Source organism: Ideonella paludis (assembly GCF_018069865.1).
GTDB lineage: Bacteria > Pseudomonadota > Gammaproteobacteria > Burkholderiales > Burkholderiaceae_C > Ideonella > Ideonella paludis.
In genome coordinates this window covers 1-57,671 of the sequence record NZ_JAGQDG010000001.1, presented here as the reverse complement: position 1 = coordinate 57,671, position 57,671 = coordinate 1, and the positions used below count along the sequence as shown (strand labels likewise).

At 61.6% G+C, this 57,671-nt stretch carries 47 protein-coding genes and 1 pseudogene (1 of these 48 running past the window's edge); 37 read left to right on the top strand and 11 right to left on the bottom strand.

The features are described 5' to 3' along the window. The 3 genes from KAK11_RS00240 to KAK11_RS00230 all read left to right on the top strand — a co-directional run. Positions 1 to 372, top strand: the end of a protein-coding gene (locus KAK11_RS00240) for a sulfotransferase family protein (RefSeq protein WP_210804986.1). Its footprint begins 432 nt before the window's first position; only the last 372 of its 804 coding nucleotides appear in the window; its start codon lies off the left edge, out of view; its stop codon occupies positions 370 to 372. Between the two features lie 124 nt (positions 373 to 496). After that, positions 497 to 1,948: a mannose-1-phosphate guanylyltransferase/mannose-6-phosphate isomerase gene (locus KAK11_RS00235; protein WP_246498177.1), complete on the top strand. Its 1,452-nt coding sequence runs from the start codon at positions 497 to 499 to the stop codon at positions 1,946 to 1,948. Between the two features lie 184 nt (positions 1,949 to 2,132). Then, a complete protein-coding gene (locus tag KAK11_RS00230) occupies positions 2,133 to 3,527 on the top strand; it encodes an undecaprenyl-phosphate glucose phosphotransferase (RefSeq protein WP_210804984.1) in 1,395 nt (464 codons plus the stop codon). Here the strand turns inward: KAK11_RS00230 and KAK11_RS00225 are convergent. Beyond that, positions 3,521 to 4,231: a helix-turn-helix transcriptional regulator gene (locus KAK11_RS00225; RefSeq protein WP_210804982.1), complete on the bottom strand. Its 711-nt coding sequence runs from the start codon at positions 4,229 to 4,231 to the stop codon at positions 3,521 to 3,523. The two genes, KAK11_RS00230 and KAK11_RS00225, sit on opposite strands and share 7 nt — an antisense overlap. Positions 4,232 to 4,578: 347 nt before the next feature. On the opposite strand from KAK11_RS00225, the gene ahpC reads away from it, so the two are divergent. Then, positions 4,579 to 5,142, top strand: a complete 564-nt coding sequence (gene ahpC / locus KAK11_RS00220) for an alkyl hydroperoxide reductase subunit C (RefSeq protein ID WP_210804980.1) — start codon at positions 4,579 to 4,581, stop codon at positions 5,140 to 5,142. 169 nt (positions 5,143 to 5,311) lie between these two features. Then, entirely contained in the window at positions 5,312 to 6,868 is a 1,557-nt protein-coding gene (gene ahpF / locus KAK11_RS00215; RefSeq protein ID WP_210804978.1) for an alkyl hydroperoxide reductase subunit F, read from the top strand. Between the two features lie 44 nt (positions 6,869 to 6,912). On the opposite strand, the gene KAK11_RS00210 is transcribed toward ahpF, so the two are convergent. Both KAK11_RS00210 and KAK11_RS00205 read right to left on the bottom strand, forming a co-directional pair. Beyond that, complete coding sequence (locus KAK11_RS00210; protein WP_210804976.1) at positions 6,913 to 7,215, bottom strand: PEP-CTERM sorting domain-containing protein; 303 nt, start codon at positions 7,213 to 7,215, stop codon at positions 6,913 to 6,915. A gap of 136 nt (positions 7,216 to 7,351) precedes the next feature. Beyond that, entirely contained in the window at positions 7,352 to 8,452 is a 1,101-nt protein-coding gene (locus KAK11_RS00205) for a glycoside hydrolase family 5 protein (RefSeq protein WP_210804974.1), read from the bottom strand. A gap of 130 nt (positions 8,453 to 8,582) precedes the next feature. On the opposite strand from KAK11_RS00205, the gene KAK11_RS00200 reads away from it, so the two are divergent. Genes KAK11_RS00200 through KAK11_RS00160 form a run of 9 tightly spaced genes read left to right on the top strand, consistent with a single transcriptional unit; the run spans position 8,583 to position 18,482 of the window. Further along, positions 8,583 to 9,713 (top strand): glycosyltransferase family protein, encoded by a 1,131-nt coding sequence (locus KAK11_RS00200; protein ID WP_210804972.1) that lies wholly within the window; start codon positions 8,583 to 8,585, stop codon positions 9,711 to 9,713. Beyond that, positions 9,706 to 11,118, top strand: coding sequence for an O-antigen ligase family protein (locus KAK11_RS00195; RefSeq protein ID WP_210804970.1), 1,413 nt, complete (start codon positions 9,706 to 9,708; stop codon positions 11,116 to 11,118). The genes KAK11_RS00200 and KAK11_RS00195 overlap by 8 nt, the downstream gene beginning before the upstream one ends. Then, complete coding sequence (locus tag KAK11_RS00190) at positions 11,108 to 12,088, top strand: glycosyltransferase family 2 protein (RefSeq protein WP_210804968.1); 981 nt, start codon at positions 11,108 to 11,110, stop codon at positions 12,086 to 12,088. The genes KAK11_RS00195 and KAK11_RS00190 overlap by 11 nt, the downstream gene beginning before the upstream one ends. Then, positions 12,085 to 12,615, top strand: a complete 531-nt coding sequence (locus KAK11_RS00185; RefSeq protein WP_210804966.1) for a serine O-acetyltransferase — start codon at positions 12,085 to 12,087, stop codon at positions 12,613 to 12,615. The genes KAK11_RS00190 and KAK11_RS00185 overlap by 4 nt, the downstream gene beginning before the upstream one ends. Next, on the top strand, positions 12,612 to 13,673 hold the full coding sequence (locus KAK11_RS00180; protein ID WP_210804964.1) for a glycosyltransferase family 2 protein: 1,062 nt from the start codon (positions 12,612 to 12,614) through the stop codon (positions 13,671 to 13,673). The genes KAK11_RS00185 and KAK11_RS00180 overlap by 4 nt, the downstream gene beginning before the upstream one ends. After that, entirely contained in the window at positions 13,666 to 14,823 is a 1,158-nt protein-coding gene (locus tag KAK11_RS00175) for a glycosyltransferase family 4 protein (protein ID WP_210804962.1), read from the top strand. The genes KAK11_RS00180 and KAK11_RS00175 overlap by 8 nt, the downstream gene beginning before the upstream one ends. Further along, positions 14,816 to 16,486, top strand: a complete 1,671-nt coding sequence (locus KAK11_RS00170; protein WP_210804960.1) for a GMC family oxidoreductase — start codon at positions 14,816 to 14,818, stop codon at positions 16,484 to 16,486. Before KAK11_RS00175 ends, KAK11_RS00170 begins: the two co-directional genes overlap by 8 nt. Beyond that, the gene (locus KAK11_RS00165; protein ID WP_210804958.1) at positions 16,483 to 17,454 is read left to right on the top strand and encodes an NAD-dependent epimerase/dehydratase family protein; all 972 of its coding nucleotides are present in this window, start codon (positions 16,483 to 16,485) and stop codon (positions 17,452 to 17,454) included. Before KAK11_RS00170 ends, KAK11_RS00165 begins: the two co-directional genes overlap by 4 nt. Then, positions 17,451 to 18,482 (top strand): acyltransferase family protein, encoded by a 1,032-nt coding sequence (locus KAK11_RS00160; RefSeq protein WP_210804956.1) that lies wholly within the window; start codon positions 17,451 to 17,453, stop codon positions 18,480 to 18,482. The genes KAK11_RS00165 and KAK11_RS00160 overlap by 4 nt, the downstream gene beginning before the upstream one ends. On the opposite strand, the gene KAK11_RS00155 is transcribed toward KAK11_RS00160, so the two are convergent. Genes KAK11_RS00155 through KAK11_RS00120 form a run of 8 tightly spaced genes read right to left on the bottom strand, consistent with a single transcriptional unit; the run spans position 18,460 to position 26,443 of the window. Next, positions 18,460 to 19,941 (bottom strand): lipopolysaccharide biosynthesis protein, encoded by a 1,482-nt coding sequence (locus KAK11_RS00155; RefSeq protein ID WP_210804954.1) that lies wholly within the window; start codon positions 19,939 to 19,941, stop codon positions 18,460 to 18,462. The genes KAK11_RS00160 and KAK11_RS00155 overlap by 23 nt on opposite strands. Next, the gene (locus KAK11_RS00150; protein WP_210804952.1) at positions 19,938 to 20,714 is read right to left on the bottom strand and encodes a WecB/TagA/CpsF family glycosyltransferase; all 777 of its coding nucleotides are present in this window, start codon (positions 20,712 to 20,714) and stop codon (positions 19,938 to 19,940) included. The genes KAK11_RS00155 and KAK11_RS00150 overlap by 4 nt, the downstream gene beginning before the upstream one ends. Beyond that, the gene (epsI, locus tag KAK11_RS00145; RefSeq protein WP_210804950.1) at positions 20,711 to 21,415 is read right to left on the bottom strand and encodes an exosortase-associated protein EpsI, B-type; all 705 of its coding nucleotides are present in this window, start codon (positions 21,413 to 21,415) and stop codon (positions 20,711 to 20,713) included. The genes KAK11_RS00150 and epsI overlap by 4 nt, the downstream gene beginning before the upstream one ends. Beyond that, positions 21,412 to 22,293 (bottom strand): exosortase B, encoded by an 882-nt coding sequence (gene xrtB, locus KAK11_RS00140; protein ID WP_210804948.1) that lies wholly within the window; start codon positions 22,291 to 22,293, stop codon positions 21,412 to 21,414. Before xrtB ends, epsI begins: the two co-directional genes overlap by 4 nt. Before the next feature lie 13 nt (positions 22,294 to 22,306). Next, positions 22,307 to 23,203, bottom strand: coding sequence for a polysaccharide biosynthesis tyrosine autokinase (locus KAK11_RS00135; RefSeq protein WP_210804946.1), 897 nt, complete (start codon positions 23,201 to 23,203; stop codon positions 22,307 to 22,309). 3 nt (positions 23,204 to 23,206) lie between these two features. After that, a complete protein-coding gene (epsF, locus tag KAK11_RS00130) occupies positions 23,207 to 24,634 on the bottom strand; it encodes a chain length determinant protein EpsF (protein ID WP_210804944.1) in 1,428 nt (475 codons plus the stop codon). 10 nt (positions 24,635 to 24,644) lie between these two features. Continuing rightward, positions 24,645 to 25,475: a polysaccharide export protein EpsE gene (gene epsE, locus KAK11_RS00125; RefSeq protein WP_310737716.1), complete on the bottom strand. Its 831-nt coding sequence runs from the start codon at positions 25,473 to 25,475 to the stop codon at positions 24,645 to 24,647. Between the two features lie 20 nt (positions 25,476 to 25,495). After that, entirely contained in the window at positions 25,496 to 26,443 is a 948-nt protein-coding gene (locus KAK11_RS00120) for an EpsD family peptidyl-prolyl cis-trans isomerase (protein WP_210804940.1), read from the bottom strand. A 226-nt stretch (positions 26,444 to 26,669) separates the two neighbouring features. Here KAK11_RS00120 and KAK11_RS00115 point away from each other — a divergent pair, with 226 nt between their 5' ends. From KAK11_RS00115 to KAK11_RS00005, 23 genes and pseudogenes are all read left to right on the top strand, one after another. Next, complete coding sequence (locus KAK11_RS00115; protein ID WP_210804938.1) at positions 26,670 to 28,058, top strand: undecaprenyl-phosphate glucose phosphotransferase; 1,389 nt, start codon at positions 26,670 to 26,672, stop codon at positions 28,056 to 28,058. Further along, positions 28,059 to 29,285 carry a hypothetical protein gene (locus KAK11_RS00110; protein ID WP_210804936.1) on the top strand — a complete coding sequence of 409 codons (1,227 nt, stop codon included), beginning with the start codon at positions 28,059 to 28,061 and terminating at the stop codon, positions 29,283 to 29,285. A 244-nt stretch (positions 29,286 to 29,529) separates the two neighbouring features. Then, positions 29,530 to 30,351: a hypothetical protein gene (locus KAK11_RS00105; RefSeq protein ID WP_210804934.1), complete on the top strand. Its 822-nt coding sequence runs from the start codon at positions 29,530 to 29,532 to the stop codon at positions 30,349 to 30,351. Between the two features lies 1 nt (position 30,352). Then, on the top strand, positions 30,353 to 31,627 hold the full coding sequence (locus KAK11_RS00100; RefSeq protein ID WP_210804932.1) for a glycosyltransferase: 1,275 nt from the start codon (positions 30,353 to 30,355) through the stop codon (positions 31,625 to 31,627). 41 nt (positions 31,628 to 31,668) lie between these two features. Beyond that, the gene (locus KAK11_RS00095) at positions 31,669 to 34,425 is read left to right on the top strand and encodes a glycosyltransferase (protein WP_210804930.1); all 2,757 of its coding nucleotides are present in this window, start codon (positions 31,669 to 31,671) and stop codon (positions 34,423 to 34,425) included. A gap of 26 nt (positions 34,426 to 34,451) precedes the next feature. Continuing rightward, positions 34,452 to 34,892 (top strand): hypothetical protein, encoded by a 441-nt coding sequence (locus KAK11_RS00090; RefSeq protein WP_210804928.1) that lies wholly within the window; start codon positions 34,452 to 34,454, stop codon positions 34,890 to 34,892. 43 nt (positions 34,893 to 34,935) lie between these two features. Then, a complete protein-coding gene (locus tag KAK11_RS00085; protein ID WP_210804926.1) occupies positions 34,936 to 37,458 on the top strand; it encodes a glycosyltransferase in 2,523 nt (840 codons plus the stop codon). 4 nt (positions 37,459 to 37,462) lie between these two features. Beyond that, entirely contained in the window at positions 37,463 to 38,224 is a 762-nt protein-coding gene (locus tag KAK11_RS00080; protein ID WP_210804924.1) for a sulfotransferase family 2 domain-containing protein, read from the top strand. Between the two features lie 101 nt (positions 38,225 to 38,325). Beyond that, positions 38,326 to 38,505, top strand: a complete 180-nt coding sequence (locus tag KAK11_RS00075) for a hypothetical protein (protein ID WP_210804922.1) — start codon at positions 38,326 to 38,328, stop codon at positions 38,503 to 38,505. A gap of 21 nt (positions 38,506 to 38,526) precedes the next feature. Beyond that, positions 38,527 to 39,477 carry a hypothetical protein gene (locus tag KAK11_RS00070; RefSeq protein ID WP_210804920.1) on the top strand — a complete coding sequence of 317 codons (951 nt, stop codon included), beginning with the start codon at positions 38,527 to 38,529 and terminating at the stop codon, positions 39,475 to 39,477. Positions 39,478 to 39,500: 23 nt separating this feature from the next. Next, positions 39,501 to 40,457, top strand: coding sequence for an alpha/beta hydrolase (locus tag KAK11_RS00065; RefSeq protein WP_210804918.1), 957 nt, complete (start codon positions 39,501 to 39,503; stop codon positions 40,455 to 40,457). A 9-nt stretch (positions 40,458 to 40,466) separates the two neighbouring features. Next, positions 40,467 to 41,600, top strand: a complete 1,134-nt coding sequence (locus KAK11_RS00060) for a hypothetical protein (RefSeq protein ID WP_210804916.1) — start codon at positions 40,467 to 40,469, stop codon at positions 41,598 to 41,600. A gap of 48 nt (positions 41,601 to 41,648) precedes the next feature. After that, on the top strand, positions 41,649 to 42,179 hold the full coding sequence (locus KAK11_RS00055; RefSeq protein ID WP_210804914.1) for a hypothetical protein: 531 nt from the start codon (positions 41,649 to 41,651) through the stop codon (positions 42,177 to 42,179). Next, the gene (locus tag KAK11_RS00050; protein ID WP_210804912.1) at positions 42,176 to 44,500 is read left to right on the top strand and encodes a glycosyltransferase; all 2,325 of its coding nucleotides are present in this window, start codon (positions 42,176 to 42,178) and stop codon (positions 44,498 to 44,500) included. Before KAK11_RS00055 ends, KAK11_RS00050 begins: the two co-directional genes overlap by 4 nt. Before the next feature lie 95 nt (positions 44,501 to 44,595). Continuing rightward, positions 44,596 to 45,591: a hypothetical protein gene (locus tag KAK11_RS00045; protein ID WP_210804910.1), complete on the top strand. Its 996-nt coding sequence runs from the start codon at positions 44,596 to 44,598 to the stop codon at positions 45,589 to 45,591. A gap of 14 nt (positions 45,592 to 45,605) precedes the next feature. Beyond that, positions 45,606 to 46,712, top strand: a complete 1,107-nt coding sequence (locus KAK11_RS00040; protein WP_210804908.1) for a glycosyltransferase family 61 protein — start codon at positions 45,606 to 45,608, stop codon at positions 46,710 to 46,712. 9 nt (positions 46,713 to 46,721) lie between these two features. Then, a complete protein-coding gene (gene kdsA, locus KAK11_RS00035) occupies positions 46,722 to 47,558 on the top strand; it encodes a 3-deoxy-8-phosphooctulonate synthase (protein ID WP_210804906.1) in 837 nt (278 codons plus the stop codon). Between the two features lie 9 nt (positions 47,559 to 47,567). Continuing rightward, positions 47,568 to 48,464 (top strand): dTDP-4-dehydrorhamnose reductase, encoded by an 897-nt coding sequence (rfbD, locus tag KAK11_RS00030; RefSeq protein WP_246498176.1) that lies wholly within the window; start codon positions 47,568 to 47,570, stop codon positions 48,462 to 48,464. 310 nt (positions 48,465 to 48,774) lie between these two features. Further along, complete coding sequence (locus KAK11_RS00025; protein WP_210804904.1) at positions 48,775 to 52,095, top strand: type VI secretion system Vgr family protein; 3,321 nt, start codon at positions 48,775 to 48,777, stop codon at positions 52,093 to 52,095. 14 nt (positions 52,096 to 52,109) lie between these two features. Then, positions 52,110 to 54,890 (top strand): hypothetical protein, encoded by a 2,781-nt coding sequence (locus tag KAK11_RS22095; protein ID WP_210804902.1) that lies wholly within the window; start codon positions 52,110 to 52,112, stop codon positions 54,888 to 54,890. Continuing rightward, complete coding sequence (locus KAK11_RS00015; protein ID WP_210804900.1) at positions 54,887 to 56,233, top strand: hypothetical protein; 1,347 nt, start codon at positions 54,887 to 54,889, stop codon at positions 56,231 to 56,233. The genes KAK11_RS22095 and KAK11_RS00015 overlap by 4 nt, the downstream gene beginning before the upstream one ends. Before the next feature lie 104 nt (positions 56,234 to 56,337). Continuing rightward, a pseudogene (locus KAK11_RS21625) lies at positions 56,338 to 56,448 on the top strand (hypothetical protein); the annotation flags it as partial. Between the two features lie 298 nt (positions 56,449 to 56,746). Continuing rightward, a partial coding sequence (locus tag KAK11_RS00005; protein WP_210804898.1) for a hypothetical protein occupies positions 56,747 to 57,671 on the top strand: 925 nt, incomplete at its 3' end.

The window sequence follows — 57,671 nt, the reverse complement described above, 5'->3', positions numbered from 1 at the left end:
TCGGTGGTCTCAAACCTGGTGGCGGTCAGTACCGGGCGTTATCACCACCGGGTGGGCCAAGACCAAGCGCTGCCCGAAAAGCGGCGGGTCGCTATCGACAAAGCGCAGTTGATGGCCGCCATGAAAAAGCGTCGCCGCGCCACGGATTTGATCGACACGGGCTTGGACGAGCAGCAGCGTTTGTCCCTCGACTACGAGGCCGTCTTTGATGAGGCGGGCCATTTCCGTGCCGAAGTGTGTGAGGCCGTCGCGCGCTTCTTGGGGCTTGAAGACTCCTTTGACCGTGAGCCCGAACTGCGCAAGGTCATTGATGAACCGCTCTCCTCTTTGATCACCAACTTCGACGAGATCGCTGATTTGCAGTCCGAATGAATGCCTTGAGCCCGTCCGTGGCTCAACACCCCGAGGGCTGAAGCGTAGCCTTCCCTAGGTCGACAGCGCCTTTGGCATCCAATCATTGCCACAATGGCGTGGTCCTACCTTTAGAAGACACCCCATGTCCAAGACTCCTATCTCCATTTGCCCCGTCATCATGGCCGGGGGGAGCGGCACCCGTCTGTGGCCGCTGTCGCGTGCAGGTTTCCCCAAGCAGTTTTTGGCCTTGTCGGGTGAAGCCACGCTGTTCCAACAGGCCGTCGAGCGGCTGATGGGCTTGGAGGCGGACGACATTGCCGTTTCGCAGCCGGTCATCGTGGGCAATGCGGAGCACCGCTTCATGGTGCGTGAGCAATTGCTGGAGATCGACGTTGACCCCCTGATCATGCTGGAGCCCTCGGCGCGCAACACGGCGCCGGCGATGACGCTGGCCGCGCTGCAAGCGTCGGCGGGCCATGCCGACCCGGTCTTGGTGGTCTCGCCCTCGGACCAAACCATTGGCGATGAAGACGCCTTCACCGAAGCCCTGCAACTGGCCGTGCGCACCGCCGCCACGGGCGCTTTTGTGATCTTGGGCGTCACCCCTGATCGCCCCGAGACCGGTTACGGCTACATCCGCTCCAACGCCAAGGAAGGCGGCGTTGCCAGCGTGGCGCAGTTCGTCGAAAAGCCCGATGCCGCCACCGCCGCGCGCTATTTGGCCGAGGGTCACTACACCTGGAACAGCGGCATGTTTGTCGTCAAGGCCTCGGTGTGGCTGGCCGCCCTGGAAGCCTTCCGCCCGGACATCCTCAAGGCCACACGGGCCTCATGGGAAGCGCGCAAGGAGAACGAGCGCTTCATTCGCCCCTCGCGTGCCGAGTTCGAGCATGTGCCTTCTGAGTCTGTGGACTATGCCGTGTTGGAGCGTTGCCCCGGCAGCGCTTTTGACATCCGCATGGTGCCGCTGAATGCCGCCTGGAATGACTTGGGCGCTTGGGATGCGGTCTGGATGGCGTCTGAGCGTGATGCCCGCGGCAATGCCGCTCACGGCGACGTCATGATGGTCGACTCCGACAACACCTTGGTACACGCCACCAGCCGCTTGGTGGGCGTGGTGGGCTTGCAAGACGTGATCGTGGTTGAGACCCCAGACGCCGTGCTGGTGACCGACCGCAGCCGCAGCCAAGAAGTCAAGAAGATCGTTGCCAAGCTGGGCGAGCGTGGCCGTATTGAGCACGCGCTGCACCGCAAGGTGCATCGCCCTTGGGGCTGGTACGACAGCATCGACATGGGCCCGCGCTTCCAAGTCAAGCGCATCATGGTCAAGCCGGGGGCCTCGCTCAGCCTGCAAATGCACCACCATCGTGCCGAGCACTGGATTGTGGTGACGGGCACCGCTGAAGTCACCTGTGGCGAGCGCAAGATCCTCCTGACCGAGAACCAAAGCACCTACATCCCCTTGGGCGAGGTGCACCGCTTGGCCAACCCGGGCCGGGTGGATTTGGAGATCATCGAGGTTCAGTCCGGCAGCTATTTGGGCGAAGACGACATCGTTCGTTTTGAAGACACCTACGGGCGCACGGGCAACTAGGGCCTGTTCACACCAGAACGACATCCTCTCGGATGTCGTTTTTTTTCGTCTGCGTGCATTGCAGCGCACTTGAAATCACCCTGGCGTGGCCAGATGCCTCGGGTGTCCCCCAAAATGGGCTGCACATCCATGTGCATGCACGACGCAGGCCTTTCGAGGCGCTGGCGTGCATGTTTGCCGGCCCATGTTTGAAGACAGAGACGTTCGCAAGCAGTTCCTCAGCGCACCACCGACCATCGCCTCCGCCATTGCCGCCGTGATGGAGCCGTTGATCGCCGTGCTGTGCTTGGCCGCTCTGCACCGCATCTGCGCGGTGTCGGTCAGCGGCGTGGCCATGGCCATGATGCTGCTGACCTTGGTGCTGCTGTTTCCGGGGGTCAATCGCTTCAACCGCCGCGGCGTGGGCGTGCTGATCGACATCTCGCTGAACTGGGCGCGCTGCGTGGCGATCCTTGGCGTGGTGGGCTATGTGACCGGCGGGCTGGACATGATGGACCGGCGCTTGCTGCTCTATTGGGTGCTGGCCACGCCCATCCTGCAAGCCTCGGCCGTGTGGGTGGGGCACCAAATCGTGGTCTGGCACAGCGCCTCACCTCAGGCGCGCAGACCGGTGGTGATCGTGGGGGCGGGGCCGATTGCCTTGCGGCTGGCGCGTGCGATGCGCGAACGCCCCGACCTCAGCTACGACCTGCTCTGCATCTTTGACGACCGCACTCCCGAGCGCCTGAATGTGCCCGAGGATGTGGAGTTGCGTGGGCCCCTCAAAGAGCTGCCCGACTACATTGACAGGCACGGCATCAAAGATGTGTTTGTGACCTTGCCGCTGACCTCTCAGCCCCGCATCTTGAACCTGATGCAGATGCTGCAAAACACCACGGCTTCGCTGTACTACGTGCCCGACGTGTTCGGCGTCACGGTCATTCAAGGGCGTCTGGAAGACATGGGGGGCCTGCCGGTGGTGGGCTTGCACCTCACGCCCTTCAGCGGCATCAATGGTTTGCTCAAGCGGGCCAGCGATTTGGTTCTGGCCTCGCTCATTTTGGTGTTGATTTCGCCGGTCCTGCTGGCCGTGGCTTTGGGTGTCAAGTTCAGCTCACCCGGCCCCATTCTTTTCAAGCAGCGCCGCACCGGCCTGGACGGCGAGGTCATCGAGGTCTACAAGTTCCGCTCCATGCTCAGCATGGACAACGGGGCGGTGGTCAAGCAAGCCACCCGGGACGACCCGCGCATCACCAAGTTCGGTGCCTTCATCCGCAAGACCTCGCTCGATGAGTTGCCCCAGTTCGTGAATGTGCTGCAGGGCCGCATGAGCATCGTCGGGCCGCGCCCGCACGCGGTGGCCCACAACGAGCAATACCGCAAAATCGTCCGCGCCTATATGGCGCGGCACAAGGTCAAGCCCGGCATCACGGGCTGGGCACAGGTCAATGGCTTGCGTGGCGAGACCGACACCGTGGACAAAATGGCCCGCCGGGTTGAGTTTGACCTGGAGTACCTGCGCAACTGGTCGCTGGGACTGGACTTGCTGATCATCGCCCGCACGGCGCGGATGATGTTCTTTGACCGCAGCGCTTACTGAGGCGCCAGAGGGCCGGCCTTCAGCGCGGTCATGATCGGTGGCAGCACCGCCACGCGCTTGACCAGCTCCACCATGCTGTTGCAATGCGCCTTGACCTTGAGGTTGTGCACATGGGTGCGAATGGTGCCCTCGCTGATCTGCAGCTTTTGGGCAATCGCGCTGGGCTTCATGCCGGCGCACAGGCAACCCAGCACCTCTTCCTCACGGCGCGACAGGCCGTGCGCCCGAGCAAAGGCGCCCACGGACAGGGCCTCGACCAATTGCGAGCGCTGCAGCGTGATCAGCACCGGCCGCTGGGTGTGGACATCCGGGGCGACCGCAATCGGCAAGGGCACCACGCTCAAGCCCACGGCGGCCTTGCCCTCCAGGGCCACGTTGATCATGGTGCGGGCGTCCTTGTGCTGGGCCCCCGAGATGGCGTCCAGCAACTGAGTTTGGCACTTGGGGTTGGGGGCTCTGAGCTTGCCGGCACGGATTTCCAGCCAGTGCCCGTCCTCCAACATCTGGCGGGCGAAGTGGTTCGCATGCAGCACGCGGCCCCCATCGGCGACCAACATCAAGCCGTAATCCACCTCGTCCAAGACCGCCGCCAACAGCTGCCACAGGCCATTGCCGCGGCTTCGGCGCTCTGGCCCCACATAGTTGATGACCTCGACGGTCGATTCGAACAGCGGTATTCCCTGGGCAGATGGATCTGTTTTCATGGCTTGTACTGCGGTGTGACAGCCTTGAGAGCCCTTCACACCTAAATGTATCTTAATGCAACGAAACTCAGGGTGTCTGATGTCGTGGCCTTCCTGCTTATCGGCCACTCAGACGCCCAGCACAGGGTGCGCGCAAGGCAAGCCCCAGTATGGAGACGGTAAAGCCGGGCCAAAAAGGACATTGATCTAAGTTTTCTTTTGTGGGGCAGCGTCATAGGCAAATCCAATACGCGCGATTCGATCAATCAATCCTGAATATGCACCGAGCCCACTAACATAGCAAGCATTGCATCTACGGATGCATGCCTAGCGCTTTATTCACTGACCACAACCAAGGACGCTTTCACATGTCTCTGATCAACACCCAAGTCCAGCCCTTCAAGGCCCAAGCCTTCCACAATGGCAAGTTCATCGAAGTCAGCGACGCCAGCCTCAAGGGCAAGTGGTCCGTGCTGATCTTCATGCCGGCCGCCTTCACCTTCAACTGCCCCACCGAGATCGAAGACGCTGCGGACAACTACGCCGCTTTCCAAGCTGCGGGCGCTGAGGTCTACATCGTCACCACCGACACCCACTTCTCGCACAAGGTGTGGCACGAGACTTCCCCTGCCGTGGGCAAGGCCAAGTTCCCGCTGGTGGGCGACCCTACCCACGCGCTGACCAACGCCTTCGGCGTGCACATCCCTGAAGAAGGCCTGGCCCTGCGCGGCACCTTCGTGGTCAACCCCGATGGCGTGATCAAGACCATGGAAGTGCACTCCAACGAAATCGCCCGCGACGTGTCGGAGACCCTGCGCAAGCTGAAGGCTGCTCAATACACCGCCGCCAACCCCGGCCAAGTGTGCCCCGCCAAGTGGAAGGAAGGCGCCAAGACCTTGGCTCCTTCGATCGACCTGGTCGGCAAGATCTAATTTCACGATCTGTGTTGTTAGCCCAAGAAGCGGCCCACAAGGTCGCTTCTTTCTCCCGGCCCGATCACCCGATCAGGCCTCGTTGAAAGCGCCCAGCGGCCAGCCCCAAGGGTGCTTTCAACGAGGCCAGACAGACCTCGCCTGAACACACCGCACAAGGACCGCCACCATGCTGGACGACAACACCAAAGGCCAACTGGCCTCTTATTTCGAGCGCATCACCCAGCCCATTGAGCTGATTGCCAGCCTCGATGGTTCTCAAGGCGCTGCCGACATCCGCGAGCTGGTCACCGAGATCGCCGCGATTGCGCCGGCCAAGATCAGCGCCCGCTTCGACGGCAACTTTGCCCGCAAGCCCTCATTTCAGATCACCCGCGTGGGCCACCACATGGGCGTGCACTTTGCGGCCCTGCCGATGGGGCACGAGTTCACCTCGCTGCTGCTGGCGCTGCTGTGGGCCGGCGGTCATCCGCCGAAGTTCGAGCCCGAGGTGATTGAGCAGATCAAAGCGCTGGACGCCGACCTGCACTTCACCACCTGGATGAGCCTGACCTGCCACAACTGCCCGGACGTGGTGCAGGCGCTCAACCTGATGGCCATCCTCAACCCCCGCATCAGCCATGTCGCCATCGATGGCGGCCTGTTCCAAGCCGAGGTCGAAGAGCGCCAGATCATGGCCGTGCCCGCGGTGTTCCTGAACGACGCCACCTTTGGCTCGGGCCGCATGGAACTCAGCGACATCTTGGCCAAGGTAGACACCGGCGCTGCCGCGCGCGACGCTGCACGCCTGGCCGACAAAGCCCCTTATGACGTGCTGATCGTCGGCGGTGGCCCGGCAGGCGCTGCGGCTGCGGTGTACGCCGCGCGCAAAGGCATCCGCACGGGTGTGGTGGCCGAGCGCATTGGCGGCCAAACCCTGGACACCCTGGGCATCGAGAACTTCATCTCCGTCAAAGAGACTGAAGGGCCCAAGTTCGCCGCCGCGCTGGAAGCCCATATGCGCGCCTACGAGGTGGACCTGATGGGTGGCCAGAAGGTCGACGCGCTGCTGCCCGCTGCTGAGGCGGGCGGCCTGGCCACGGTCAAGCTGGCCAATGGGGCCGAGTTGAAGAGCAAGACGGTCATCCTGACCACCGGGGCGCGTTGGCGCAATGTCAATGTGCCTGGCGAGCAGGAGTACAAGACCAAGGGCGTGGCCTATTGCCCGCATTGCGACGGCCCGCTCTTCAAGGGCAAGAAGGTGGCCGTCATTGGCGGGGGTAACTCTGGCGTTGAGGCGGCCATTGACCTGGCCGGCGTGGTGCAGCACGTCACCGTCATTGAGTTTGCGGAGCAACTCAAGGCCGATGCCGTGTTGGTCAACAAGCTCAAGAGCCTGCCGAACGTGGAGATCCACACCAACGCCCAGACCACCGAGATCACCGGCGACGGCCAAAAGGTCAACGGCCTGCGCTACAAAGACCGTGCCACCCAAGCAGAGCACCACCTTGAGTTGGCCGGTGTGTTTGTGCAGATCGGCCTGGTGCCCAATACCGAGTTCTTGAAAGGCGTGGTCGAGCTCAGCCGCTTTGGCGAGATCGTCATCGACGCCAAGTGCCACACCAATGTGCCGGGCATTTTTGCGGCGGGCGATGTGACGACCGTGCCTTACAAGCAGATCATCATCGCGTCAGGCGAGGGGGCCAAGGCGGCACTCAGCGCCTTCGACCACCTGATCCGCAGCTAATGTTGGGGCGGCAGCGGCCACTCAGCCGCTGCAAAGAGGGCCTGTCAGCCGCGGCGGCGGCTGGCCGCCAAGCCCAACGCGGCCAAACCGGCCAGCATCATGGCCAGTGTCTTGGGCTCGGGTGTCGGCAGCGGGGGCGGCTCGGCCAAGCGGGCGGCGCTGGCGGCTTCTTGCTGGGCGCTGGGGGCGCTCAAGACGGCAAAGCTGTCGGCGGCCTTGGGGGCTGCGGGCGCTGAAGCGGCCGCGCTGGGCGCTGGGTTGACGTCCGCACGAGCCTGCACGGCCCAGGTGCTGGCCGGCAGGGCAAGCAGCAAGGCGGTGGCGGTGGAGGTCAGCAGAGATCGCATGAGGCCAGTTTAGAACCGCCCCCTGGCAACAAACGCCCTTGGGCTCTGCGCAGGCGCTGCCTCTGTTACTTTAGTCACAAATTCAGTGTGGGGAGCCTCGCCCAATGCGCAGCATCTCGCAATCCGGAGAGCAAGCCTAGTCCAACAAGGCGGCCCGCAGCGGCTCATGCCACTGGCGGCGCGGCGCATCCCACAGGCCAAAGCCGCCCACCAAGCCCCAGTAAGTCCAGCCGATGCCGCGTCGCTCGGCTGCGTCCCGCATGATGCGGGCCCAGGCCGCACGCGCCTCCATGGGCGCGCGGTTCAGGGTGCCGAACTCGCCCAAGTGCACCGGCACACCCGCCTTCACGCTCCACTGATAAGCCGCCTCAATGGGCGCCACGGCCTGGGCGTGTTGGGTCGCGTCGCAGCAGGGCTGGCCGGCCGGAAACTTGGCGGGCAGCCACTCTGCGCCCTGGTGGGTGAAGGCAAAGGGGTCGTAGGTGTGAAAACTCACGATCAGATGTTTGTCGGCGGGCAGCCGCAGCCGTGGCAAATCCTTGGGGTGGCCCCAGGAGCTCGGGCCAATCATCACCGTGCGGTTGGGGTTGCTGCTGCGCACCACCGCCAAGGCCTTGCGCAGCAGTACATTCCAGGGCTCACCGTCCAGCTTGTCGTGGGGCTCGTTCAATAACTCAAAGATCAGCCGGTCCGGCTTGTTCTTGTAGCGCTCGGCCAACTGCCGCCAGATGTTGAGAAAGCGCGCCTCCACCACCTCAGGGGCCACTTCGCTTTCACCCCGGTGCAGCGCACTGCCGTGCAGTTGGTTGTAGTGGTGCACATTCACGATCACCACCACGCCCCGGGCCAGCAAGGCCTCAATGCTGGCGTCCACGCGCCGCGCAAAGCCTTCGTCCAAGGTGGCTGCGGCGTCCAGCGAGGCATGGTTGCTCCAGCGCACCGGCAGCCGCACCGTCTTGAAATGCTTGGTCGCCAGGTCAATGAACTCCGGCTGCATCTTCTGGCCCCAGTCGCCTTCTTGCGGCGGGTCATAGATGTCGCCCAAATTCACCCCGCGCCCCAGGCGCGCCGCCAAGGCACAGGTCTGGGCCGAGACATTGGCGCACTCCGGCCCCGGTGGTGCGGCCTGGGCCGCCGATGTGGCCCCCAAAACGGCGGCCCACGCGACCGTCAAAACGCCCGCCAGCGTGAACTTCAAGACAGCGCTGTGGGCTGGCTGCGTGCGTCGGAGCGTCATATCTGCGGTATCCCTGAATGAATGGGCCATGGTGAAGCGCCCCTGCGTACAATTCGCTACACATTAACGATCTATTTTGACCCCCACACCATAGCGCGGTCCCGCATGCGCTGGAAGTTCAACCGCAGCCATGGCACTGAAGGTAATGGTCATCTCCGCTGGATATGACGCCCAACTCAACGAGATGTCGCATGTCTGGCAAGCCCTGGCAGACCGCTGGGCTGTGGCCGTGCAGGTCGTTGCGCCCCGGCATGACCAGCTCAAAGCCCGCCGCGCCCCGCTGAGCCGGGCGCAGCATGGGGGGCTCTCGATCACCTGGGTCGAGCAGGCCTTTCCGCTGCGCCTGAGCCCTGAGATTCTGGCCTTGGCACAGGCCTTTCAACCCGACGTGCTGTTCGCGGGCCCGAGAGAGCATCTGGCGCTGGCCGTGGCTTTGGGCCGCGAGGTACACGCCCCGGTGTTGCTGCATACCGAATACTTCTATGCCGACCAGCGTTGGCTGCGCCGGCGCGACTACCTTGGCATCTCCCCCCTGCGCGGGCTGATGGCGCAGCGTGTGCGGCGGCGCACCCTGGCCCAGGCGCACACCGTTTGCATTTCTGACCCGCAAGAGCAGGTGCACTTCCAAGCGGGCGATGCCGTGGCCTACCTGCCGTGGCCGCACCTGCGCCAGGCTGCAGCGCACCCCCTGCCGCAGAGCGAGCGCGACCTCTCCACCCTGGTCTACATCGGCTCCCTCTTCCGCGCCAAAGGGGCCGAGCGCCTGGGTGTCTATCTGGCGCAGGCCTTGGCTGAGATCCCCGACCTGCAAGTCCGCGTGGTGGGCCCGGCGCTCGACGCCATTGGGCAAGCTGCGCTTGAGCGCATCCAAGCGGCGGGCGGTGCGCGGGTCCAGTGGCAAGAGTCCCTGCCGCGCGCCGAGGCCGAAGCCTTGATCGCCCGCGCTTTTTGCATCCTCTCCCCCGGCGACGGCATGGGTTGGGGCCAGATCGGTGATGCCTGGATGGCCGAGACCCCCGTGATCGCCGCCTGCGAACACTACGACCTGCGAGCCAACGTCAACTGCCTGATCGCTGCGACGGCCCCGGACTTTGTGGCCGCCGTGCAGCGCCTGCGCACGCAGCCTGCCGAGCGCGCCCGCCTGGCCCAAGGCGGCCAGCACAGCGTGGCCGCGCATGCGGTAGAGGCCGTCGCCGCCACCTTGCAGGGGCTGTTGGCGCGGGCCGCGTCAGCCACCCATCGGGAGCGGGCCTATGGCTGATCTCAGCGCCATGGTGGTGGGCGGGGCCCTGGGCTGGCTGGGTGCGGTCTTGGCGATCCTGGGCCTGTGGTTCGCCCTGCGCTTGTCGGGGCGCTTGAGCACCCAGGGCTTGATGCCTTGGTTCTTTCCCACCCAGGTGGCGGCTGCCGCGGTGTCCATGGCCACCACGGGCCGCAGCTTCGACGCCAGCGGCATTGTTGCCGACGTCTCAGTCACCGCCTCTTGGGCCGGGGAGTGGAGCATCCGCCTGGCGTCCGTCATCGCCTTGTGGGGCGCGGTGGATGCCATCGTGCGCTGGCTGCGCTCTCAAGAGCCCGCTTTCTCGCTGCGGTTGGTGCTCATGCTGGCCTTCGCTCTGCTGTGGGCCACGCAAGTGGCCTCGCCTGCTTGGTGGGGCAGGCACCCCAGCTTTCAAAGCTATTGGGTGTATGCACTGCCCGTCGGCATCGGCCTGCTGTGCCTCGACCGCCTGGCCACGCAGCAAACCTTGCGGTGGTTTCGCGATGCCCAAGCCCTGTTCTGTGGCCTTAGCTTGCTGCTGGGGGGGGTCTGGCCTGACCTGGCCTTGCAGCGTGGCTACGAGCAAGGCCTGATCGACGGCCTTCCCCGCTTGGCAGGCCTCGCGCCGCACCCCATTTCTTTGGCCGGCGTGGCCGCCACCACCTGGGTGGTTTTGCTCTACGTCCCCTATGCGCGGCTTGGGCTGCAGCGCCTGGCCTTGTGGACCTGCGCGCTGGTGGTGCTGCTGGCCCAGTCCAAAACCGTGTGGCTGACTTTGGCCCTGGTCCTGCCCATGATCATGGCCTACCAAGGCCGGCTGCCCACTTGGCGCAGCCTGTCGCAGCCCGGTGCACGTGGCTGGGTGGTGGCCGTCTATGGGCTGCTGCTGCTGGGCTCGCTCGGTGGCTTGGCCTGGGTGGCCTCGGGGGAGATGGGCGAGCGACTGAACAGCTACTGGGCCTCGTCAGAAGGGGCGCAGTTGATGAGCCTGACCGGCCGCGATCGCATCTGGGCTGTGGCCCTTGAAGAATGGCAGCAAAGCCAGCTCTTTGGCTACGGCATGCCCTTGTTTGATGAGGCCCATCGCGCGGCTGTGCAAATGAGCTCTGCCACCCATGCGCACAACCAGTTCGTCGACAGCCTGGCCCGCGCCGGCTGGGTGGGCTTGGTCGGTGCGGTGGTCTATCTCTTGGTCATCGTCGCAGCGGCTTGGCGCGTCGCCAAGCCCAGCCGGGGTTTGAGCCTCGCTTTGCTGATGATCTTGCTGGCCTTTTCCGTCACCGAAGTGCCGCTGTCACTGACCGGCATCGGCCTGGCTAATTTCTATCACATGGTGCTGCTGGTGGTCTTGGGCTCGGCCCTGGCACCGGGTGGCACCCGCGCGGAGGCCCAGCGTGCGCCCTGAGCCCGCCGAGCCTTTGTTCACCGTGGTCATCGCGCTCTATAACAAGCGCGAGTACATCCAGGCCACCTTGCGCAGCGTGCTGGCGCAGCGCGAGCCCGACTTCAACATCGTGGTGGTGGACGACGGCTCCACGGACGGCAGCGCCGAGCTGGTCCGCGCCATGGCAGACCCGCGCATCCACCTGATTGGCCAGCCGAACGGCGGCGTGTCCCAAGCCCGCAATACGGGCATGGCTGCCGCCACCGGGCGCTGGTGTGTCTTTCTGGACGCTGATGATCTGCAGCATCCCAGCTTCCTCAGCACCTTGCGTTGGTTGGCGCAGCATGCGCCGCAGTGCGAGATGCTGGCCACAGGGGCCGTGGATGTTGAGCCGCCGGCCGCGCTGGCCTGGTGGCAGCAGGCGGTGCAGGCCCCGGCCCCGGCGCTTCACCTCGAGCACATCGAGCTCATTGAAGACCTGCCGGCACGCTGGATGCGTGGCCTGACCATGATGTCCAGCTCCTTGGCCGTCAAGCGATCCTTGCTCCAGCGCATGCCTGCTGGCTTCGCGGTGGGCGAGTCCCATGGCGAAGACCTGGACATGTGGTTTCGTGTTGCCGAGCGCACGCCCCTTGCATTCATCGCCTTGCCTTTGATTGGCCGGGTGGTCGACCCCACCGGCCTCTCCAGCCAAACCGCCGCTCGCAGCGAGCCGCCCTTTGCCGAGCGCATGGTGCAGCGCGTGCGCCAGGGTGAATGCCCTGCACCGCTGCGCGCCTCAAGCTTGCGTTACGTCACGCACTACCGGCTCTTCTTGGCGCGCACGGCCGTGGTGAGCGGCCACCGCCGCTTGGCACTGAGCCTGCTGTGGCGGGTGCGCGCTGTCTGCTACACGCCCGGCTGGCTGCTGACGCTGTTGCTCATCGTCCTGCCGCGCCGATTGGCCTATCCTCTGCATCGCTGGCGCATTGACGGAAAGGTGCCCCCATGAGCCGCCCCTCCGCTTGGGCATTCTTTGAAGACCTCCGCGTAGCCCGCGAAGGCTTGTTGTCGCTGGGCTTTTGGGCGCTGCAGGTCTACCGCCTCGGGCACTTGCGCTACCGCTTTCAGACCCGGCTGATCCGCTGGCCGCTGGCGGTGCTGCACATCGTGTTGGCCAAGCTGGCGGAGATGCTCAGCGGCATCACCATTGGCGTCCAGGCCCGCATCGGCCGGCGCCTGATCATCGAGCACTCAGGCGCCATCGTCATCCACGGCCTCGCCTCTCTGGGGGATGACTGCATCATTCGCCAAGGCGTGACCCTGGGCAACCGCACGCTGGACGACCCATTAGCCGCGCCGCAACTCGGCCATCGTGTCAATGTGGGCGCTGGCGCAAAGATCCTGGGCCGCGTCGTCATTGGCGACGACGTGGACATCGGTGCCAATGCCGTGGTGCTGTGCGATGTGCCCAGCGGCCATGTCGCCGTGGGTGTGCCCGCCCGCGTGCGGCCCAAGCGGAGCGCACCTCGCCCATGAGCTCGCAGCCCTGTGTGGTGTCCGTGCTGATCAAGGCGCTGAACGAAGAGCGCCACATTGCCCGCGCCATTGAGTCCGCGCTGGCGGCGGTGGCGCGCGTGGGCGGCGAGGTCGTGCTGGCCGACTCACTCTCGACCGACCGCACCGTCCAAGTCGCTGCCACCTATCCCATCACCATCACCCAGCTCAGCCACGCCGATCAACGCTCCTGCGGCGTGGGCCCGCAATTGGGCCTGCAGCAGGCGCGCGGCCAGTTCCTCTACATCCTGGATGCAGACATGAAGCTGCATCCCGATTTTTTGCCCCAGGCCCTGGCCTTTTTGCGCGCCCACCCTGAGGTCGCGGGGGTGGCCGGTCAGGTCATCGAGCACAACCAAAGCAGCCTGGAGTTCCAAGCGCGGCTGGAGCGCGGTGGCGGCCATTGGCAGCCCGGCCCGGTCGACCGCTTGGACATGGGCGGCCTGTATCGGCGCGATGCGATTGAGCATGTCGGCTACTTCAGCGACCGCAATTTGCACAGCTACGAAGAGCTGGACCTCGCCCTGCGCTTGCGCGCCAAAGGGTGGCGCCTGCACCGCCTGGCCGTGCCGGCCATCGAGCATTGGGGCCACGACCTGCCGGCCTACACCCTTTTGCGCCGCCGCTGGCGCAGTGCCTATATCAACGGTGTCGGCGAGATCACCCGGGCCGCGTGGCGCAGCCCGCACTGGCCTTTGCTGCGGCAAGACCTGCGCGAGCTCAAGCTCTACACCGCCGTGCTGGTGTGGGCCTTGATGGGGCTGGGCTTGGCCGCCTTTCTGGCCTTGCAGCACCACGCAGCGGCTGCGCTGGCCGTGCTGGCGGCCCTGCTGGCCGCACCCTGGCTGGCGCAATGCTGGCGCAAGCGCAACTTGGCCAAAGCCAGCTATGCCACGGTGTCGTTGTGGCTGCATGTGGGCGGCCTGCTGCGGGGCCTGATGCACCGACGCAGAGACCCGCGCAGCCGCATCCCCAACACGGTGCTGCAGCGCGCCGGCGACGAGCGCCGCCCGAGCGAGCCTCCCCCGCGCCATGTCTGAAGCCCGCGTGCCCGCCCCCGACAAAGTCATCTTCATCGCCTGCCCCTGGAACCCCATCGGCGGCGGCATGTTCAAGGTGGCTGATTACCTGAACCAAAGCCAAACCCCGGCCTTGGTGCCGGCGGCCGCGCGCGCGCGGTGGGTGCCCTTGGACACCCGCGGCGGCGGCAGCGCGCTGGCCTCGGCGGGCGTCTTGCTGGGGGCGCTGTGGCGCATCGCCGCGCAGCGCTGGGCTGGGCGCTTGGTGGGCGTGCATGTCAACATGGCCGAGCGCCTGAGCCTGTTCCGCAAATGCGCGGTGGTGTTGTGGTCGCGGGCCTTGGGCGTGCCCGTGGTGCTGCACCTGCATGCCGCCCAACTCCACCACTTCTATGCCCGACTGCCCCGGCCCATCCAGGCGGCGGTGCGCGGGGTCTTCGGCTTAGCCACCCGCTGCGTGGTCTTGGGTGAGGCAGGCCGGCGCTTCGTCACCCAGACCCTGGCCGTGCCACCCGAGCGCGTCGAGATCGTCGTCAATGGCGTGCCGCGCCAGCCCACCGCACGCCGCGCCGAGCCCCAAGGCCTGAGCCCCCGCCGGCGCTTGGTCTTCTTGGGCAATCTGAGCGAGCGCAAGGGCGTGAGCGACCTGCTGCGCGCCCTGGCTCAAAGCCAGCAGGCTCAGCAAGGGCGGGTCGAGGCCGTGTTTGTGGGCGGCGGCGACATCGCCCATTACCAAGCCCTGTCGCACAGCCTGGGCTTGCAAGCCCAGGTGCAGTTTGTGGGCTGGGCCGACCAAGCCCAAGCCGCCGAGCACTTGGCCCAAGCCGACGCCCTGGCGCTGCCTTCTTACGACGAAGGACTGCCCTTGGTGATTCTGGAGGCCTTGGGCCAAGGCGTGGCCGTGATTGCCACGCCCGTGGGCGAGATCCCGCAGGCCTTGCAGCATGGCCAAGATGCCTGGCTGGTGCCACCGGGCGACACCACGGCGCTGGCGGCCGGCATTGACGCGGTGCTGGGCGACGACGCCCTGCGCCAGCGCCTGGAGCAGCGCGGCCTGGCCCTTTATGAACAACGTTACGCCCTGAGCCGCTTTGCAGACGCCGTGGCCGCCGTGCATTGGCGCTGCTTTGGCCATGCCGCCCGGCCCGTGGAGGGCATGCCGCATGATTGAAGACTTTAATCAGCTCGGCGGCGCAGCGGCCTTGGAAGCCGATGTCTGCATCGTGGGCGGCGGTGCGGCAGGCATCAGCCTGGCGCTGGCACTGGGCGAGCAGGGCGTGCAAGTCTTGCTGTTGGAGTCAGGCGGCCTGCAGCCCGAGGCGGCCACACAAGCCTTGTACCAGGGCACGGTCGCCGACCCCGCATTGCACAGCCCCGCCGACACCTACCGCCAACGCCGCTGGGGCGGCTCCACCACCTTGTGGGGTGGCCGCTGCGTGCCCTTTGACGACATTGACTTTGAGCCCCGGCCCTACCTGCCAGACACCGCCTGGCCGCTGCCGCATGCCGAGCTGGCCACCCACTATGCCGAGGCCACCCAGTTGCTGGAAGCCGGCGAGCCGCATTACGACGCCACGCACCCGGCCAATGCCTTCATGCCGCCGATGTTCGCGGGCTTTGAATCGCCACAGCTCAGCACCGACACGCTGGAGCGCTTCTCCTGCCCCACCGACATGGGCCGGCGCTATGCGCGCCGCTTGGCCTTGGCGCCCACGGTGCGCGTGCTGACCCATGCCAATGTCACGCACCTGCAGTTGGACCGCGCGGGACGGGCCATCGAGTCCTTGACCGTGCAATCCCTGCAACGCCGCCGCGCCGCGGCCAAAGCGCGCGTGGTGGTGTTGGCCACGGGCGGCCTGGAAGTGCCGCGCTTGCTGCTGGCCAGCAAGGATGTGCAGCCGGCCGGCATTGGCAACCACGCTGATCTGGTGGGCCGCCGCTATATGTGCCATATCGCGGGCAACGTGGGTGAGTTGACGGTGACGCTGCCGCGCGCGCAGGTGCATCACGGCTATGCCCGCTCGCCCCTGGGCGCTTATACCCGCCGCCGCCTGCAAGTGCGGCCCAATGTACAGTGCGAGATGAGCCTGCCTAATATGGTGGCCCGCCTGCACTTCCCCAAGATCACCGACCCGGCTCACTGCAGCGGCGTGCTCTCGGGCTTGTTTTTGGCGCGGCGCTTCATCAGCTATGAGTACGGCAAGCGCTTGAATGATGGCGAGGCCCACGGCGCCACGCACCTGCTGCGCCATCTGCGCAATGTGCTGGCCGACCCGCTGGACACCACCGCCTTCTTAGCCCACTGGTTGCGCCACCGCACTTTGGCCGAGCGCAAGTTCCCCTCGGTGATCTTGCGCAACACCAGCAACCGCTTCAGCCTCGAAGTCCATGCCGAGCAGATCCCGCGCCTGGACAGCCGTGTCAGCCTGGGCGAGGGCGTCGATGCGCTGGGCCTGCGGCAGCTTCATATCGACTGGCGCTACAGCCCGGCCGACATCGACGGCGTGGCGCGTTCATTGCGTGTGATGGGCCAGGCCCTGCAACAAGGCGGTGTGGGCACGTTCCACTTCGACCCCGAGACTTTGGAGCGCGACCTCACGCGTTATGGCGCGTATGGCGGCCACCACATTGGCACTGCTTGCATGGGCGCAGACCCGGCGCACAGCGTGGTCAACGCAGACACTCAGGTGCATGGGGTGCACAACCTCTTCATTGCCAGCAGCGCGGTATTCCCCTCCAGCAGCCAAGCCAACCCCACTTTGCTGATCGTGGCCTTGGCGCTGCGCCTGGCCCAGCACATCGGCCAGCGCGGCCGGGCGGAGGGCTGGGCATGACGACGTTCTTGGTGCTGGGCGGCAGTGGCTTTGTGGGCCGCGAGATCAGCCAAGCCTTGCTGGCCGCAGGCCATACCGTGGTGGTGGCCTCGCGTCAGCCGCAGCTTGCACCGCAGGCCCAGCTCAGCAGCCGCGCCCTGGACGTGCTGCATGAGCCCAGCCTGTTGCAAGCGCTGGCCGGCATCGACGTGGTGGTCAATGCCACCACCGGCAGCGGCACCGTCATTGCCCAAGGCGCGCAGGTTTTGGCCCGCGCCATGCGCCACGCCGGCGTGCGGCATTTGGTGCACCTCAGCTCGCAAGCGGTTTATGGTGCTCAAGAGGGCTGGCTGGCCGAAGACACGCCGCTGCAAGCCAGCTTGGGCTGGTATGGCGCGGCCAAAATCCAGGCCGAAGCCGCCGTGCGCCAATGGGTCGAGCAGGGCGGGCGGGCCGTGCTGCTGCGGCCGGGCTGTGTGGTCGGGCCAGGCAGCCCCTTGTGGACCACCCGCATCGCACGCTGGCTCCAAGCCGGGCACTTGGGCGACTTGGGCGCGCAGGGCGATGGCTGGTCCAACCTGGTCCATGTGCGCGATGTGGCGCAGGCCGTGGTGCAAGCCGCCGCTTGGCTGCAAACCGCTGAGCCCACCACTTGCGTGGCCTGCAACCTGGCCGCGCCCGATGCTCCGCGTTGGAACCAGTATTTCGCCGATGCCGCCAGCCGCTTGAACATCGCCCCCTTGCCACGCCTGAGCGCGCGGCGGCTGTGGTGCATCTCGCGCCTCATGGGCGTGCCACTCAAGGTGGCCGAGCGACTGGGCCTGAGTGTGCCGGTTTGGGGGCGTGCGCTGCCGCCCGGCATGGCGCCTTCGGTGGCGGCGCTGTGGGGCCAGCAGATCCGGCTTGATGTCCGCCGCAACCCGCCGTGGGGGCCGCTCGTGTGGACGCCCTACGTGCAGATGCTGGACGATTTTTCGGCGGCGCCATGACGCATTACATCGGTCTTCAGGGCTTGCGTTTTGTGGCTGCCGCTTTGGTGGTGGCTATGCACGCCAGCCTCTACATGGCGCAGCGCACCCAAGGCTTGAGCACCACCGACTACTGGCAAGCCGGTGGTTTCGGGGTCGACATCTTTTTTGTCATCAGCGGCTTTGTGATGGGCCACACCAGCCCGGTGCGGGGGCCTTGGGGCCAGCTCAACGGGGCCGAGGCCAAGACCTTTTTGCTGCGCCGCCTGATCCGCATCGTGCCCATGTACTGGCTCTACACGCTGGCCAAGTTGGTGGTCTTGCTGCTGCTGCCCAGCCTCGCCTTGCGCAACAGCTTGGACCCCACGCACCTGCTGGCCTCTTTCGCGTTTTGGCCGCACCGCGACGCAGCCGGTGCCTTCTTCCCACTGCTGCAAGTGGGCTGGACGCTGAACTTTGAAATGCTCTTCTACGCGGTCTATGCGCTGGCGCTGCTGTGGCGCCTGCCTGCCTTGCCGTGGACGCTGCTGTGCTATGCCGCCTTGGTCGGCTTGGCCCAGTGGGGCGGGCCAGACAGCGCCTGGGCGTTTTGGGCCCAACCCCTGTTCCTGGAGTTTGCGTTAGGGCTGGCGCTGGCTTCGCTGCGCGCGCCGCTGGAGCGGCTGGGCCCGGTGATGGGCTTGGGCCTGGCCGCGCTGGGCTGGGCTTGGTGGGCCCTGGGCTGGCCTGCGCCGGCCTGGGCTGCCGTGCTGGGCTCGGGCCTGCCTGCGCTGCTCATCGTGGCCGGCACCTTGGGGCTGGAGCCTTGGTTCCGGCAGATGCGGGGCGCCGCCTGGCTGAATCGCGGTGGCGACATCTCCTATGCCATCTACCTGAGCCACACCTTTGTGGTGCCGCTGTTGGTGGCCGGCCTGGTGCGGCTGGGCTGGCCGTCGGCGGCCTGGGCCGTGCTGCTGTCTTTGGTGCTCGTGCCGCTGGTCGCGGATGCCATCTACCGCTGGGTCGAGCAGCCCTGCACCCGCGCCCTCAAAGCGCGCTGGGTGCCGTAGCCGCAGGTCGGCGCAGCAGGCGGCGCAGGCCTTCGCGGGCGTCAGGCCCAAAGCACTGCGGCCACCAGCACCAGCAGGTCCACCACAGCACCGCCGGCAGGGCCAACAGCACCGGCAACTGCTGCCACTCATTGGCGCCCAGGGCGGCCACCCAACGCTGCGCGGCCCAGGCCGCCAGCACGGTCAGCGCCGTCAGGCCGATGCTGCGCAGCAGGATCGGCAACACCGCCCGCGCTGGCAACGCCAAGGCTCGCAGCGTGGCCGCCGTGATGCCCACCATGCGCAGCAGCATGATGCCCAGCGCCGCCCACGCAATGGCTGTCACCCCCATCGGTGCGGCCCAGTACACGCCCACCGCGCCCAAGGCCAGGGCGGGCAGTTGCGCCAGTGGCTCCTGCAGCCCCCGGCCCAGCGTCCACAGCAGCGGCGTGCCCAGGCCTTGCGCCAGGTAGGCCGGCACCGTCAAGAACAGCACCGCCAAGATGGCGCCCGAGCCCGCCCAGCGCTCGCCGTACACCACCAACATCAGCGGCTCGGCCAAGAAAGCCAAGGCCGTGAACACCGGCAGCACGAACACCCCCACCAGAGACAGCGACTGCAGATAGGCCGCCTGCACCCGCTCAGGCGCATGCTTGGCTTGGCCATACAGCGCCGTCAGCGTGGGCTGCAGCGTGCCCAGCAGCATGGTGCTGGGCATCAGCGCCAGGTTGGCCGCAATGTTGTAGAGCCCCACCGCATGGGCGGGCATCAGGCGCCCGATCAGCACCTTGTCCACATTGCTCAGCAGCCAGTTCATGATGTTGGTCAGCACCAGATTGCGGCCCTCGGCGGCCGAGGCCCGGTGGCCTGCATAGCGCAGCAGCGGCCGCCAGGCGTGCGGCTGCAAGCGCAGCAGGGCCACGGTGCTGACGCTGGTTTGCACCAGCCAGGCCGCCACCAGGGCCGAGGTGGTGTGGCCCATCCAGGCCATCGGCACACCCACCCCCAAATAGCCCAGCGCATAGCTGGCCACCTGGATCACGCCGACTTGCCGGAACTTCAGCGCGCGCTGCGCCAAGGTGGTGGCCACCGCGCTGGCAGAGGTCAACAAGCAGGTCAGGCCCAGCCAGCGCACCACATCCACCGCGCGGGGCTCCCGGAAGAACTCGGCAATCCAAGGCGCGGCCCACCACAGCACCAGCGTGGCCGTGCCACCGGCCAGCATTTGCCAGGTGAAGGCAAAGCGGATGTCTTGCTCGGTGATGCCGTCGCGGTAGAGCAGGCTGGCCCCCAAGCCGAGGTTGGAGGCAAAGGTGGCCAGCGTCAGCACCACCATGCCCAGGCCAAAAATGCCATAGACCTCCGGGCCCAGCATCCGCGCCAGGATCACCTGCGCGAGGAACTGCAAGCCGAAGCGAGCCACGGTGGTCAGCGTGCCCCACTTCACCGCTTTGGCGCCGGTTCTGACGAGTCCGCTCATCGCACCATCAGCCTCAGGCTGCGCAGCAAAAAGGCCGGGTTGCCGATCACGTAACGGCGGAATAAGCGTTTGGGCTCGCGCGCCAGCCTGAACAGCCACTCCAGCCCGCAGCGCCGCATCCACACCGGCGCGCGGTCAAAGCGGTCACCCATGAAGTCGATGATGGCGCCGCCGCAGACGATCAGGCAGGGGTGCTGCAGGTGGCGGCGCAACTCCGCCGCAATGCTTTCCTGCTTGGGCATGCCCATGCCCAGCACGATGAGGTTCGGCCGGTCGCGCAGCGCCTGCTCCACATAGTCCGCCGCGGTGCCAAAGCCATGGCAGGTGAACATCTGCGCGCCATGCGCCAGGTCGCGCTGCACATAGCGCGCGGCCTTGGAGAGATAGGGCTCGACCGTGCCATACAAGGCCACGCGGCGGCCTTCATAGCGCTCCAGCAGCTTGGGGATCAAGTCGGTGCCGTTCAGGTTCACGCCGGGGTGGCGGCCCAGCATCAGCAGCAGCAGGTGCATGCCAGCGCCATCGCGCAGCAGCAGGTCGGCGCCGGCCAAGGCCTCGCCAAAGCGCTGGTGGCTCACCACACTGTTCATGGCATGGGCGTTCACAAAAGCCATCACCGTGGGCCGGTTGATCTGCTCCAAGGGCTCCCACAACTCCGCCTCCAAATCGCTGGCGTGGCGCACCACGCGCAGGGCTTGGAGCAACTGCCGCCATCGGCCTTGCCAGGTGCTGGAGGCAGGGGACTCATCTTCACGCTTTGTGTCTGAACTCATGGCTGAACTGCGGCCACCTGTCCCATCAAACGCACACGCTCGGCAGCGGGCAGGGTTGCAAACAGGCTTTGGGCAAAACGCTGGTGAACGGCATAGCCCTCTTCGGGGTTCAGCTCGATCGACGACACCCTGAACAACAAACCATCGGGGATCAAGCCCCGCAGGCCGTAACGCATCTCGGTCAATTTCTTGGCGATCCCACCGCTGAAGGGCTGGTCGCCCACCAGCGTCCAATAGGTCACCGACTCGCGGCGGCTGTTGCCGAGTTGGGTCGAGAGCCGCTTGATCGGCAGGCTCGCGCCGCCCAGGGGCAGCGTGGCCTTCTCTTGGGACAGCAGCCGAAAGCCCTGGGCCGGGTAGCAGACCTCGGGGTAATGCAGTTGCATGCCATCGCGCTGGTCTTCACCGTAGGCCAACGACAGCATCACGCGCTGGCCCTGGCGGTTCACATAGACCCGGCTCAGTGTCTGGCTGTAGATGCGGCTCAACTGCTCGGCCTGCTGGGGGTTGACCACGCTGGCCGTGGCCGGCACTTCGGTCCACTCGCCAAAAGCCTTGGGCATTATTTGCTCCAACTGCAAGCGGCCTTGCACCTCGACCAGCTTGCGGCGCGGCGTCAAGCTCCAGGCCAGCAGCGCGCACAGCAGCATCAGCAGAGCGGCCAACAGCGCGTGGCGCAAAGCGCGGTCTGGCGCGCTCATGCTGCCGTCTCCCCGCGCCAGCGGCGCAGGCGCTTGTCCAGCCAGTGCACCGCGCCGTCCACCGTCAAGATCAGCAGCAGCGCGCTCAAGAACAAGACCATGCCCGCAAAGCCATGCAAAAAGCCTTGCCCGGCCTCGTCACCAAAGTGGTAGGTGATCAACACCAACACCATGACCCGAATCACATTCGCCGCAAAGCTGATGGGCACGATCAGCACCGCCAGCGTCACGTTGCGGAACACCGAGGCCGACTGCACCAAGTTCAGGTAGAACAGGCCCAGCGCTTCCAAGGTGAACAAGGTGTGCAGGCCCGCGCAGGCGTCGGCCACCAGCATTTGGTAGGGCCCCACCTGCAAGATCACACCCGTGCGTGCAATCGGGTAGCCTGCCGCATACAAGATGTGCTCGGCCACATAGGAGACGGCCATCTTCATCGGCGCCGTCATCGCGTCCACCAGCAGCGCCGGCAGCGGGATCATGAACAGCATGAAGAACAGCGGGAACCAAATCGCCCGCGCCTGCTGCGGGCCACGCAGCAGCAGCACACAGCCCAGCAGCATGGGGATCAGCGAGCCCACCTCAAACAGCAAAATGCCTTGAGAGCGCCCCAGCGCATACAGCAGCCCAAACACCACGAACAGCGGCCATGCCAGCAGCGGCTGGGGGCCGGCGCCGCCCACGGCATCGACCAGCGCCCAGCGCTTGTAGATCAGCCAGCAGGCCAGCGCCAAGATCACCGGCCCGTGGCCTTGCGTGTCGTCGGCCCAGACGCCGCTGAACAAGCTCACCAGCGTGGGCACATACAGCGCGCACAGCCCCGCCAGCAAGACCAGCCAAGGGGCGTGGTCCTTCCAGCGCAGCGAGGGCAGGGTGCTCACGGGGCAGGCGGCTTCAGTACTCGTTCATCACCACGCCCACCACCTTGGCGGTGCTGGCGCTGAGGGCTTGAACCAAGGCCTTGAGATCGTCCACCCGCACCGAGTTTTTGCGTGCCACCATCAGTGCCACGCCGCAGCGTGCCGCGGCCACCAGGCCATCGGCGCCAAACTCTGCGGCCGGGGTGTCCACCACCACATGGTCGAACTTGCTCAACAACTCATGCAGCAGCAGGCCAAAAGCCGCGCCTTCAATCAGCTCCAGCGGGTTGGGCGGCTGAATGCCCACGGGCAGCACAAACAAATTGCTGATGCCCTTGACCGGCTTGATCACGTTCTCGCCGGGGCGGCCCGACAGCAGGCCCGACAGCCCCGCGTGGTTGTCCACGCCAAAGACCTCGTGCAGGCGCGGCCCGCGCAGGTCGGCGTCCACCACCAAGGTGCGGCCGCCCAACTGCGCCAAAGCCACGGCCAGGTTGGCGGCAAAAAAGGTTTTGCCATCGCCCGAATTGGGGCTCAAAACGGCCAGCGCCCGCTTGGTGGTGGGCGCACCTTCTTCGCCTTGGGTGCGCATCAAGATCTGCGCCCGCGTCGCGCGGAAGGCCTCGGCCTGTTGGCTGAAGGGTTGGTTCAAGACCACCAGCTCGGGGTGGGCCGCCGTCTGCGCGCCATCGGCCACCGCGTAGTTGAACTGCTCGGCCAGGGCGTGCAGCACATCGTCGGGCGAGGCATAGCCCAGCTTGATGGCGGCCTCGCCAAACTTCAGGCCGTGCAGGCGTTGGTGTTGCAGGATCTCGGCCACTTGCGCGGCGCTCAAGGCCCGCGTGTCGCGGATGATGTCGCCAATCGAGCGGATGTCTTCGCTGCTGGGCAGCGAGCCGAAGGTGGATTGAGTCTGGCTGTTGTCCGTCATGGCTCAAGCCTTTGCAGAGCGGGTGGGAGAAGCCAGGCGGCCCGAGATCACGCGCTGCGCCATCAGCGAGGGCTTGCCCCGCGCCAAGATGGGCTTGGGCACCACGCCCAGCACCGGCACACCCAAGGTGTCGATCAGGTCGGTGGTCGAGCGCACGCGGCGGTCCAGCAGCTCGCGCACCAGGGCCAAGCCCACAGCCAAGAGCGTGCCCACAAAAGCGGCCAGCGCCATGTTCAGCAGCACCTTGGGCGACGAGGGCTTGAGCGGCACCGTGGCCGGGCTCAGCACATTGATATTGCTTTGCTGGGTTTGGCTCTCCAGCTGAGTTTGGTTGAGGCGGCCGACGATGGTGTCGTAGCTGCGCTGGGCGTTCTCCACATCGCGCTGCAGCACCGCCATCGCATCGCGCTGCTCTTTGAGCTTCAGCACCTTGGCGCGCTGCGCCTCCAGTTGGCTGCGCGTTTGCGCCTCGCGCGAGGCATTGATGGAGGCCGTCACACCCACGCTGCTGGTCGAGCGCTGCAGCTCGGTGTTCAGGCGGCTGCGCAGCTCGGCCACGCTGGCCTTGGCCTGCTCCACTTGCGGGTGCTTGTCGCCCAGGCGGGTGTTCAGCTCTTGCAGTTGGGCCTCGGCGCGGTTCAGCTCAAATTTAAGGTTAGTCACCACCGGGTTGACCATGGCTTCGCTGAGCCGGTCGCCCTTGCCCGCTGCGGCTTGCGCCTCGCGGCTGCGGCTCTCGGAGGAGATGGCTTGCATCATCACCAGTTGGCTGGAGAGGTCGTTCAGGCGCGCCGTCTCCACATCGAGGCGCTCGTCCGAGCCCACGATGCCGTTGTCACGCTGAAACACACTCAGGCGGGCCGAGGCCGCCTCCAGCGCATCGCGGGCGTCTTTGGCGCGTTGGTCAAAAAAGCCGCTGTACTGCTTGGCCGGGTCCACGCGCAGCTCCACTGCGGTGTCGATGTAGGCCTGCACAAAGGCATTCGCCAGCGCCGCGGCAAAGGCCGGGTCCGGCGCCTGGAAGCCAATGCTGATCACATTGCTCTCGCGCGAGGGGCGCACTTCAAGCTGCGTCAGGAAATTGCGCGCCAGCCAGTCGTTGATGTCGCCTGCGCCGCCCGTGGCCTCTTGCCACTGCTCGCGCACCAAGGGGTTGTTGTTCAGCTTGAGGTTGCGCGCCACGCGCGTGGCCACCCGGCTGCTCTGGATGATGTCCACCTGCGTGGCCATGATGGAGGGGTTGAGCACCGGCCCCAGCACCAAGCCGGTGATGGGGTCAGGCTTCACATCCACCACCACACTGGCGGTGGCCGTGTAGCGCTTGGGGCTCAAGAGGCTGAAGGCTGCTGTGGCCAGCAGCACCAGGCCCAGCAGTGCGGCAGAGAGCTTCCAGCGGGCCTGCAAGATGGCCACAAATTGCGAAAAATTCATACCGGCCGCCTCAGAACAAACTCTCTCGAACAAAGATCACATCGCCCGCGCGCAGCGTGTCCGTCATGCGGGGCTGGATCTCCTCCACCTGGCCGGCCTCATTGCGGCGGTGGATGCGAATGCCGCGGTCGGTGCCGCGCTGCGTCAAGCCGCCGCCTGCGGCCAAGCCTTGCAGCAGCGTCATGCCGCGGTCCAGGCGCAACTGGCCGGGCCGCTGCACCTCGCCGTAGATGTAGACCACGGGCGCGCGCTCCACATAAATGACATCGCCGCCCTGCAGCACGATGTCGTCATAGCGGCGCCGGCCGTCCAACACCTCGGGCAGGTCGATCACCTTGCGAAAGGCCTGGCCGTCGCGCGTGCCCACCACCACCACCTCGTCGCTGGCTTGGTTGGCCACCACGCCGCCGGCCTGGGCCAGCACATCAGAGAGCTTGGTGCCGCCGTTCTCCAGCGCAAAGCGGCCGGGCCGGTTCACCTGGCCCAGCACACTGACCTGGCTGCCGCGGGCTTGCATCAGCACCACATTGACCTGCGGGTTCTTCACGAACTCGCCCTTCTTCAGCGCGGCGGCAATCACCTGCTCGGCCTCGCCCACGGTCTTGCCGCCCAACATCAGCGCGCCCACCAGCGGGAAGGAGATCACGCCGGTTTCAGACAGCCGCGTCTCCAGGCTCAGGTCTTGGCTTTGATAGACGGAGATGCGGATCACATCCCCGCCGCCCAAGCGGTACTCGGCCTGTGCCGCCTCGGTGGTGGGTGTCATGGCCTGTGCGCTGTGCAGCGGTGCACACACCAGCAGCGGGGCCGACAGCAGCGAGGCAAGGAAAAACTTATTCATGGTCAGCATCACAGGGGCACTCACTGGAGGCCCAGGCCCTTCTTCAAAGTGGCGTCGTCCAGCTTCTGGCTGGCCGGCGCAGCGGCCGGGGTGGGCGCCGGGGTGAGGGCAGGGGCCGCGCTGGCGGCGGCCGCCGCAGGCTCGGCAAACTTGCCCTGGTACTCGATCTTGGCGCTGCTGCGGGCGGCCTTGATGGCGGCTTCCACCGCCTGGCGCTTGCGCTCATTCAAGATGAACTGCTCAATGGCCGGCGTGGCCTGCTCCAGGCTCACCGGGCCGGGCTGGGCAGCGGCAATGTGCAGCACCTTCAGCGGCTTGCCGCCTTGGGCCAGCACCAAGTTTTGGCCCACATTCAGCGTGCCGATTTTGTCCACCACCGACATCGGCAGCGACTCCGCGCCCTGCGTGCTCTGGCTCACCTCAAAGCGCACGTCCATGGCGGTCAAGGCGGCGGCCACCTCGTTGGCATTGCGGGCCTGGGTCATCTTGGTGTCCAGCAGCGCGGGGTCAATGCTGCCAGCCTTCAGGGTGAACTCCTGCAGGGTGTAAGCCCGGCGCTTGGCAAACAAGGCGGGCTTGTCGTCGTAATACTGCTGCACCTCTTGGGCGCTGGGCTTGGCCACGGCTTCAGCCACTTGCTCGGCATAGGCGCGCGCAATGATCTCGCGCTTGGCCGCCTCCATCGCCGCCACCACCTTGGGGTCACGATCCAATTTTTGGGCCACGGCGCTTTGCACGGCCAGTTCTTGGTCGATCAAGCGTTCCAGCACCTGGCGGCTGGCGCTGTCGAGTTGCTCGGGCTTCAAGCCCCGCTGCTGCTGCAAGGCCTGGTTGATCTGGTGCACCGTGATTTCACCGTCATTCACCCTCACGGCGGCTTGGGTGGCCGTCTTGGGCTTTTCGCCGCAAGCCGCCAGCAAGCCCACCGACAACAGGGTGGCCACCCAAAAAGGACGTTGCAAATGCATGAAACAAAGCCTTGAGAAACAAAAACCGGGCGCTCAGGGCGCCCGGGATCTTGGATTTGGTACAACCTGTTACGCCATTCTAAGCGCCGCCCCCCTTGAGAGGATTGTTTCTAGGGGTCTTGGGCAATTTTTCACAACAGATGCTGGGCTTTGTTGAGATTTCGTGCTTTGTCTTTTGAGCCCAAAAGCGCCCTTTACACTTATTGCATGTTGTCGCGGCCCCTCCATGTTTGAAGAACGCAGTGCCAAAAAGCGGTTCCTGAGCGCTCCCCCGTCCATCCCCACCGTGATCGCTGCGGTGCTGGAGCCCGTCATCTCTGCACTGTGCTTGCTGGTGTGTCTGCACCTCTACCGCCAGCCGCTGGAGGGCCTGAGCATGGGCCTGATCACCACCGTGGCCGTGCTCACCTTTCCGGGGCTCAACCGCTTTGGCCGCAACCCGGTGGCCACTGCCATCGACATCCTCATCTCCTGGTACGGCGTGCTCTTTGTGTTGTGGATGCTGGGCTTTGCCGTGGGCAAGCTCGATGCGCTCAACCACGACATGCTGCTGGCCTGGGCCATCTCCACACCGGTCTGCCTGTGGCTGTGTACCCAGGCCGGTACCTTGTGGTTCCGCCACCAAGCCAGCAAGCCCGAAGCGCGCCGCCGCGCCGTGATCGCCGGGGCCAACAACCTGGGCCTGCGCGTGGCCGAGATGCTCACGCAGCGTGCCGTGCCCCCGCACGAGTGCCTGGGCTTTTTTGACGATCGTGAGCCCGCCCGCCTGCCGCCTGATGCCCATGTGATCGGCCGCCTGGAAGCCATGCCCGACTTCATCGACAAGCATGGCGTCAAAGACGTGTTCGTGGCGCTGCCTCTGACCTCGCAGCCGCGCATCATGAACCTCATGGCCTCGCTGCAAAACACCACGGCCTCGCTGCACTTTGTGCCCGATGTCTTTGGCGTCAACATCATCCAAGGTCGCCTGCAAGACATCGGCGGCATCCCGGTGGTGGGCCTCACCGTCACGCCCTTCACCGGCGTCAATGGCCTGGTCAAGCGCACCAGCGACATCGTGCTGGCCACCCTCATCCTCATCCTCATCGCCCCGGTGCTCTTGCTGATCGCGCTGGGCGTGCGACTCAGCTCGCCGGGGCCTGTCATCTTCAGGCAGCACCGCACCGGCTTGGACGGCGAGATCATCAAGGTCTACAAGTTCCGCTCCATGCGCACCATGGACAACGGCCCGGTGGTCAAGCAAGCCACCAAAGACGACCCCCGCGTCACCAAGTTCGGCGCCTTCTTGCGCCGCACCTCGCTGGACGAGCTGCCGCAGTTTGTGAACGTGCTGCAAGGCCGCATGAGCATCGTTGGCCCGCGCCCGCATGCCGTGGCGCACAACGAGCACTATTCCAAGGTGGTCAAAGCCTATATGGCGCGCCACAAGGTGCGGCCGGGCATCACCGGCTGGGCGCAGGTCAACGGCCTGCGCGGCGAAACCGACACCCTCGACAAAATGGCCCGCCGCGTGGAGTTCGACCTCGAATACCTGCGCAACTGGTCTTTGGGCTTGGACCTGCTCATCATTGTGCGCACCGTCAAGCTCATGATCTTCGACCGCGGAGCCTACTGAGTGACGCGCCATTGCTCTCTCCACCCGCTCGCTGCCGCAGCCCTGTGGGCCCTGCTGGCGGGCGCCGCACTGCCTGCAGGGGCCCAGCAAGACACCGGCTTGGCGGTGGGCGTCTCGCAGCAGCTCTTGCACGACAGCAATGTGCTGCGTGCCCCTGAAGGCAATGAACAAGAAGCCTGGGTTTCGCTCTCGGGCTTGCGCCTGAGCCTGGACACGCCCGTGGGGCGCGGCAGCTTCAAAGCCAATGCCAGCGCAGATGCGGTGCAATACCGCCACCTCAGCCAGCTCAACCACACCAGCCTCAAGCTCGACGCCACCTTGGCCTTCGAAGCCGCTGACCACGTGTTTGGCGAGGTCGGCGCCGCCACCGAGCAAAGCCTCTATCGCTACGACCAACTCGGCCTGCTGCAAACCCAGCGCAGCCTGCGTCGCGACAGCCGCGCCTTTGTGGCCGCCCGCGTTGGCGTGGTCACCAAGTGGACGGCCGAAGGCACGCTCAGCCTGCAAGACACCCGCTACACCGACGTGCCGCTCTCGGTGCGCGACCAACGCTGGCTCACCGCCGAGGCCGGCCTGCGCTACCAGCCCAGCCTCGACCTCTTCTTCCGTGGCGTGGTGCGCCACATCGACGGCGCCTTCACCCGCGAGGGCTTGGTCGATGACGACTTCCGCCGCCAAGAGATTGAAGGCGTGGTCTTTTGGCAAGCCAGCGGCGCCAGCAGCCTCACTGCATCTGCAGGCCTGATGCGCGAAGCCCACACCCTGGCCACGGTGCGCGACAGCCGCAACTGGCTGGGCTCGGTGGCCTGGGCCTGGCAGCCCACCGCCAAGCTGCAACTCAACACCCGCTGGGCGCGCGACAGCAATGCCGGCAGCAACCTCAGCAGCACCGACGCCGCCTTCAGCAATGCCGACACCGTGCGGCGCAGCACCGCCAGCCTGGGCGCCACCTGGCGCCTCAGCCCCAAAGTGCAGCTTACCGCCCAGGCCCAGCGCGCCCAGCGCACGCTGGACAACACCTTCAGCGGCCTGGTGCAGCAAAGCCGCCAGGGCCGCGACACCACCGACACCCTGGGCCTGACCCTCAGCTACAAGCCCCTGCGCTCGGTGGGCTTGTCGTGCTCGGCCCACCAGAACCGCCGCACGGTAGAAGGCGACTTGGGCGGCCTGAGCTACGCCTTCAGCGCGGTGGATTACGGCTGCGCGGGCCAGTTCTGGCTGCGCTGAACCCTCGCCCCCAAATACTCCCCCCATTGGGGGTCATTACTTTTGGGGATGCCCGGTGCTTATGCGCCAAATTAGGGGGTTAAAGCGTGGACAAATTGCAGAGTGTTCCGCTATAGCTTGCACCTATATCGTGCGAAGCTCCTCTATGATTCGGCACGTTCAATACATCTCCATTAACAATTTTTCTTAAGAGAGATGTAAGTGCCAGCGTCTCGCGCTTGGTGTCTCCCTTGCCCCCTCTGTCATGGCCGCCATCAAGTTCCCAGATTTCCCTGTCAGCATTCCCGCCAGCGAGCTCATCTATGGCGCCGACTCTGACTTTGTCATCAACGCCTACTTGGCGTTGCAGCACCAATGGCCAGACCAGGGGGGGTATGCCCATTACCTCTATGTGTTGAGCCAGCACCCCGGCCATCGGGTCAAGGTCCTCAAAGAAATTGCCAGCTCTGATGTGGCCCGCTACAGCGGCACCAAGCTGGAGATGGACCTCCCCGACAACCACCTCTGGGCCAAGAGCCTCAACGACCCGCAGCGCTACCTGCACACCAGCCATGGCCTGCGCGTGGCCAAGATCCTCAGCGATGTGCAGGGCCTGCGCACACTCATCGGCAACCTCAGCCTGGGCAAGCTCAGCGAAGCCCTGCGCACTGTGGTCGATACCCAGCAAGGCCACTTAGCGGCGCTGGAAAGCCGCCTCTCTGACAACACCAGCTTGGTGCAAGCCCTCGAAGCCCGCCTCCTTGAGCTGGGCGGCGCAGCGGCAGCCCCCGCCGAGTCCGACGCCAACGGCAGCGCCGGTAGCGTCAGCGACAGCACCTGGGTGCACACCGCCCTGCATCGCCTGACCGAGCGCCTGGGCCAGATGGAGCGCCAAGCCCAAGAGATCCAAAACCTGCGCCAGCAACTCGACGACACCCGTGTCGAGCTGGCCGCTCTCAAAGCCCATACCCACGGGCAAATCAAGCGCGAAGTGGCCGAGTACGTCAACGCCATGCTGGCCGCCAGCCGCGCGCAAGAGCATTCCACCTCCTCCGCACCAGCCGCTGCTGGCGAACCCGAGGTCTGACATGCCTGCACAACAGCCCCAGCCTCAGGGCGAGCACGCGCCTGCGCGCCAGCCTGTGGTGATCTTCACGCCGCTGCCGCCCGCCAAGAGCGGCATTGCCGACTACAGCTACGAGCTGCTGGATGACCTGGTGGCTGCAGCGCCCGACCGCGAATTGGTGGTCGTTTCCCCGCAGGCCAGGTCTCACACCAACCGCGCCTGGCGCGCCATCACGCCTGATGACTACAACCGCAGCACCGAGCTGCACAACGCGCCCACCGTCTACCAACTGGGCAACAACCGCGACCACGTCTTTGCCTACAACGCCTTCTTGAAGCGCCCCGGCGTGGTGGTGATCCACGACTTCAACCTGCACTACCTCATCGAAGACGCCACCCTGGTGCTGGGCGACCTGGCCGGCTACCGCCGCACCATGGTGGACGAATACGGCGAGCCCGGCGGCACCCTGGCCGACCTGCGCCAACTGGGCTATTTCTCGGAGAGTCAAAAGCTCACCCTCAGCCTCACCGGCCACGTGCTGCGCCGCGCCACGGGCGTCATCGTGCACAGCCAGTGGGTCTATGACCGCCTGCCCGCTGAAGTCAAAGCCCGCGCCGTGGTCGTGCCCCACCACTTTGCGCCCCAAGCGCTCCACTACGAAGACCTCGACCGCGAAGAAGCTCGCAGCCGCCTGGGGCTGGACCAAGACATCTTCACCGTGCTGGCGCTGGGCTACATTACGCCGCCCAAGCAAGTGCAGGCCACCCTGGCCGCACTGGGCATGCTCAAGAAGCGCGGCCTCGAGTTCCGCTTCTTGATTGGCGGCGAGCGCAACCCCAGCTTCGACATCGACGCCCACATCCGTGAGCACGACCTCGTCGCCGAAACCACCGTCACCGGCTTTCTCAAAGAAGACGACTTCTTTCACTGCATCCGCGCCTCGGACCTGCTGGTCAACCTGCGCTACCCCACCGTGGGTGAAAGCTCGGGCACCCTGGCGCGTGCGTTGGTGCTGGGCCTGCCGGCCATCGTGCACAACTTTGGCCCAGCCTCGGAGTACCCCGAAGGCGTGGTGCGCAAAGTGCCGCTGGAGCCTGGCACGCCCTATGTGCTGGCCGAGGCCATCGAGGCCCTGATGCGCCAGCCCCAAGCCCGCCAACACCTGAGCCAGCGCGCCCGCGCCCACATGCTGCAGCACTGCAGCGTCGAGGGGTCGGCCCAGCAATACGCTCGCGTGTTTGAGCGCTTCTTCCCTCTGGTGCCCGCCCCTGCGCAAGCCAGCCCGGCCCCTGCCTGACGCGGCCCCAGCCCGCCGCTCGACTGCCCCGCCTCTTGCGTATGCGCCTGCCCCAAAGCACCCTTTTGCCCCCACCGGGCCAGCCCCTGCCCACGCTGGAGGGCGAGGCCAGCGCGCACGACCTCGGCCAGCTCTACCTGGCCATCCTGGGCCGCGAGGCCGAGGCCCAACTGCTGCGTAACCCGCCACTGCGTCCGCTGCACGATATCGCTGCTGAAATGCTGCGTAGCGACGAGTTCAATCAAAACGTGTTGCAAGCCTTGGTGCAGCAACGTAGCCTGCCGCACGATAAGCTCAGCGAGCAACAACATCGCAGCCTGGGTTTGTGGCTTACCGAGCGCGCGGGCTGCGCGCCGCTGCCTCCCGACGCGGCAGGCTCAGAGCAAAACGCCGCAGCCCCGCTGCCCACCCCCAGCCCCGATGAGCCGCCCGCACCTGCCGAGTTGCTGTTGCGGCTGGCTAGCCACCCCGCGCTGGCGCCGGTGGTTTACCAAGCGCATGGCAGTCTGTTCACTCAGGCGCTGGAAGACCTTTCCACGTTGTTGCTCGCAGGGCAGGTTCGCCTCAGAGGCAAGATCGAATTCGTCAACCGCGAGTTCATCCAGGGCTGGTTGGTCGATGCCTCGGGCCGCCGCCCTCAGCTGCAGGTGGAAGTGCGCTACAACGGCCGCTTGGTGGCCACTGCCAGCGCCCACAGCTACCGGCCCGATATCCACCAGCGTTATGGCGGCAGCGGCATGGCTGGCTTCCGGGCCAAGTACAACCCCACCCTCTTCCCCCCCGGCGAGCCTGTGTGCTTCACCTTGCATGAAGCAACCAGCGGAGTAACGGTGGGCCCCGCCTACACATTCCGCAACAGCTTCTTTGACCAACTCAGCGTGGCTCAACTGCTGGCCAAAGAGTTTGACGAGATCAAACAGCGGCTCGATGTGCTGGCGGGCATGGTGCCCCAGGCCCTGAGCTACAGCGCCTTTCCGCTGGAGCACTTCGACCTCTACCGCCAAACCCACCGCGTGGCCCCACCGCCTTGGCTTGTGGCCGAGCAAAGCCGCCCCGGCAGTCGGCCTGCCCAGCGCCCCAGCCAGCGCTTTACCTTGGTGCTGGACGCCACCCAAGCCCGCAACGCCACGGCCGTGCGCATCAGCATCGACAGCCTGCGCCACCAAGTGGGTGGCGTGCCTTGGCAAGCCTGGGTGGTGGGCGGCAGCGCCGATGTGGCGGATGTGGCGGGCGTGCTGGCCGCCGTGCAGCCCCAAGTGCGCCACCTGCCCACCTGGGCCGACGCCCAGCAAGCCCTGGCCCGCCTGGCCCAAGACCCTAAGCAGTGGACCGTGCTGCTGCGCGCCGGTGAGCTGCTGGACCCACACGCCCTGGCCTGGCTGCTGGCCGCCGCCCAGCCCGAGGCCGACCCGGCCCTGCCCGAAGCGCCCGCCACCGCCCCTATCGTTCTCTACTGGGATGAAGACCGCCTGGAGCATCGCTCCGGCCAAGCTCCGCAACGCGGTCCGCGTCATTGGGCCCCGGTGCTGCGCGCCGCTTTCGACGCTGATGCTTTGCTAGAGCTGAACGTGTTGGGCTCCAGCCTGGCTGTGCAGGCTCAGGCCTTGTGCGCCGCGACCCAACTGTTGGCGGCGCATCCTCGACAAGCTGAACATGAAACGCCAGAGCAAGACTCAACGCTGCACCCTTTGTGCCACGATGAGCGAGAGCGCTTGGCTTGGGCACTGCACGCCCAAGGCCCGCTGCGCCACGTGCCCCAGTGGTTGTTGACGAGCACATTGGTGGCGCTGCCCCAAGATGCCAGTGCCCCTGCTGACTACTCTTGCTTGGTCGCCCGCGTGCCCCCTGAGTGTTTGCAGCCCCTGCTGCCCGCCGCCTGGCAAGGCCAGCGCTGGCAGCGCGTGCCAGACCCAATCGCCCCGCAACTGCCCAAGCCCCTGGTGCGCTGGCAGCCCCAGCGCCCCAAGGCGCTGCTCAGCGTGCTGATCCCTACGCGCGACCACTGGGAGCTGGTGCAGCAGTGTGTTGACAGCCTCTATGCCCAAGCTCTGCACCCCGAGGCGCTGGACATTGTGGTGGCCGACAACGGCAGCACCGAGCCCGAAACCCTGGCCTACCTGGCCCAAGCCCAGGCCAGCGGCCGCCTGCGCTGCCTGCGCGTGGACGCGCCCTTCAACTGGAGCCAGCTCAACAACCGCATGGCCGCTGCCGCCAAGGGCGAGCTGCTGCTCATCCTCAACAACGACACCCTGATGCTCACCCCCCAGTGGGACGACATCTTGCGCGGCCAGCTAGAGCGCCCGCATGTGGGCGCCGTGGGCGCCCGCCTGCTGTTTGAGGACATGACCCTGCAGCACGCCGGCATCCAATTTGGCTATGAAAACTTTGTGGGCCACGTGGCCGCAGAGCAGCCGCCCGACGACGCCATGGCCTTGTTCGAGACCCAGCTCACCCACGCCGTCAGCGGCGCCACCGGCGCCTTCCTGGGCTGCCGCCGCGAGGTCTTTGAAGCCACCGGCGGCTTCAATGAAGCCGATTTCGGCGTCACCTTCAACGATGTGGACTGGTGCATCCGCGTGCGCGAGCTGGGCCTGGCCGTGCTCTACGTGCCCCTGCTCAGCATGGTGCACTACGAGTCCAAATCACGCGGGTTTGACTTCATGAACGAGCGCAAGCAAAAGCGCGCGGAGTATGAGCGGGATCAGATCTTGCAGGGGCAGAGCACATTGTTCAGAAGCGATCCATCAAGGTCGCCTGCGCTGAGTTCCTGGTCGGGTGGAGCTCGTGCTTTGCGTTAACTCAGAACTGCGAGTAAAGACTTGTCATGTCCATCTTGCCATTCAATGAACCCATTCTTGGCGGAGCAAACGGAAACCTCAAAGGTTTTGCGGCGGGGGGCTGGTCATGTGAGGAAGGCACGGCCGACTTCACTTGGACAGAAGCCCTTGAGGCCAAGCTGCAATTCAATGCCCGGGTCACTTCATCACCTATCCACCTAAGCCTCGTCGGGTTTCCCTATCTGGCTGACGGCCAAATCAAGCGCCAGCTGGTTTGGGTTCACCTGAATGGGATGTACTGCGGTGCCTTCGAAGCGACAGACCGATTTGAAGTGGCTCTGCCGATTCGATCATCCTGGCTTGAGCCTCGTGACAACACCATTACTTTCACATTTCCACAGGCCGTCGCGCCTGCAGCGCTGGGCCTCGGAGCGGATCAGCGTCTGCTGGGGGTCGGCATGTACAGCATCGAACTGCGCACGGGTTGAGTCCTGCGCGCGCCCCCGAATCCAATTCAATTGAGCTTAGGTGATGACTAATTCTGCCCACGCTGTCGCTGCGGCCCACGGTATCGGGAACATCGACGTTTTCGATGACTTCACGATCTCAGGGTGGGTCTGGGACCCCGATCATCCAGACGAATCCGTCTTGGTTGAAGTGCTTGATGGCGACGTTCAACTGGCCACGGTGCGTGCAGACTTGCCCCGGCCAGACTTGGCAGCGCTGGGCATGGGCAATGGCCGGCATGGCTTCACCATGAGCTTCAGCCCGACCATTTTTCCGTTCGCGCGTCACACCCTTCACGTGCGTCGCGCACGCGATGGCGTAGACATTCCTGGCTCGCCCCGCGTGTGGGAGAAGGCTGGTAGTGGCCTGGATCGCAGCACGCGCAGCTACGTCACGGGCTTGTTTCAAGCTGAAGCAGCGGTTGCCAAAACAATTGACGACATCAACTTCGCGCTTTCGTTCGCCGTGGATCAACTGCGAACCCTGCTGGTGCGCCATCAGGAGTTGGCGAGTGAGACGAATGCCCCAAATTTGGGCGAACTCGCGAGCCTGCTCGATGCAGCCGCACCTTCGCAGTGGGTGGCCGCAGCGGGTCAGTCCATCTCCACCAAGTATCCGCCTGTTCAACTTCCGGTGTTTGAGCGGCCGTTGGTGTCCGTCATCGTGCCGGTGTATGGCAAGTTCCAGTTGACCTACGACTGCATCAAGTCCATTGCTGAAAACCTGCCGGAGACCAGCTTCGAAGTCATCGTTGTTGACGATTGCTCCAAAGACGAAACCATCTTGGCTTCCCTGGTGTTTGGGGGTTCCGTGCGTGTTTTGCGCAACGACACCAATTTGGGCTTCGTCAAAGGCTGCAACCGTGGTGCGGAACACGCGCGTGGCGAGTACCTGTTCTTCTTGAACAACGACACCTTGGTCAAGCCCGGCTGGTTAGATGAACTGGTCAAGACCTTCGCCAACGTCCCCAACGTTGGCATCGCGGGCTCCAAGCTGCTGTTTGGCGATGGCAGCTTGCAAGAGGTGGGCGGCATCATTTGGCGCATGGGTGATGGCTGGAACTGGGGGCGCAACGGCAACCCAGAAGAGCCCCGCTTCAGCTACTTGCGCGACGCAGACTACGTCTCGGGCGCGGCCCTGATGATCCCCACGGCCTTGTTCAGGCAGCTCGACGGCTTTGATCTCCACTTCGCCCCGGCTTACTACGAAGACACCGACCTGTGCTTCCGGGTTCGGCAAGCCGGCCACCGCGTTGTGGTGCAACCCACCTCTGTGGTCGTCCACCTTGAAGGCCAAACCAGCGGCACCAGCGTGACAGGTAGCGGCATGAAGCGCTATCAGGCGGTGAACCACCGCAAGTTCTTCGACCGTTGGAAGAACGTCTTGGCAACCCACCGTTTCAACGCCCAGCAGCCCGAGTTGGAATGCGAGCGCCCCGTCAAGAAGCGCGCGCTGTTCATTGATGAGAGCGTTCCGACCCCAGACCAAGACGCTGGTAGCAATGCAGCGGTGCAGCACATCAAATCTCTGATGCGCTTGGGCTACAAGGTGACCTTCATCCCGGCCGACAACATGGCCAAGATCAGCCCTTACACCGAGGCCTTGCAAGCCATTGGCGTCGAGTGCGTCTATTACCCGTTTTATTGGAGTGTGGAAGAGTACTTCCGCAAAAATCAGCAGCTCATCGACCTGGTCTACCTGCACCGCTTCAATAACGGCACCAAATATGCGGGGATGGTCCGCCGCCATCAGCCCAATGCCCGCGTGCTCTACAACGTCGCAGACCTCCACTACCTGCGCATGGAGCGCGAGGCCGAACTCACCTCCGATGCTCAATTGGCGCAGCGCGCCGCAGCCATTCGGCTGGAAGAGCTTTCCGCCATCCAGGCAGTGGACGCCACCATCGTTCACTCCGGCGTGGAAAAGGAAGTTTTGGCAGGAGTTGCACCGAGAGCCAACGTGCATGTCGTACCTTGGACATACACGTTGCGGCCCGTGCGCACGCCGGCGGAGCAACGCAAAGGCGTTGTGTTTGTGGGGGGTTACCGACACACCCCTAATGTGGACGCCGCCAAATGGCTGGTCGAAGAGATCATGCCCCTGGTCTGGCGCAAGGCTCCAGATATTTCCGTGACCTTGGTGGGCAGCCACATGCCCGACGCCGTCAAGCAGCTGAGTTGCGACCGTGTTCACACCGTGGGCTATGTGCCCGACGTGATCGACATCTACGAGCGCTGTCTCCTGAGTGTGGCGCCGCTGCGCTACGGCGCTGGCGTCAAGGGCAAGGTGCTAGAAGCCTTTGCGGCGGGCATTCCTTGCGTCATGACAAGCTGCGCAGCCGAGGGCGTGATGGTGGACGGCCCATTGCGCGAGCTGGTTGGGGATTCACCAGAGGCCATCGCTCAGAAGATACTTGCGTTGCACGCGGACCGACAGTTGGCTGCCTCAATGTCTGAGGCAGGCCAGACTATGATTCGCGACCACTACGCAGCCCCTGTGGTCGACAACGCCATAGCCGCCGCGCTCGCAGTATCAGCCAGCAGTTAAACCCATGAGCCACCCAGCCCCGCTCCGCAAAATCATCCTGCATTACCACCTTTTCAAGAATGCAGGCACCTCGGTGGACCAAGTTCTTCAGCAGAACTTTGGCAGCCGGTGGGTCACGCGCGAGTTTCAGCACAGGGGCAACCCTGCCGTGCACCGCAAAGAAGTGGCTGAGTGGATCGTGGCGCACCCTGATGCCTGTGCCTTTTCTTCTCACACGCTTGAGTTGCCTCCGCCCCAGATCGACGGTGTGGAGATCTTGCCGGTGATCTTCATCCGCCACCCCATTGACCGCATTGTGTCGGCCTACTCCTTTGAGCGCAGGCAAGGCGGAGATGGCTTTGGCAGCGTGTTGGCACGGCACACCTCGCTGATGGGCTACATCGAAGTCAGGCTTTCTTTGTGGCGCGACAGACAGTGCCGTGACTTCCATGTGGATCGGTTCGCGCCCATGTTTCCGGCCGACAGCGGCACGGAGCTTCAGCGTGCCAGCCGTGCAGTCGCGGCGCTGCCCTTTGTGGGAGTGGTTGAGGAGTTCGCGGCCTCAATGGCTCAACTGCAGAGGCTGTTGCGGCACGCATTCCCGGACTTTGCGGTGCACACCGTCCATGCCAACGCCAGCCGAGATGTCGAAGCGCCACTGTCGCAGAGGCTCGACAAGCTTAAGGCAGAGATTGGCGACGCCTGCTTTGCAGACCTACTCGCCAACAACCGAGACGACTTGCTGTTGCACCAGCAGGCCCTTGACAGACTGAAGTCTGGTGCCTGAATTGCCTTTTTGTAGCCCCACTTCAAACGGAACACCCTATGGAAATCGCACAACTCGCCCGCAAAGCTTGCGCAGCCTGCCCCGAAGTTACGGAGCGCGACATGATCAACATCGTGCGCGAGATCTTCAACACCATGCGTCAAGAGCTCGTCGACGCGCCTGAAGGGAAGGTCAAGTTCTTGCCTCTGGGCACCGTGCACGTCATTCAACGTGAAATCGACAACAAGCAAACCGGAGAGCGTGTCGTGGGCCGCCGGTTCAATCTTGTACTCAAAGACTGAAGTTTGAACAGGGAGGACCGAATGCTGATCACCGCCACCAAACAAGACGAAAAAGCCATCACCCCACCGGATAACTCGCTGTACGGCTACCCAGAAGCCGAGGTCGCCCTCGACCAACTGGGCGACTACCTCGGGAGCGTTCAAGACGACACCGTCCAGGTGCGCGTGAGCTTGGGTAACGGCACCAAAGTCGCCATTCACCTCAACCGTGCGGTCAAGGCAGACCACTTGGTGGTCATGTTCCATGGCATGCGCCGCGTGCCCAAAGAGAAGTCCCTGGCCATGTTCTTCCGGCACCAGTGGACGGGCGTTTACAACGCACCCATTCTTTGCATTTCTGACCCCACGACCGACGGCCCCAGCGCCACGCAAGGCCCTCGCTCTGGCTTGTGTATTGGGTCGCCCAGCGACCCCCTGGCCCCACAGCTCAACAAAATCATTGACGCCGTTTGCCAGCACCTCCAGATCGCGCTAGACCACTGCGTTCTCTATGGCGCCTCCGCGGGCGCAGGCAGCGCCATCTTGGTGGGCGCGCAGCGCACTTCTGGCGGCGGCGTCGTCGGCGTTTGCCCGCTGCTCCTGCTTGATAAGGTAAAGGGCCAGTCCGTGGGGGCGGCCGCTGAGGCTGTGGGCCTCACTGAGGCAGAAGTCCGGACACTGCTGACCGAGCGCCCTGAGTTGATCTCGCCGATGCATGCCATGCAAGCCAGCATTCAATCGGGCTCCCCAACCCGCTTCTTCATCGCCCAGTGCAAAGAAGACAACCTTTGGCTCAGCCGCAACTTCCGCCACCTATGGCAGTTCTTTGAGCTACCTCTTGGCGAGGGTGGCGGCGTCGACCGAACAGGCAAATTGAGCGTCGCCACTTACTCCTCTGTCACCGGCCATGGTGCAGAGCCAGGAGTGCTGAGCCGCGCCCTGTGGCGTGCGGCCATGGCCCATGTGCTGCCCAAAGCCACCTCCTTAGTTTGACCGCCACCCGAGGTAAAACAGCTATGCAAACCACCTTCCTTCGCCTCTTAGCCATTGCCGTCACGGCGTGCGGCATGCTTGGGCATGCGTGGGCGCAGACGATCCCTACGCGTGGCCCGTATGCCTACTTGGTGCACTCCTCAACGGCCATCACCAAGGTCCTGAATGTTCCTTTCAGCACCAGGTCCAACCCGCTGAAGACTCACTTCACAACCTCCCTGCGCAAAGACCTAGAGCTGACACAAGACACGCTGACTTTGGAGCTGGATGTCTACATGCCGCCCACCGCCACTGCGGCAACGCGCCAGCCCTTGGTGGTGTGGGTGCACTCGGGCAACCTGGTCAAAGGTGCCAAAGAAGAGAACGCCGACAAGCTGCTGTCCTACTCCAGGGCTGGGTATGTGGCGGCCGCGGTGAACTACCGCATGAACAAGACCACCCCCAAGACGCCTACAGACATTCAGGGCGCCCACACCCGCGCCATGGAAGACGTGGCCAACGCGGTGCGCTACTTGCGCGTCAATGCCGCGACCTACGGCATCGACCCCACCCGTGTGGCGGTGTTGGGGATCTCCTCGGGTGGCACGTTGTCCATGATGATGGCCACCGACAGTGAAACACTGGTAGGGGCGATCAATGACTTCCCGGGCGTGTCTGCCAAAACGGATGCAGCCGTTTCCACCGGGGCAACCTTTGTTCAGCCCACCTACAACGCGTTCACCTTCTTGACCACAGAAGAAGACGACACCGACGTGCTGCTCTTCCACGCCAACCCAACAGATCGGTCCACCAAGGCCACGTGGGAAGGCAATGCTGTGCCCACCTGCAACTGGATTTCTTCCTCGGGAAACGTCTGCCAATTGGTGGCCCAGCCTGACATGACCCACACGGTCAATTTGAACGTGGGGCCGAGTGAGTTTTGGCCCTATGTGAGAGAGTTTCTGTGGTTCAGGCTGCGCCTAGATGAGATTTCGAAGTGAAGAAAGAATATGAAGATATTGCTTCATGTTGGACGTCATAAAACAGGAACCAGTTCATTACAGCGCTATCTTAACGATAACGCAAAGAGCTTGTCTGAGTTAGGTTACCTGTACCCTAACGCTGGTAAGCGAGGCATAGCGCATCACGAGCTGGCTGAGTCCTATTCCAAGACAAAAAATAGGCTTGATCCAGATGGGGCGAAACTGAAGCGAGAAAAATTATTGCGTGAGCTAAACCTGGAGATTCGCCCGCATCACCACACCATAATACTCAGCTCCGAAGCGTTTCAAAATGCAGCGGTGAAACTGGTACAAGCCGACTTCAATAAGGAATTCACAACGATATGCATGTACATACGAGAGCAGTATGACTACATGGTTTCTGCGTATCAGCAGCGTATCCAAGCGCAATTGGAAAATTGTACTCTCAGAGAGTTCGCGACGACCTTCAAAGTAACATATTCAGAAGCTCTTTCTGAGTGGGTGAGTTTTTACGATCAAGAAAATTGTATATTCCGTATTTTCGAAAAAGAGGAGTTGCACAATAAAAATGTCATTGCAGATTTCTGCAGAGTCAATGAAATTCGATACGTTTCAAATGTGTGTGCGAGCAATGAGTTTGATCAGAATCCGTCTATTGGGGGGGCGTTGCTTGAGCTTAAGCGGATAATTAATTACTTCTGTGCTGACGATGGTTGTCCAAAGAGACTATATCAGGTAATAGGAAAAATGGCGTTTTCCGAGCGGTCCTTCCGAATTAGGCCAACACTCAAATTGGCCGAGATTCAAGAGTATCGCGATTTATATAAAAAAGATAACGATGCTGTCGAGAAGCAATTTTTCGATAGAGAAAGGCCCTTGTTTCGAATCAACGCCAAGGCAGAAATAACACAAGAACCAATTGTCGGTCTAGGTGAAGCGATTGCGAGGTTGCTAACCATTGACAAAAAAATTCAGCCATGGTTTTTGGGGATCCTTACCGGAATTCCAACTTTAAGAGATTTGGCGCAAAATTATCAGGTCGCCGGGGATGCAGATGTTATTTCGGCAAGGATCGGCCGTAATTTGCCATTAAGAGATATTCGAGGTTTCTATGCGGCCAATGAATTGAGCTTGGAAGTAAATTCATATAGCGCGCTATAAAACTAGCAAGATCAACGGCAGGAAGTAACCTGCACTGAGAGTAGAGCGATGAGCGAACAGAAAAAACCGAGTCTTCAAAGCCTCATAGATGCTTATGAAAATAATACGCCGCGAGGTAATAACGGCGGCGGTGATCAATTCAAAAAATCATCTCATTTAATCGATCTAAAGCCGTACGAAAATGTTAGGCGAACCAATAGAATATTAGACTTGGCGCATGATTTTGTAGCGCTAGGATGGCATTCTTGTGAAAATCATCGTGGAACGCAGGTTCGATGGAGCGGGCCAGTTAATGTTTCAATATTGGAGATGAGCATGGCGAATGTGGAGTCAATAGATTTTGATATTGCCTTCCCAATTGGTTTGTCTATCGATGATGTTGAGTTATTTGTAAATGGTCATGCTGTGGATCTGGATAAATCTATTGAAAAAGGACGCTGCGTATTGAAGCTTGATGAATATCAGATTGAATCTAACATTATTAGGTTGAAATTTAATTTGAAAAAGCTTGTCCAAGTTTTGCCGGATAAGCGCTTGCTTGGAATTTGTGTGAGCGCATTCACGGTTGATATGAAATGAAAAAAGTACTGATTGTCTCCCCAACCCCTTCCAGAGATGCATTTGCTGGCAATCGGTTAAGAGTAAGGCAACTTGGCCTCTTATTCCAAGAGCGTGGATATGAAGTTGTTTTTGTATACATCGCCCGAGAGTCCATCGTTGACCGCGAACGAGTGGAAATGGCTGAGGAATGGAATCGATATTATGAGGTTGCATACGATCGCACTACTGAGCGAAAGACTCATGATGACAAGAACTTAGAGGTCGATGAGTGGGTGAGTGCCGATGTTTTGGAGCAAGTACGTGCGATTAATGAAATTGAGCAACCACAAGTAGTTCTCATCAATTATGCATTTCTCTCTCGATTATGTGTTTTGGCAAAAGATTGGCAGACTACTATTATTGATACCCATGATATTTTTGCTAATCGATTCTCGGAACTCAAAAAATTAGGGTTGCCCCCCTCATTTTTTTCAGTAGCTCCCGAAGGAGAGAAAAAGGCATTGAAGCGATCAGATTTGGTTTTGGCAATTACAGATGAAGATGCTTGCTATATAAAAGAGGCCTATGGCATTGATGCTATTGTCGTGAACTACATTGAGAAAAATGAGCCAGTGAAATTGGCAAGATCGTCAAAGATCGGCTATTTATCAGGAAACAACAAAATAAACGTCTGCTCCTTTGTTAATTTCATCAAGTCACAAGGGGTGTCAGAGATTGCGTGCAAGTTGAAGGGGTTGGAAATAGTCGTTGCGGGAACAATATGTGCTGACTCGGAGGTTATTGCAGTAGCAAACGCGAATAAAAATTTAATACAACTAATGGGGCCAATTGCAGATAAAGCGAAATTCTATCAAGCTGTTGGAGTGGTAATTAATCCGCAAGTATCTGGGACGGGTCAAAAGATAAAAAGCGTAGAGGCGCTTTCATACGGTGTTCCAATAATTTCTTACTATGAGGGATTAAAGGGAGTCTGCGATGAGAAAAGCACTTATGTAGTTGCGGACGAAGCTGAGTTCACAGATCGTTTAGATAAATTCGTAACGGATAGCGAATTCAGAAGAGAATACTCAAAGAAGACCAGGACAATATGGAGTGAATACAAAAAGAAGATCGATGGGCAAGCAGATCTGTTGATGTCGGCAGTCAGTGAAACGGCTAAAACGAAGCTGATCCCGAAGAAAATAAATATCGAAAGCTGCAAAGCACTGCTCATTACAGATTTCCCTTTTTGGAAAGATAAAAATGGGAAATCTGCTCGGGTTGATGCTCTAGTCAAGTCAGTGCCGGATTCCGTTGAATTGCATGTATTCGCGTTCTGCTCGATTGGAAGAATAGATAGGGCTCTAATCGAAGAAAAATATTCTAAAGTCGTATTCCATTCTTTTAAGGAATACGAGGTCTCTGAGGCTGCCTACTTTGAAGAGAGGTTGTTATCGAGGCTGACCGGAATAGAAAGAAAGAAATATAGTCGCGCCTATTTTTCCGCAATTCAAGAATTCTTGAAGTCAAATACCTTTGACTGGGCGATCATTGAGTACATCTATCTGGCTTATCTGCGGTTTGCAGTGAATTTTCCTTCGCGGAAGATAATTGACACACACGATGTGATGCACTTGAGGGAATGGACGTTCTCGAAATTCGACAAAAAGCACTGGCTGAGTGTTGCCCCCAGAGAAGAGCTTCAATTGCTAGATGAGTTTGAATTGGTGCTAACAATTCAGTACGAAGAGTATGAATATTTGTCGATGCATCTCGGGCAAAAGTCACTGGTTGTCCCTCACATTCCTACCAAGACAGCATTAAAAAAGAGAAATCCAAGCTCGCAAAAATTGCGAATAGGATTCATTGGTACGGACAGTCCAATGAATTTAGATGGCATAAGATACGTGATACCAATGTTGGGCAATATGTATCAGGTTGGAAAATTCGAATTGATTGTCGCGGGGAGCGTCTGTAATAATTTAAGAGAAGAGAGGGAGCTTCCTTTTGTTAAGGTTCTTGGAGTAATAGACAGCCCTGAATCTTTCTATGAAAATATAGATCTTACAATCAATCCTTGCTTTTACGGGGGGGGGCTAAAAATAAAAACAATTGAGTCACTTGCCAACGGTATTCCAGTTATAGGAGCGTATGAAGCATTTCGGGGGATGCCGGTTGACAAGAAGACGAGTCTGCCATTCATTGCCGTAGCTTCAGAGAGTGCCTTCTTGCATGCAATAGAAGCTCTGTGCTCCGATCGAAAATATCTGGAGGAAATGCAGGCCTGCTGCGATCTTTATCTTGATGAATATTTTTCTGAAAAGATGTATTCTGAATTTTGGCGTAGGGTGAAGTTGTGATAACGAGAATTCAAATCTGCGGAGATCTCTTGCGGCCGGCTAGAAGCGGCTTTAGGCCTACCCAGAATGCCAATATACGATGGCTGTATGAGTGTTTGCGTGCGCCGTTGACATCAGTTTCGGGATTGCCTGTTTTTCCGGTCTATTGGGGAGACGGTCAATTTGACGGCGAAAAGGCTTATGACATTTTAGGCCTAGAGAAAAGCTTGGCAGGTTGGGGTTCGACATTTTCGATGAGTGAGGTTAGCCCTGATTTTATTGAATACTTGGGTGATGCATTCAAAGATAGTCTTGTTATTTTGTTCGAAGGTAATCCAATATTTAAAATGGTGTTCAATTACTTGAATATTCCATATGTGGATGTGGTTATTCACCCTGTTCGTTTCATGCCGAACTTATTGTTTGGGGTTAAATCAAACGTAAGAGGCGGGAATGTATATCTGCAGTCCTGGGCGATTGACCGAAGTGTGATAGAAGATTATGCGGGGTATATCAAGGCAGGATTTTCGAAGAGAGATGCCGTTCCTGAACTATCGGATGCGACAGACGTAGCGTTGTTGTTTTTGCAGACGGATGATGATCGGTCGGTGGTTTCAAATGGAAAGTTCCTCTCGGTAGAAGATTTCCAAGAGGAAATTTCGCTATTAGTCGGTAGGCATCGTAGAATAATAATAAAACGTCATCCCCTAAATAAAAATGACGTCAGCTACTTTCGATGTGGGCTATCTTTTAGAAGGTTTGAGGAGACCGATATTAGTCCTTATAAGTTATTTTATCTGTATCCGCGGTCCACTGTGTATGCCATAAGCTCTAGTGTGTGTCATGAGTGTAAATTCTTCGGCGTCGACGGAAGGGTTCTATATAGGCCGCCGTTTGAAGTTGGATATGCAGGTGAGCAACTTCATGTGGGTGGTTACTCTTCATTGTATGAATCCCTATTTAGACGGGATTTTTGGTATGGCTATTTTCGCGACTGCCTTTCCATTGACTTGGGGAAGGTGGATTCAAAAATGGTTCATTTGCCCATGCCAGAGAATTTCACCCGAATTATGCTGAACTCCTGGTGGGGTTATGACAAAATTTTCTCCTAATTTGGAACTATGTTATGACTAAGAAAATTTTGAGCGGAAAGGAAGTTTCGCTTGCTGATTTTTCGGAGTCTGGAGTAATCGATTACAAGGTCGAGCTTCAGAGTGTTCCAGGCTTTAACTGGATAAAGAGAGACTTCGATCTGACAGACAATAAGCATGAAGTTGTAGTGGCCAGAGATGTGATCTGTCATAGTATATTCAATGTGTTCTCCGTTGCCGAGGGGGTGCATCTTAAAAATCTAAGTTATCCCGCCGTCCTAAATACATTTAAGGTCGAACATTCGCGCAGCGGAGATGCCCTCAGTGTTGCGGTTCCGGGTTACATTAAAAAAATTGCTGGGCCTGTATTCATTATCGGTGGGCACAATAACCACTATCATTGGTTGTTGAATTGGTTTCCAAGGGTGATGCATCTGAAGCGATTCGAGCTGATATCTCGATTTCCTGATTTGAAATTTCTGGTTTGCTCCGGTTTGCCGTCCGTCTACTATGATATGTTCGACAGCGTCGGAATCCCTAGGGAAAAATTGATTATGCATGGAATGAGGGATGCGGTGCATATCGAATGCGCTGTCTTTTCCAATTTTTTTTCCAGTCATAATTATTATAGGGATGTGCTTAAATTTTATCGTGAGGGAACATTTTGTTCGAGCGCCCTCGATAGCAATAGAGCACGTCGTGCAATATTTATTAATAGACAAAATTTAAGTTCTTCGCGAAGAAAAATTGCAAACTTTGAAGATTTGTCTCGAGTTTTGATTTCGCGTGGTGTAAGTAGTGTGGAGCTTGATGGAGTATCTGTGGAAAATCAGGCTCATATCTTTGCCAATTCGAGCACCATAGTTGCGGGTCATGGTGCAGGCCTTGCAAACCTTGTATTTGCAAAGCCGGGCACTAAGTTGATTGTTTTTGAGAATAAAATAAATAGTGAGTTTGTTTCGCTTGCCTATTGGCTTGGGTTGGAAGTTTATGCTATCCCTACTGCGCAGGTTGAATATGAGTCGGGAGGTTCAGGGGAAGTTCGTGAACCGAGACTGCGTGATTTCTATGTGGACTGTGAATTTTTTTCTACCTTGTTAGCCAAGCTTGAAAACTCTTCTCCGTGGTATGTTAAATTTTGAGGAAAAGATATGATTGTTGAATATGAAGGCATGCGCAATGATGCTCCATTCACCCTAATTGGCGGCCTGAATGTTCTGGAGTCGGAGGACTTGGCACTTCGAACCTGCGATAGCTTTGCTCGGGTCACCCAAAAGCTAGGTATTCCGTACGTTTTCAAGGGATCTTTTGACAAGGCGAATAGGTCTTCAATCAGATCGTATCGAGGTCCTGGGTTGGACGAAGGGTTGCGAATGCTAGAGAAGGTTCGCAAGACATTCAATGTCGCGGTTCTTACCGACGTACATGAGGTCACTCAATCCAGTGCTGTTGCAGAGGTTGTGGATTTTCTTCAACTTCCAGCATTTTTAGCTCGGCAGACGGACCTTGTGCTGTCGTTAGCTAAAACAGGAAAACCCATCAACATCAAGAAGCCGCAGTTCCTGAGCCCTTCACAGATGGCCAATGTAGTCGCCAAATTTGAGGAGAGCGGTAACAGTCGCATTATGCTTTGCGATCGAGGAACTATGTTTGGATATGATAATTTGATTGTGGATATGTTGGGCTTGGGTGTAATGAAGCGGATCCCTGGAGCGCATCCGGTAATATTTGATGCAACTCATGCGTTGCAGTGCAGAGATCCATTTGGGGCGGCATCTGGTGGACGGCGATCTCAAGTTACTGAGTTGGCGAGAGCCGGTCTTGCGACTGGAATAGCCGGTCTATTTCTCGAAGCGCATCCAGAGCCCAATCATGCCTTGTGCGATGGCCCGAGCGCGTTGCCTCTGGAAAAGCTGGAGGCATTCCTTACCCAAATGAAAATGCTTGACGATTTGGTGAAGTCCTTTCCCGTTCTTGACACGCAGTGAGGGCGTATTTTGAAACCGATATTCTTGCTGTTTGGCAAGGCCGGCCAAGTTGGCTGGGAGCTCCAGCGCGCCTTGGCGCCGTTGGGCGAGTTGGTGGCGCTGGACCACGACAGCACCGAGCTGCACGGCAACTTTGCCCAGCCTGAAGCCCTGGCTCAAACCGTGCGTACGGTGCGACCGCAGTTGATCGTCAATGCTGCGGCCCACACTGCAGTGGATAAAGCGGAAAGTGAGCCAGACTTGGCTCGCGCCATCAATGCCACCGCGCCCGGCGTGTTGGCCAGGGAGGCCGCAGCCCTGGGCGCCACTTTGGTGCACTACAGCACCGACTATGTGTTTGATGGCTCAGGCACCCACGCGCGTGACGAGCAAGCCGCCACCAACCCCCTCAGCATCTATGGCGCCACCAAGCTGGAAGGCGAGCAGTTGGTGCAAGCCAGCGGCTGCCGCCATTTGATCTTCCGCACCAGTTGGGTCTATGCCGCACGCGGCGGCAACTTTGCCAAGACCATGCTGCGCCTGGCGGCAGAGCGCGACGCACTGAACGTGATCGACGACCAAATCGGCGCCCCCACCGGGGCTGAGCTGCTGGCTGATGTCACCGCCCATGCGGTGCAAGCCTTGGCGCAGCGCCCAGACTTGTTTGGCCTCTATCACTTGGTGGCAGGTGGCGAAACAAGCTGGTATGCCTATGCCCGCCATGTCATTGAATGGGCCCGCGCCAATGGCCGCCCCATCAAAGTGGCGCCTGAGGCCATTCGCCCCATTCCCACCTCCGCCTACCCGACGCCTGCAGCGCGCCCACTGAACAGCAGGCTCAGCACCGCCAAGCTGCAACAGGCTTTTGGCTTACGCCTGCCAGCCTGGGAGCAAGGAGTGGAACGCATGTTGCAAGAGCTGGGCTGAAGCGTACTTTGGGCTTGGCGCTCTCACTGATGACCCCGACGCCGCGGGCGATTTCACGCAGTTCTTCGCGGACGAATTGACTGCGGCGGGTAAGGGCGGGCTGCAAGTTAACGACGCAAAGTGGGAGGCTCAAAGCTCGCCAGCCCCATGCGTGCCCGTATCTTGGTTCGCCTGTTCGTGACGTAATTCGGCCCCCCACCAAGCACCCCATCAGAGGGGGCGGGTGGCTGATGTGGCTCTGCTAGCATCTGCTGCTCGGCTGCCTATAGGGCGGCAAGAGTCACATCAATAAATTACAAGGGATCGTCGCGTGAGCCTCGTCTCCATCGTTGGTGCGTTAGCACGTCTGCTGCAAGACCAGACCCGCCTGTACCGGCTGCAAGGCCCGGCTGAGCTGGCGCCGCTGCTGGTGGAGACCTTTGCGCTGCAGGCGGCTGTCAACACCCCTTGGCGGCTGGACGTGGGCGCGGTGGCGGCCGATTGCGCGCTCAACCTGGATGGCGCCCTGGGCCGGCCTGTGAGCCTGCTGACCCACCTGGCCGACGGCGGCGAGCACCTGCACACCGGCTTGCTGCTGGGCGTGCACTACGGCGACACCGACGGCACCCTGGCCCGCTACCGCCTGCGCTTGGGACCTTGGCTCAGCCTCTTGGCCCACACCCAGCGCAGCCAGGTGTGGCAAGAGCGCACGGTGGTCGAGATCCTTGACAGCGTCTTTGCCCACTACCCCGCTGCCGCTTGGCGCTGGGCCCCTTGCGTGGGGCCGCACTTGGCCCAGAGCCCCCAAGGCGCAGACGGCCTGCGCAGCCTGTGCACCCAATACCGCGAGAGCGACCTCGCCTTTGTGCAGCGCTTGCTGGCTGAGGAAGGCCTGAACTACCGCTTTGAGCCAGATGGCACAGCCCCCGCTGGCCACGTGCTGGTGATCTTTGCCGACAGCACCAGCGCCGACGCCTGCCCTGAAGACCTCTGTAGCGTGGCCGCTGGCGGCGTGGCCTTCCACCGCGCCGAGAGCGTGGAAGCCCGCGACACCATCCAAGCCTTTGGCGGCGTGCGGCAGTTGCCCGTGGCCGAGACCGTGGCCCTGGCCTGGGACTACCGCGCCAAAAGCGCCGTGGCCGGCTCCACCCCCACCGCCAGCAGCTATGGCGGCCCACACGCCCCGCGCCTGCAGGCCTATGACGCCGCAGGCGCCTATGCCTTTGGCAGCAGCGCCGCCGCCCAGCGCGCCACCGAGCTGCAGCAACAAGCCCACGAAGCCCGCGCCAAACGCTGGCTGGGCCGCAGCACCGTGCGCAGCTTCAGCCCCGGCCAGCGCTTCACCTTGGCCGGCAGCATGCTGGACGCGCTGGATGCACTGAACACCACCACGCCCGACCGCAAAGTCTTCTTGCTCACCCAGGTGCAAGCCGCAGGCGTCAACAACCTGCCCAAAGACTTGGTGCGCAGCATCCGCCACGCCCTGGGCCAAGGCTGGCGCCCGCCAGAGGCCGACCCGTGGGCCCCAGGGCCAGACCAACTGCCGCAATGGCTGCCCGCAGAGCTGCGCCAACAGGCCCGCCAGCGCGGCTATGCCAACCACTTTGAAGCCAGCCGCGTGGCCATCCCGTGGCGGCCGCAGCTAGAAGACGGCAGCGGCGTGCGCCTGAACCCCCGCCCCACCGGCCCCGGCCTCATGACCGCCACCGTGGTGGGGCCAGACGGCAACACCCAAGCCAGCGGCGCCGACGAGCTGCACATGGACGCACTGGGGCGCGTGCGCATCCAGTTCCCTTTCCAGCGCCACGCTCTTCAGAGCGGCAGCGGCCTGCCCAACACCAGTGCCAGCAGCACCTGGGTGCGCGTGGCCCAAAGCGCGGCCGGGCCGGGCATGGGCACGCAGTTCATCCCCCGCATCGGCCAAGAGGTGATCGTCACCTTCTTGGATAACGACATTGATAGGCCCATCGTCACCGGCACGCTCTACAACGGGCAAGGGGAGGGCGGCCAGGCGCCGACGCCGGGTGGGGTGAACCAAGACAGCGACACCAGCGTCTTTGCCCACAGCTCAGACCACCAGCCCAGTGCCCAAGGCAACCTGATGGGCGCGGGCCACAGCCCCGCCTGGCATGGCGCCAGCCCGCACAGCCACAGCGCGGGCGGCCAAGCCAACCCGGCCGCACTCAGCGGCTTCAAGACCAAAGAGTTCGGCGGCCAAGGCTTTAACCAACTGGTGTTTGACGACACGCCCCAGCAGTTGCGCACCCAGCTCGCCACCAGCCAACACGCCACCCAGCTCAACCTGGGCCACCTAGTGCACCAGGCCGACAACCACCGAGGCAGCTTCAGAGGCCTGGGCTTTGAGCTGCGCACCGACGCCTATGGCGCCATCCGCGGCGGCCAGGGCGTGCTGATCAGCACCTATGGCCTGCCCGAGCAAGAGCCCGCAGGCGACAACGTGGCCGGCATGGCCCTGGCCAAGCAGCTCCAAACCCTGGGCCAAAGCTTCAGCCAAGCCGCCACCACCCACCAAGCCGTCAAGCTGGCGGGGCACGCAGGCAGCAGCGGCGCAAACAGCAGCAGCCTGAGCCCAGAGCACGCCCCCTTCAACGCCCTGCACACCGCACTGAGCGGCCTAGTGGGCCAAAGCTGGGAGCAAGCCCAAGGCGACGCCGCCAGCATCAAAGGCACCACCGACAAGGCCCAAGCCCTGCCCCACACCACCGCACCCGTGGTGGCCATCAGCGCCCGCGCCGGGCTCATCCAAACCGCAGGCCAAGACCTCCACGCCGCCGCCGCCGAGACGCTCACACTCGCCGCCGGCCAGCACAGCAGCGCGGCCACCGGCGGCGCCCTGCGCATCCACAGCGGCCAAGCCATCGGCATGCTGGGCGGCGCCATCAAACCAGGCACCGAAGCGGCGGGCACCGGCATCAGCTTCATCGCCGCCCAAGGCGACCTGAGCCTGCAAGCCCAAGCCAGCACGATGCAAGTGGCCGCCAAGGGCCGCATCAACATCCAAAGCGCCAACAGCCACATCGACTGGGCGGCAGCCAAGAAGATCAGCCTCACCACAGCCGGCGGCGCCAACATCACCCTGGAGGGCGGCAACATCACGGTGCAGTGCCCGGGGACGATCACGGTGAAGGCGAGTGTGAGGAAGTTTGGGGGGCCTCAATCCACAGATTTCCGCTTTCCTGAACTGCCCCAAACACCGTTTGAGCCGGTGGAAATGCAATTCAAGCTAAGAGTTCAAGATCTGCCTGGCAGTCACGGTGCTCCAAGAGCGTTTTCTCCTTGGTCAATCTATAGATCTAGCGACGGCGCCAGTGTCGAGGAGCTGCTTTTCGCGGGTCAAACGGATGCGGACGGAAACTTGGTCTTGAGCGGACCGGAGGAAGAAAGGCTTGCACAAGCCTATGCTGCGACCCCCTGCTCCCTTTGGATCAAGACCTTGGGCCATTCCAGAAAGCTCGACATTGCATTCGAGCGCTCACACTGGACTTCTGCCGACAAGGCCATTGAGGCGCTGGCAGCGATGGACTATCTGGCTGAAGCGGGACCGCACAGCGCAACAAGAGCCGACAGAGTCGTCGGAGCAGATACCGGCCACAGTGGGTATCCCTTGTGGAACGAGCTAAAAAATCGTTGAGGGGGTACTAATTAATGAGCTTTGAGAGCTTTGATTACCCAGAGACTTCGGGCAAGTTCAATGCCATTGCTTTTGACGGCGACATTCGTCAAACCAAAGGCGTTGCCACTCAATTCAGAGATTTGCGACAGCAACGCGGCCTGGACAGCTCGTTTGCACCTGAGCGGTATGGCAACAAGGCGCAGGCCTTTACCACCGGTGAAGAGTATTTCTCGGACGTATTCGATGCCATCTCGAAGGCAAAGACGAGCGTCTTCATTCTCGGTTGGCAGGTCAACTGGGCCGTCAAGCTCAAAGGCGACAAGCGATTGATTGATGCGCTTCAAGCTGCCGTGAAGAATGGTGCCAAGGTCTATGTGATGCCTTGGCTGTCTCCAAAGTTGGGCGTGAATACCGGAGACTTTGGCACGATGCTGGCAGTGTCCTCGCTCAACGCGGGACATGCTCAGCAAGTGGCCTTTTGTTGTCCTGCTGGTTTGCAAAACGACTATGAAGGCCTTGAGGAGACGTTCTTCAGTCATCACCAGAAGCTGGTCGTGATTGACAACGAAAAGGCGTATGTCGGCGGTATCGACCTGGCTTTCGGCCGACGTGACGACGCCAGTTTCTCTTTAGCGCACGGGTGGCGCAGTGGCCCGGAGGTCTACAACACCGGTGTTCCCCCAATGCAACCCCTTGCGCCCGGCCGTGCCGCGAGCTTTTTGGAAGAGAGCGAGTTGGCCGCTAGCACGCTGACGCCCCCTGTCCTCAACAAGCTGATGCAGTTGCAAAATCAGGCCAAAAACCTTGTTGTCGGAGGCAAGTATTCGCCTGTACGCTGGGCGGTAGACGGCGTTCACAGTTGGTGGCACTCACCGGCTCCGGAATGGCTCCTCGGTTTTCAAGAAGGCGTTGGCGAGGCCGTTGACGCCGTCAAATCTCCCGTTTTGGACCCAATCAATCGCAGGGTCGATCAAGCGAAGCAGGCTGCCGCCGACCAAGTCGTTGTAGAGATGGGCAAGGGCCAAGTGACAGAGGCTAATGTGACGGCCTTGATGGCCCTGGCCAAGCAAGCGGTGCGAGAGGCGTATGTGGGTTTACTCAAGACGCCTTGGGCACAGCGCAGCCCCAATAAGGAGTTGCTGACCGCAGGTGTGCAATCCATGCCTGTCGGAGGAATGGCCTATTGGGCACGCCAGCCGCGCATGCCTTGGCAAGACATTCAAGTTCGCATCGAAGGTCCTTCGGTGTATGACTTGTCTATGAACTTCATTCGACGCTGGAACAGCCTCCAGACGCAACTAGGTCCAGAGGTCGTGGCTAAGGCAGCCATTAAGACGACCTTGTTTCCCAAGATTCCGGCATCAGGCCAGGGCAATGGGGGGCAAGGGGGCATGAAGATTGATGTTTTGCGCAGTGCGCCCTTGGAGTTGCAGCGCGATGAAGCCAAGGCCACTCCTGGGCTTGCCAAAGCTCAGGGCCCGCAACGTGAGATTCACGATGCCATGGTCTCAGCCATCTTGAACGCCGAGCGCTTCATCTACATTGAGAATCAGTTCTTTCAGAGTGGGTTTGGCACGCCGTCGGTAAAGGGAAATGACCGCGAGTTGGAGTCTGCTCCTATGCGCTATCTGCAATCCATTCCGGGTAACCGCATTCAAGCGGCAGTGACGCGCACGGGTGCAGCACACGCTAAGCAGTTTCCCCAGAACCATATTGCCCGCGCCATTGGAGACAGGATTGAGGACGCCATTCGATGGGATCAGCCTTTCCACGCCTACTTGGTGCTACCGGTACACCCAGAAGGCAGCTTGGCAGATATGGCTATCGTCGGCCAAATCCACTGGACCATGCAAAGCTTGGTGTTTGCCCAGCACAGCTTGGTTAATCGTGTGCGTCTGGCCTTATACGCTCGACGAAAAGTCAAGAACCCTTTGAACAAGGCGGAGTGGGATGCAGCAAAGGCGGAGGGGGCCGCAATACGCGAAGTCGATGACGTTTCGAGCCCGGTATGTGCGCTGGAAGTGGACCTGAAGGACATAGCGCCTTACCTCACCCTGCTCAACCTGCGCAGTTGTCAAACGGTGGAAGGGGCGGCTAGCACCGAGCAGGCCTATGTGCACAGCAAACTCTTGATCGTGGACGATCTCGTGGTCATCGTGGGCAGTGCCAACATCAATGACCGCAGCTTGCATGGAGGGCGGGATTCAGAGCTGGCGGTGTGCATCACCGACTTGGCAACCCAGCGGGCCCCCATCGACGGCAAGAACCCTATTGTGGTGCGGACCTTTGCCCATGATTTGCGCAAAAGCCTGTGGGCTAAGCACTTTGGCTTGCGCGGGCATACCGATTTGATTCAACCGGCGAGTTCATTGTCCAGTGTCTTGGACAAACCTGCCGACCCCGCCACTTGGCAGGCCATTCAAGCCGTGGCCGCCGCCAATGCGGCCCAGTACCACCGCAGCTTCGAGTGGACCCCCTGTGCTGATGCGAACCGACCTTCCTCCATCTGGCCGGTGTGGCCTCATGGCCAGAAAACCAAGAGCCGTGTCCATTTTGATGTCAACAGAGAGCTGTCGGCCTTCGCAGATCGTATGCCCTTCAGTGAAAAGTTTTGGCAGCGGCCTTTTAGAGGAAAGGCCCCCAAGAACTTAAAGGGCTATATCTGTGCCCTGCCGCTCACCTGGACCCGTGATGAGAACAATCACCCCAATATGAACATGATCTTGCTGACCGACAACCACCACCCCAGCACGGCACCGGCAACAGCAGTGGCCACTGTGCAGGGTTCCAGCAAGTCAGAAGGGGCAGCGTGATGATCAACCCGCGCATGAGGATGAATTGCTTGGCCCTGTTGTTGGCAGCGCCGCTCATAGGTTGCGGAGCCAAAGGCAGCGACATCAAGGTTGACAGCGTTGAGGTGAGTTCTCTCGCCGGTTGGAAGCCAGAGTGCGTGGGGCGATGGTGGGTCAATGTTCCAGAGCCTATTGACTTGGGCGCGTCTTACTTTAGAGGAGGGGACTCCCCAAGGTTTCGAGATTACTCCGGATCAGCCCTCAAGGAGTTCACGAGCGCCCGAGGCAAGGTTTTCATCGGGCCTGTCGGCTTCAGCGAAAGTGTCCCTTTGGCAGAGTTGGAGGTTCCAAAAGACTATGTGTGGCGCAAGTCAGGTGATGCAACAACAGCCTTCGACGTGATCGCCCAGTTGGCTGCCAGCAATGCTTACCGTTGGGCAGGCTATCCAACTAAGCAGCAAAAGCCCGTTGACATCCACTACACGCCCAATTCAATTGCTTGGGCAACCAATGGGAAGTTCTTGGTGTCCAAGCTCGGAAAGGACGACGAGCGCGCCCGCATTTTCTGGAAGGACATCGATCAGGTACCTAGGCCAGAGCATTTCTCCGAAGCCGAGAAAAACCCTCCCATGCCGGCTGACCAGTTACCGCTGGCTCAAGAGGTTATTAACAAGCTCTGGCCGCGCTACAGCCCACGTAAGCCTGGGCAAAGCCCTCAGGGGCCTGGCATTTGCACTCCGCATGGTTTTTTCGCTGACCCGCCTGACAGTACAGAACGCGACAGTGGTGTGGGCATCAGCTTTGTGGACCCGCGCTTCGCGAATTTGGCGCTGCATGTCGAGATCAGCACTCGTATGCCACATCTGGAGACAGGCTTGATTCCGAGCGAAGACATTCGGCAGGCCATGACCCCTTGGGAAGCGGCAGAAGAAATTGCAAAGGAAAACAAAAAGCGCTGCCGACCACAGCAAGGCACATCCAGCCGTGACATCTTGGGATGCAGCTTGGCCGGGGCTACGGGCATCGACAGCCACTGGGACGTTCAATACATCAAGCTGGCCAACGGCCAGGAAGCTCGAGTCATGACTGTCATCTACATTGGCGCGTTCAACGATTACAAAGAGTATGAGGTCATCGTCGAGACGGCGGGCAAGCGTGGCGCTGTCGCTGAACCACGCATCGTCGTGACTGCTGAGGGGTATGGCAGTTTGTCGCAGGAGCCCCCCTTCAGGGGCAAGAAGCCGCCACCCGTGCAGGAGGCCTTCAAGCTGGCAGTAGCTATCGCGAAGTCGCTGCGCCCACGTGACGAGGCTATTGATACTCGTCGGCCGGTGGTGGACTCCTTTGCTAAGTTTCGCGAGTGAGCCGTTGTGGATGCTGTAACTGCGTGGCGGGCGACGGCTCTCTAACGCGCAGCCTTGAGCATGGATGATCGAGCGTTTGCCCTTGCCTGGACCGATGCTTCTTTAGCTCGCTCTTGATCGTGGACGATCTCGTGGTCATCGTGGGCAGTGCCAACATCAATGACCGCAGCTTGCATGGAGGGCGGGATTCAGAGCTGGCGGTGTGCATCACCGACTTGGCAACCTTGATGTCAACAGAGAGCTGTCGGCCTTCGCAGATCGTATGCCCTTCAGTGAAAAGTTTTGGCAGCGGTCTTTTAAAGGGCAGGGCCCCAAGAACTTAAAGGGCTGTATCTGTGCCCTGCCGCTCACCTGGACCCGTGATGAGAACAATCACCCCAATATGAACATGATCTTGCTGACCGACAACCACCACCCCAGCACGGCACCGGTAACAGCAGTGGCCACTGTGCAGGGTTCCAGCAAGTCACAAGGGGCAGCGTGATGATCAACCCGCGCATGAGGATGAATTGCTTGGCCCTGTTGTTGGCGGTGCCGCTTATAGGCTGCGGAGCCAAAGGCAGCGACATCAAAGTTGAAAGCGTTGATGTGAGTTCGCTCGCGGGCTGGACTCCGGAGTGTGTGGGGCGCTGGTGGGTCAACCTACCAGAGCCCATTGATGTTGGCGCATCCACTGTGGTCTCAGCCGCATCCAACTTTACGTCGAGAGAGTACCCAGAGTTTTGGGACTACTCCGCTTCAGCCCTCAAAGAGTTCACGAACGCCCGAGGCAAGGTTTTCATTGGGCCTGTCGGCTTCAGTGAAAGTGTCCCTTTGGCAGAGCTGGAGGTTCCAAAGGACTATGTGTGGCGCAAGTCAGGTGATGCAACAACAGCCTTCGACGTGATCGCCCAGTTGGCTGCCAGCAATGCTTACCGTTGGGCAGGCTATCCAACTAAGCAGCAAAAGCCCGTTGACATCCACTACACGCCCAATTCAATTGCTTGGGCAACCAATGGGAAGTTCTTGGTGTCCAAGCTCGGAAAGGACGACGGACGCGCCCGCATTTTCTGGAAGGACATCGATCAGGTACCTAGGCCAGAGCATTTCTCCGAAGCCGAGAAAAACCCGCCCATGCCGGCTGACCAGTTACCGCTGGCCCAAGAGGTTATGAACAAGCTCTGGCCGCGCTACAGCCCACGTAAGCCTGGGCAAAGCCCTCAGGGGCCAGGCATTTGCACTCCGCATGGTTTTTTCGCTGACCCGCCTGACAGTACAGAACGCGACAGTGGTGTGGGCGTCAGCTTTGTGGACCCGCGCTTCGCGAATTTGGCGCTGCATGTCGAGATCAGCACTCGTATGCCACATCTGGAGACAGGCTTGATTCCGAGCGAAGACATTCGGCAGGCCATGACCCCTTGGGAAGCGGCAGAAGAAATTGCAAAGGAAAACAAAAAGC

What these genes read in the sequence shown, in the direction of transcription:
- KAK11_RS00235 (WP_246498177.1), top strand. Translation starts at nt 497, where the DNA reads ATGTCCAAGACTCCTATCTCCATTTGCCCCGTCATCATGGCCGGGGGG.
- KAK11_RS00230 (WP_210804984.1), top strand. Translation starts at nt 2,133, where the DNA reads ATGTTTGAAGACAGAGACGTTCGCAAGCAGTTCCTCAGCGCACCACCG.
- KAK11_RS00225 (WP_210804982.1), bottom strand. Translation starts at nt 4,231, where the DNA reads ATGAAAACAGATCCATCTGCCCAGGGAATACCGCTGTTCGAATCGACC.
- ahpC (WP_210804980.1), top strand. Translation starts at nt 4,579, where the DNA reads ATGTCTCTGATCAACACCCAAGTCCAGCCCTTCAAGGCCCAAGCCTTC.
- ahpF (WP_210804978.1), top strand. Translation starts at nt 5,312, where the DNA reads ATGCTGGACGACAACACCAAAGGCCAACTGGCCTCTTATTTCGAGCGC.
- KAK11_RS00210 (WP_210804976.1), bottom strand. Translation starts at nt 7,215, where the DNA reads ATGCGATCTCTGCTGACCTCCACCGCCACCGCCTTGCTGCTTGCCCTG.
- KAK11_RS00205 (WP_210804974.1), bottom strand. Translation starts at nt 8,452, where the DNA reads ATGACGCTCCGACGCACGCAGCCAGCCCACAGCGCTGTCTTGAAGTTC.
- KAK11_RS00200 (WP_210804972.1), top strand. Translation starts at nt 8,583, where the DNA reads ATGGCACTGAAGGTAATGGTCATCTCCGCTGGATATGACGCCCAACTC.
- KAK11_RS00195 (WP_210804970.1), top strand. Translation starts at nt 9,706, where the DNA reads ATGGCTGATCTCAGCGCCATGGTGGTGGGCGGGGCCCTGGGCTGGCTG.
- KAK11_RS00185 (WP_210804966.1), top strand. Translation starts at nt 12,085, where the DNA reads ATGAGCCGCCCCTCCGCTTGGGCATTCTTTGAAGACCTCCGCGTAGCC.
- KAK11_RS00180 (WP_210804964.1), top strand. Translation starts at nt 12,612, where the DNA reads ATGAGCTCGCAGCCCTGTGTGGTGTCCGTGCTGATCAAGGCGCTGAAC.
- KAK11_RS00175 (WP_210804962.1), top strand. Translation starts at nt 13,666, where the DNA reads ATGTCTGAAGCCCGCGTGCCCGCCCCCGACAAAGTCATCTTCATCGCC.
- KAK11_RS00170 (WP_210804960.1), top strand. Translation starts at nt 14,816, where the DNA reads ATGATTGAAGACTTTAATCAGCTCGGCGGCGCAGCGGCCTTGGAAGCC.
- KAK11_RS00165 (WP_210804958.1), top strand. Translation starts at nt 16,483, where the DNA reads ATGACGACGTTCTTGGTGCTGGGCGGCAGTGGCTTTGTGGGCCGCGAG.
- KAK11_RS00160 (WP_210804956.1), top strand. Translation starts at nt 17,451, where the DNA reads ATGACGCATTACATCGGTCTTCAGGGCTTGCGTTTTGTGGCTGCCGCT.
- KAK11_RS00155 (WP_210804954.1), bottom strand. Translation starts at nt 19,941, where the DNA reads ATGAGCGGACTCGTCAGAACCGGCGCCAAAGCGGTGAAGTGGGGCACG.
- KAK11_RS00150 (WP_210804952.1), bottom strand. Translation starts at nt 20,714, where the DNA reads ATGAGTTCAGACACAAAGCGTGAAGATGAGTCCCCTGCCTCCAGCACC.
- epsI (WP_210804950.1), bottom strand. Translation starts at nt 21,415, where the DNA reads ATGAGCGCGCCAGACCGCGCTTTGCGCCACGCGCTGTTGGCCGCTCTG.
- KAK11_RS00135 (WP_210804946.1), bottom strand. Translation starts at nt 23,203, where the DNA reads ATGACGGACAACAGCCAGACTCAATCCACCTTCGGCTCGCTGCCCAGC.
- epsF (WP_210804944.1), bottom strand. Translation starts at nt 24,634, where the DNA reads ATGAATTTTTCGCAATTTGTGGCCATCTTGCAGGCCCGCTGGAAGCTC.
- epsE (WP_310737716.1), bottom strand. Translation starts at nt 25,475, where the DNA reads ATGAATAAGTTTTTCCTTGCCTCGCTGCTGTCGGCCCCGCTGCTGGTG.
- KAK11_RS00120 (WP_210804940.1), bottom strand. Translation starts at nt 26,443, where the DNA reads ATGCATTTGCAACGTCCTTTTTGGGTGGCCACCCTGTTGTCGGTGGGC.
- KAK11_RS00115 (WP_210804938.1), top strand. Translation starts at nt 26,670, where the DNA reads ATGTTTGAAGAACGCAGTGCCAAAAAGCGGTTCCTGAGCGCTCCCCCG.
- KAK11_RS00105 (WP_210804934.1), top strand. Translation starts at nt 29,530, where the DNA reads ATGGCCGCCATCAAGTTCCCAGATTTCCCTGTCAGCATTCCCGCCAGC.
- KAK11_RS00100 (WP_210804932.1), top strand. Translation starts at nt 30,353, where the DNA reads ATGCCTGCACAACAGCCCCAGCCTCAGGGCGAGCACGCGCCTGCGCGC.
- KAK11_RS00095 (WP_210804930.1), top strand. Translation starts at nt 31,669, where the DNA reads ATGCGCCTGCCCCAAAGCACCCTTTTGCCCCCACCGGGCCAGCCCCTG.
- KAK11_RS00090 (WP_210804928.1), top strand. Translation starts at nt 34,452, where the DNA reads ATGTCCATCTTGCCATTCAATGAACCCATTCTTGGCGGAGCAAACGGA.
- KAK11_RS00085 (WP_210804926.1), top strand. Translation starts at nt 34,936, where the DNA reads ATGACTAATTCTGCCCACGCTGTCGCTGCGGCCCACGGTATCGGGAAC.
- KAK11_RS00080 (WP_210804924.1), top strand. Translation starts at nt 37,463, where the DNA reads ATGAGCCACCCAGCCCCGCTCCGCAAAATCATCCTGCATTACCACCTT.
- KAK11_RS00075 (WP_210804922.1), top strand. Translation starts at nt 38,326, where the DNA reads ATGATCAACATCGTGCGCGAGATCTTCAACACCATGCGTCAAGAGCTC.
- KAK11_RS00070 (WP_210804920.1), top strand. Translation starts at nt 38,527, where the DNA reads ATGCTGATCACCGCCACCAAACAAGACGAAAAAGCCATCACCCCACCG.
- KAK11_RS00065 (WP_210804918.1), top strand. Translation starts at nt 39,501, where the DNA reads ATGCAAACCACCTTCCTTCGCCTCTTAGCCATTGCCGTCACGGCGTGC.
- KAK11_RS00060 (WP_210804916.1), top strand. Translation starts at nt 40,467, where the DNA reads ATGAAGATATTGCTTCATGTTGGACGTCATAAAACAGGAACCAGTTCA.
- KAK11_RS00055 (WP_210804914.1), top strand. Translation starts at nt 41,649, where the DNA reads ATGAGCGAACAGAAAAAACCGAGTCTTCAAAGCCTCATAGATGCTTAT.
- KAK11_RS00050 (WP_210804912.1), top strand. Translation starts at nt 42,176, where the DNA reads ATGAAAAAAGTACTGATTGTCTCCCCAACCCCTTCCAGAGATGCATTT.
- KAK11_RS00040 (WP_210804908.1), top strand. Translation starts at nt 45,606, where the DNA reads ATGACTAAGAAAATTTTGAGCGGAAAGGAAGTTTCGCTTGCTGATTTT.
- kdsA (WP_210804906.1), top strand. Translation starts at nt 46,722, where the DNA reads ATGATTGTTGAATATGAAGGCATGCGCAATGATGCTCCATTCACCCTA.
- KAK11_RS22095 (WP_210804902.1), top strand. Translation starts at nt 52,110, where the DNA reads ATGAGCTTTGAGAGCTTTGATTACCCAGAGACTTCGGGCAAGTTCAAT.